General features: G+C 70.6%; 54 protein-coding genes and 2 pseudogenes (1 of these 56 only partly in view). 38 read left to right on the top strand and 18 right to left on the bottom strand.

The genetic code is table 11. The annotated features are described in order from the left end of the window. Positions 1–127, top strand: the final stretch of a protein-coding gene (locus BCF74_RS13195) for an LLM class F420-dependent oxidoreductase (RefSeq protein WP_106298423.1). The gene continues 935 nt to the left of window position 1, outside the view; 127 of the gene's 1,062 nt are visible here — the last part of the coding sequence; its start codon lies off the left edge, out of view; it ends in the stop codon at positions 125–127. 30 nt (positions 128–157) lie between these two features. Here the strand turns inward: BCF74_RS13195 and BCF74_RS13190 are convergent, their stop codons facing one another. Beyond that, a complete protein-coding gene (locus tag BCF74_RS13190; RefSeq protein ID WP_170070242.1) occupies positions 158–1,141 on the bottom strand; it encodes a magnesium and cobalt transport protein CorA in 984 nt (327 codons plus the stop codon). Between the two features lie 29 nt (positions 1,142–1,170). Between BCF74_RS13190 and BCF74_RS13185 the strand changes: the two genes are divergently transcribed. The 8 genes from BCF74_RS13185 to mshC all read left to right on the top strand — a co-directional run bounded on the left by BCF74_RS13185 (position 1,171) and on the right by mshC (position 7,285). Continuing rightward, positions 1,171–1,890 (top strand): MSMEG_4193 family putative phosphomutase, encoded by a 720-nt coding sequence (locus BCF74_RS13185; protein ID WP_106298421.1) that lies wholly within the window; start codon positions 1,171–1,173, stop codon positions 1,888–1,890. Positions 1,891–1,948: 58 nt separating this feature from the next. Then, positions 1,949–2,638 (top strand): energy-coupling factor ABC transporter permease, encoded by a 690-nt coding sequence (locus tag BCF74_RS13180; RefSeq protein WP_106298420.1) that lies wholly within the window; start codon positions 1,949–1,951, stop codon positions 2,636–2,638. Then, positions 2,635–3,045 (top strand): PDGLE domain-containing protein, encoded by a 411-nt coding sequence (locus tag BCF74_RS13175; RefSeq protein ID WP_245889351.1) that lies wholly within the window; start codon positions 2,635–2,637, stop codon positions 3,043–3,045. Before BCF74_RS13180 ends, BCF74_RS13175 begins: the two co-directional genes overlap by 4 nt. A gap of 2 nt (positions 3,046–3,047) precedes the next feature. Next, on the top strand, positions 3,048–3,821 hold the full coding sequence (cbiQ, locus tag BCF74_RS13170; RefSeq protein WP_106298419.1) for a cobalt ECF transporter T component CbiQ: 774 nt from the start codon (positions 3,048–3,050) through the stop codon (positions 3,819–3,821). A gap of 73 nt (positions 3,822–3,894) precedes the next feature. Continuing rightward, positions 3,895–4,671 carry an energy-coupling factor ABC transporter ATP-binding protein gene (locus tag BCF74_RS13165; protein ID WP_106298418.1) on the top strand — a complete coding sequence of 259 codons (777 nt, stop codon included), beginning with the start codon at positions 3,895–3,897 and terminating at the stop codon, positions 4,669–4,671. 10 nt (positions 4,672–4,681) lie between these two features. Then, entirely contained in the window at positions 4,682–5,191 is a 510-nt protein-coding gene (locus BCF74_RS13160; protein WP_106298417.1) for a DUF3090 domain-containing protein, read from the top strand. A gap of 2 nt (positions 5,192–5,193) precedes the next feature. Further along, complete coding sequence (locus BCF74_RS13155; protein WP_106298416.1) at positions 5,194–5,985, top strand: SCO1664 family protein; 792 nt, start codon at positions 5,194–5,196, stop codon at positions 5,983–5,985. Positions 5,986–6,007: 22 nt separating this feature from the next. Then, positions 6,008–7,285, top strand: coding sequence for a cysteine--1-D-myo-inosityl 2-amino-2-deoxy-alpha-D-glucopyranoside ligase (gene mshC / locus BCF74_RS13150; RefSeq protein WP_106298415.1), 1,278 nt, complete (start codon positions 6,008–6,010; stop codon positions 7,283–7,285). Between the two features lie 283 nt (positions 7,286–7,568). On the opposite strand, the gene BCF74_RS13145 is transcribed toward mshC, so the two are convergent. Further along, on the bottom strand, positions 7,569–8,414 hold the full coding sequence (locus BCF74_RS13145) for a PAC2 family protein (RefSeq protein WP_106298414.1): 846 nt from the start codon (positions 8,412–8,414) through the stop codon (positions 7,569–7,571). 64 nt (positions 8,415–8,478) lie between these two features. Here BCF74_RS13145 and BCF74_RS13140 point away from each other — a divergent pair, with 64 nt between their 5' ends. Then, entirely contained in the window at positions 8,479–9,186 is a 708-nt protein-coding gene (locus tag BCF74_RS13140; RefSeq protein ID WP_106298413.1) for an HAD family hydrolase, read from the top strand. On the opposite strand, the gene BCF74_RS13135 is transcribed toward BCF74_RS13140, so the two are convergent. Further along, positions 9,115–9,960, bottom strand: coding sequence for a RecB family exonuclease (locus BCF74_RS13135; RefSeq protein WP_106298412.1), 846 nt, complete (start codon positions 9,958–9,960; stop codon positions 9,115–9,117). The genes BCF74_RS13140 and BCF74_RS13135 overlap by 72 nt on opposite strands. A gap of 170 nt (positions 9,961–10,130) precedes the next feature. Here BCF74_RS13135 and BCF74_RS13130 point away from each other — a divergent pair, with 170 nt between their 5' ends. Beyond that, positions 10,131–10,646, top strand: coding sequence for a putative glycolipid-binding domain-containing protein (locus tag BCF74_RS13130; RefSeq protein ID WP_218279271.1), 516 nt, complete (start codon positions 10,131–10,133; stop codon positions 10,644–10,646). A 6-nt stretch (positions 10,647–10,652) separates the two neighbouring features. Here the strand turns inward: BCF74_RS13130 and metH are convergent, their stop codons facing one another. After that, a complete protein-coding gene (metH, locus tag BCF74_RS13125) occupies positions 10,653–14,471 on the bottom strand; it encodes a methionine synthase (RefSeq protein WP_106298411.1) in 3,819 nt (1,272 codons plus the stop codon). Positions 14,472–14,544: 73 nt separating this feature from the next. Then, the gene (locus tag BCF74_RS13120; protein ID WP_106298410.1) at positions 14,545–15,234 is read right to left on the bottom strand and encodes an alpha/beta hydrolase; all 690 of its coding nucleotides are present in this window, start codon (positions 15,232–15,234) and stop codon (positions 14,545–14,547) included. A 151-nt stretch (positions 15,235–15,385) separates the two neighbouring features. On the opposite strand from BCF74_RS13120, the gene BCF74_RS13115 reads away from it, so the two are divergent. The 4 genes and pseudogenes from BCF74_RS13115 to BCF74_RS13100 all read left to right on the top strand — a co-directional run bounded on the left by BCF74_RS13115 (position 15,386) and on the right by BCF74_RS13100 (position 20,159). Continuing rightward, positions 15,386–16,492 (top strand): site-2 protease family protein, encoded by a 1,107-nt coding sequence (locus BCF74_RS13115; RefSeq protein WP_106298409.1) that lies wholly within the window; start codon positions 15,386–15,388, stop codon positions 16,490–16,492. Positions 16,493–16,537: 45 nt separating this feature from the next. After that, complete coding sequence (locus tag BCF74_RS13110) at positions 16,538–17,620, top strand: tRNA (adenine-N1)-methyltransferase (RefSeq protein ID WP_106298408.1); 1,083 nt, start codon at positions 16,538–16,540, stop codon at positions 17,618–17,620. 6 nt (positions 17,621–17,626) lie between these two features. Further along, a pseudogene (gene arc, locus BCF74_RS13105) lies at positions 17,627–19,319 on the top strand (proteasome ATPase); the annotation flags it as partial. A gap of 333 nt (positions 19,320–19,652) precedes the next feature. Further along, complete coding sequence (locus BCF74_RS13100) at positions 19,653–20,159, top strand: helix-turn-helix domain-containing protein (protein WP_146132967.1); 507 nt, start codon at positions 19,653–19,655, stop codon at positions 20,157–20,159. Positions 20,160–20,195: 36 nt separating this feature from the next. Here the strand turns inward: BCF74_RS13100 and BCF74_RS13095 are convergent, their stop codons facing one another. From BCF74_RS13095 to BCF74_RS13085, 3 genes are read right to left on the bottom strand one after another with little or no spacing between them, the layout of a single operon-like run. Then, positions 20,196–20,543 (bottom strand): DUF3054 domain-containing protein, encoded by a 348-nt coding sequence (locus tag BCF74_RS13095; protein WP_106298405.1) that lies wholly within the window; start codon positions 20,541–20,543, stop codon positions 20,196–20,198. Position 20,544: 1 nt separating this feature from the next. After that, positions 20,545–21,534 carry a ribose-phosphate diphosphokinase gene (locus tag BCF74_RS13090; protein ID WP_106298404.1) on the bottom strand — a complete coding sequence of 330 codons (990 nt, stop codon included), beginning with the start codon at positions 21,532–21,534 and terminating at the stop codon, positions 20,545–20,547. A 39-nt stretch (positions 21,535–21,573) separates the two neighbouring features. Beyond that, positions 21,574–22,542, bottom strand: a complete 969-nt coding sequence (locus BCF74_RS13085) for an alpha/beta hydrolase (protein WP_106298403.1) — start codon at positions 22,540–22,542, stop codon at positions 21,574–21,576. Between the two features lie 90 nt (positions 22,543–22,632). Between BCF74_RS13085 and dop the strand changes: the two genes are divergently transcribed. The 4 genes from dop to prcA all read left to right on the top strand — a co-directional run bounded on the left by dop (position 22,633) and on the right by prcA (position 26,225). Further along, the gene (gene dop, locus BCF74_RS13080; RefSeq protein WP_106298402.1) at positions 22,633–24,168 is read left to right on the top strand and encodes a depupylase/deamidase Dop; all 1,536 of its coding nucleotides are present in this window, start codon (positions 22,633–22,635) and stop codon (positions 24,166–24,168) included. A gap of 121 nt (positions 24,169–24,289) precedes the next feature. Further along, positions 24,290–24,484 carry a ubiquitin-like protein Pup gene (locus tag BCF74_RS13075; RefSeq protein WP_106298401.1) on the top strand — a complete coding sequence of 65 codons (195 nt, stop codon included), beginning with the start codon at positions 24,290–24,292 and terminating at the stop codon, positions 24,482–24,484. Continuing rightward, positions 24,481–25,404 carry a proteasome subunit beta gene (gene prcB / locus BCF74_RS13070; RefSeq protein ID WP_106298400.1) on the top strand — a complete coding sequence of 308 codons (924 nt, stop codon included), beginning with the start codon at positions 24,481–24,483 and terminating at the stop codon, positions 25,402–25,404. Before BCF74_RS13075 ends, prcB begins: the two co-directional genes overlap by 4 nt. Continuing rightward, positions 25,401–26,225, top strand: a complete 825-nt coding sequence (prcA, locus tag BCF74_RS13065) for a proteasome subunit alpha (RefSeq protein ID WP_245889350.1) — start codon at positions 25,401–25,403, stop codon at positions 26,223–26,225. The genes prcB and prcA overlap by 4 nt, the downstream gene beginning before the upstream one ends. 149 nt (positions 26,226–26,374) lie before the next feature. On the opposite strand, the gene BCF74_RS13060 is transcribed toward prcA, so the two are convergent. Together BCF74_RS13060 and BCF74_RS13055 are read right to left on the bottom strand one after the other, a co-directional pair. Further along, entirely contained in the window at positions 26,375–27,076 is a 702-nt protein-coding gene (locus tag BCF74_RS13060) for a dienelactone hydrolase family protein (protein WP_106298398.1), read from the bottom strand. A 133-nt stretch (positions 27,077–27,209) separates the two neighbouring features. Then, complete coding sequence (locus tag BCF74_RS13055) at positions 27,210–27,842, bottom strand: peroxiredoxin (protein ID WP_106298397.1); 633 nt, start codon at positions 27,840–27,842, stop codon at positions 27,210–27,212. 176 nt (positions 27,843–28,018) lie between these two features. On the opposite strand from BCF74_RS13055, the gene pafA reads away from it, so the two are divergent. The 3 genes from pafA to BCF74_RS13040 all read left to right on the top strand — a co-directional run bounded on the left by pafA (position 28,019) and on the right by BCF74_RS13040 (position 30,913). Continuing rightward, a complete protein-coding gene (gene pafA / locus BCF74_RS13050; RefSeq protein WP_106298396.1) occupies positions 28,019–29,380 on the top strand; it encodes a Pup--protein ligase in 1,362 nt (453 codons plus the stop codon). A 114-nt stretch (positions 29,381–29,494) separates the two neighbouring features. Further along, positions 29,495–30,436 carry an FKBP-type peptidyl-prolyl cis-trans isomerase gene (locus tag BCF74_RS13045; protein WP_170070241.1) on the top strand — a complete coding sequence of 314 codons (942 nt, stop codon included), beginning with the start codon at positions 29,495–29,497 and terminating at the stop codon, positions 30,434–30,436. A 90-nt stretch (positions 30,437–30,526) separates the two neighbouring features. After that, a complete protein-coding gene (locus tag BCF74_RS13040; protein ID WP_106298394.1) occupies positions 30,527–30,913 on the top strand; it encodes an FKBP-type peptidyl-prolyl cis-trans isomerase in 387 nt (128 codons plus the stop codon). A 187-nt stretch (positions 30,914–31,100) separates the two neighbouring features. On the opposite strand, the gene BCF74_RS13035 is transcribed toward BCF74_RS13040, so the two are convergent. Continuing rightward, the gene (locus BCF74_RS13035; protein ID WP_146132969.1) at positions 31,101–32,402 is read right to left on the bottom strand and encodes a DUF3866 family protein; all 1,302 of its coding nucleotides are present in this window, start codon (positions 32,400–32,402) and stop codon (positions 31,101–31,103) included. A gap of 34 nt (positions 32,403–32,436) precedes the next feature. Here BCF74_RS13035 and BCF74_RS13030 point away from each other — a divergent pair, with 34 nt between their 5' ends. From BCF74_RS13030 to BCF74_RS13005, 6 genes are read left to right on the top strand one after another with little or no spacing between them, the layout of a single operon-like run. Next, positions 32,437–33,456 carry a helix-turn-helix transcriptional regulator gene (locus BCF74_RS13030; RefSeq protein ID WP_106298436.1) on the top strand — a complete coding sequence of 340 codons (1,020 nt, stop codon included), beginning with the start codon at positions 32,437–32,439 and terminating at the stop codon, positions 33,454–33,456. Continuing rightward, entirely contained in the window at positions 33,456–34,508 is a 1,053-nt protein-coding gene (locus BCF74_RS13025; protein WP_106298393.1) for a helix-turn-helix transcriptional regulator, read from the top strand. Before BCF74_RS13030 ends, BCF74_RS13025 begins: the two co-directional genes overlap by 1 nt. Positions 34,509–34,543: 35 nt before the next feature. Then, positions 34,544–34,852, top strand: coding sequence for a Sec-independent protein translocase subunit TatA (gene tatA / locus BCF74_RS13020; RefSeq protein ID WP_106298392.1), 309 nt, complete (start codon positions 34,544–34,546; stop codon positions 34,850–34,852). A gap of 24 nt (positions 34,853–34,876) precedes the next feature. Then, the gene (gene tatC, locus BCF74_RS13015) at positions 34,877–35,716 is read left to right on the top strand and encodes a twin-arginine translocase subunit TatC (protein WP_342747575.1); all 840 of its coding nucleotides are present in this window, start codon (positions 34,877–34,879) and stop codon (positions 35,714–35,716) included. Next, positions 35,713–36,612, top strand: a complete 900-nt coding sequence (locus tag BCF74_RS13010) for a diacylglycerol/lipid kinase family protein (protein WP_106298390.1) — start codon at positions 35,713–35,715, stop codon at positions 36,610–36,612. Before tatC ends, BCF74_RS13010 begins: the two co-directional genes overlap by 4 nt. Positions 36,613–36,653: 41 nt before the next feature. Beyond that, positions 36,654–39,614, top strand: coding sequence for a DEAD/DEAH box helicase (locus tag BCF74_RS13005; protein WP_106298389.1), 2,961 nt, complete (start codon positions 36,654–36,656; stop codon positions 39,612–39,614). Between the two features lie 412 nt (positions 39,615–40,026). Here the strand turns inward: BCF74_RS13005 and BCF74_RS13000 are convergent, their stop codons facing one another. Beyond that, positions 40,027–41,700, bottom strand: a complete 1,674-nt coding sequence (locus BCF74_RS13000) for an HNH endonuclease signature motif containing protein (protein WP_106298388.1) — start codon at positions 41,698–41,700, stop codon at positions 40,027–40,029. Positions 41,701–41,863: 163 nt separating this feature from the next. Then, on the bottom strand, positions 41,864–42,853 hold the full coding sequence (locus BCF74_RS12995) for a 5'-3' exonuclease (protein ID WP_106298387.1): 990 nt from the start codon (positions 42,851–42,853) through the stop codon (positions 41,864–41,866). Positions 42,854–42,897: 44 nt separating this feature from the next. Between BCF74_RS12995 and BCF74_RS12990 the strand changes: the two genes are divergently transcribed. Continuing rightward, the gene (locus tag BCF74_RS12990) at positions 42,898–43,320 is read left to right on the top strand and encodes an Lrp/AsnC family transcriptional regulator (RefSeq protein WP_106298386.1); all 423 of its coding nucleotides are present in this window, start codon (positions 42,898–42,900) and stop codon (positions 43,318–43,320) included. Between the two features lie 290 nt (positions 43,321–43,610). Then, positions 43,611–44,030 (top strand): hypothetical protein, encoded by a 420-nt coding sequence (locus BCF74_RS12985; RefSeq protein ID WP_106298385.1) that lies wholly within the window; start codon positions 43,611–43,613, stop codon positions 44,028–44,030. A gap of 18 nt (positions 44,031–44,048) precedes the next feature. On the opposite strand, the gene ybaK is transcribed toward BCF74_RS12985, so the two are convergent. Further along, entirely contained in the window at positions 44,049–44,543 is a 495-nt protein-coding gene (gene ybaK, locus BCF74_RS12980) for a Cys-tRNA(Pro) deacylase (protein ID WP_106298384.1), read from the bottom strand. 79 nt (positions 44,544–44,622) lie between these two features. After that, a complete protein-coding gene (locus BCF74_RS12975) occupies positions 44,623–46,068 on the bottom strand; it encodes a KamA family radical SAM protein (protein ID WP_106298383.1) in 1,446 nt (481 codons plus the stop codon). A gap of 89 nt (positions 46,069–46,157) precedes the next feature. Here BCF74_RS12975 and kdd point away from each other — a divergent pair, with 89 nt between their 5' ends. Continuing rightward, positions 46,158–47,285, top strand: a complete 1,128-nt coding sequence (gene kdd, locus BCF74_RS12970; RefSeq protein WP_245889353.1) for an L-erythro-3,5-diaminohexanoate dehydrogenase — start codon at positions 46,158–46,160, stop codon at positions 47,283–47,285. Between the two features lie 146 nt (positions 47,286–47,431). On the opposite strand, the gene BCF74_RS12965 is transcribed toward kdd, so the two are convergent. Beyond that, a complete protein-coding gene (locus BCF74_RS12965; RefSeq protein ID WP_106298382.1) occupies positions 47,432–47,818 on the bottom strand; it encodes a nitroreductase family deazaflavin-dependent oxidoreductase in 387 nt (128 codons plus the stop codon). Positions 47,819–47,846: 28 nt separating this feature from the next. Then, positions 47,847–48,644, bottom strand: coding sequence for a class I SAM-dependent DNA methyltransferase (locus BCF74_RS12960; RefSeq protein ID WP_245889348.1), 798 nt, complete (start codon positions 48,642–48,644; stop codon positions 47,847–47,849). A gap of 76 nt (positions 48,645–48,720) precedes the next feature. On the opposite strand from BCF74_RS12960, the gene BCF74_RS12955 reads away from it, so the two are divergent. The 7 genes from BCF74_RS12955 to lnt all read left to right on the top strand — a co-directional run bounded on the left by BCF74_RS12955 (position 48,721) and on the right by lnt (position 56,280). Continuing rightward, a complete protein-coding gene (locus BCF74_RS12955; protein WP_146132966.1) occupies positions 48,721–49,356 on the top strand; it encodes an RNA polymerase sigma factor in 636 nt (211 codons plus the stop codon). Beyond that, complete coding sequence (locus tag BCF74_RS12950; RefSeq protein ID WP_106298379.1) at positions 49,353–50,318, top strand: hypothetical protein; 966 nt, start codon at positions 49,353–49,355, stop codon at positions 50,316–50,318. Before BCF74_RS12955 ends, BCF74_RS12950 begins: the two co-directional genes overlap by 4 nt. Positions 50,319–50,395: 77 nt before the next feature. Then, the gene (kamD, locus tag BCF74_RS12945) at positions 50,396–51,985 is read left to right on the top strand and encodes a lysine 5,6-aminomutase subunit alpha (protein ID WP_177426663.1); all 1,590 of its coding nucleotides are present in this window, start codon (positions 50,396–50,398) and stop codon (positions 51,983–51,985) included. Continuing rightward, positions 51,982–52,842 carry a lysine 5,6-aminomutase subunit beta gene (gene kamE / locus BCF74_RS12940; RefSeq protein WP_245889347.1) on the top strand — a complete coding sequence of 287 codons (861 nt, stop codon included), beginning with the start codon at positions 51,982–51,984 and terminating at the stop codon, positions 52,840–52,842. The genes kamD and kamE overlap by 4 nt, the downstream gene beginning before the upstream one ends. After that, positions 52,839–53,288, top strand: coding sequence for a 3-aminobutyryl-CoA ammonia lyase (kal, locus tag BCF74_RS12935; protein ID WP_245889346.1), 450 nt, complete (start codon positions 52,839–52,841; stop codon positions 53,286–53,288). Before kamE ends, kal begins: the two co-directional genes overlap by 4 nt. A gap of 262 nt (positions 53,289–53,550) precedes the next feature. Then, a complete protein-coding gene (locus tag BCF74_RS12930) occupies positions 53,551–54,447 on the top strand; it encodes a phytanoyl-CoA dioxygenase family protein (RefSeq protein WP_106298377.1) in 897 nt (298 codons plus the stop codon). 123 nt (positions 54,448–54,570) lie between these two features. Further along, a complete protein-coding gene (lnt, locus tag BCF74_RS12925; RefSeq protein ID WP_106298432.1) occupies positions 54,571–56,280 on the top strand; it encodes an apolipoprotein N-acyltransferase in 1,710 nt (569 codons plus the stop codon). An 84-nt stretch (positions 56,281–56,364) separates the two neighbouring features. On the opposite strand, the pseudogene BCF74_RS17385 reads toward lnt, so the two are convergent. Beyond that, positions 56,365–56,610: pseudogene (locus BCF74_RS17385) on the bottom strand (IS110 family transposase); the annotation flags it as partial.

Raw genomic sequence — 56,610 nt, 5'->3', positions numbered from 1 at the left:
GGTCGGACGCTATGCCGACGCCGGGGTGACGACGCTGTCGGTCGCGCCGTTCGCCCTGTCGGTGGAGGACAGGCTGGAGACGCTGCGCGTCATGGCCGACCTCGTGCCGGCGCCTGCCGAGTCGTGACCGCGACCGGGTCATGACCGAGCCGCGAGGCTAGAGCCACTTCACCTTCTTGAACACCGCGTAGAGCACGGCGCAGGCCGTGGCCATGACGCCGAGGACGATGAAGTAGCCGTAGCGCCAGGACAGCTCGGGCATGTTCTCGAAGTTCATGCCGTAGATCCCGGCGATCATCGTCGGCACGGCGACGATCGCGACCCACGCCGAGATGCGGCGCATGTCGGCGTTCTGCTGCACCGAGATCTTCGCGAGGTTCGCGCTGAGGACGTCGCTGAGCAGCCGGTCGTAGGAGTCGATGCGGTCCGAGACGAAGTGCAGGTGGTCGTCGACGTCGCGGTAGAGCAGCCGCAGCTCCTCGTCGCGCACGGGGGTGCGCTGGCCGGCATACAAGGTGCGCAGCGGAGCGATGAGCGGCTGGATCGCCCGACGGAACTCGAGCACCTCACGCTTGAGCCGGTAGATGTCGTCGGAGGAGACGAGGTGGTCCGAGAAGACGCCCTCCTCGATCTCGTCGACGTCCCGGGCGACCTCGACCTCGATCTCGCGGTACTGGTCGACGACACGGTCCATGACGGCGTGCAGCGCGGACAACGGTCCGAGGGCGAGCTTCTTGGGGTCGGCCTCGAGCTCCTTGCGGACGCCGGCGAGGGGGCTGAGCTCGCCGCGGCGGATCGTGAGGACGAAGTGCTCGCCGACGTGGACCATGAGCTCGCCGGTCTCGATGTCGGACGTCGCCTCGATGTAGCTCAGCGTCTTGAGGACGACGAACACGGTCCGGCCGTAGGGCTCGATCTTGGCGCGCTGGCGTCCATTGACGGCGTCCTCGACGGCGAGGGGGTGCAGTCCCAGACCGAGCTCCTCGTTGACGGACTCGAGCTCCTCCATCGACGGGTCCTTGAGGCCGATCCAGAGGAAATCGGTCTGCTGGCCCGTCTCGCGAAGCACGCCGAGCTCGTCACTGAGGTCCCCGCAGGCCTCGCGCTTGCCGCCCCGGTAGAGGGCCTTGTCGATGATCACGCGGGCCATTGTTGCCTAGAGTTGGCGCCGTGGCAGTTCTCCTCCTCGTCCGTCACGGGCACTCCACGGCGAACGCCGACGCCGTGCTCGCGGGCTGGAGCGACGGTGTCGGCCTGACCGACCGAGGCCGCGGCGAGGTCGAGCGGCTGGCCGACCGGCTCGCCGACCTCGAGGTCGTTCGGGTCGTCTCGAGCCCGCTCCAGCGCTGCCGCGAGACGGCCGAGCTGCTGCTGCCGTCGCTGGGTGCTGTGGGCGTCGACGTCGCCGACGACCTGGGGGAGTGTCACTACGGCGCGTGGACGGGGCGGCGCATCGCCGAGCTCACCAGGGAGCCGCTGTGGCGCACCGTCCAGGACGATCCGGCCTCCGCGCGCTTCCCGGACAGCGAGACGTATGCCGCGGAGTCGCTTCGCGAGATGTCCGACCGGATGGTTGCGGCCGTGACGCGCCTCGACGCAGAGGTCGAGGCCGAACACGGGGCCGACGCGGTCTGGGTGGTCGTGAGCCACGGCGACCCGATCAAGGCCGTCGTTGCGGACGCGATGGGGGCGGGTCTGCCCGGACTCCAGCGGGTGCACGTCGACCCGGCCTCGGTCTCGGTCGTGCGCCGCGCGAGGGACCGTGGGCTCGTCCTTGCGGTGAACTCCTCGGGGGACGGGCTCGCCGACCGGCTACGCGCGCTGAGCGCCGCCGCGAAGCGTGCCGATGTGCCCGACGCGGACTCCACGGTCGGGGGCGGGACGGGCTAGAGTCCTAGTTGCAAATCATTGGCAACAAGGATCTTGGCTTCCGAGGAGGCACGACCTCATGCACGTCCCCGACGGGTTCTTCGACGCACCGACGTCGGTCGGCACCGCTGTCGTCGCGGTGGCCGGAGTCGCCGTGGCGCTGCGTCGCTCGTCCCGTGAGCTCGACGAGCGCACCGCACCACTGGCCGGCCTCGTCGCCGTCTTCATCTTCGCGGCGCAGCTGCTCAACTTCCCCGTCGGCGCCGGAACGTCGGGCCACCTCCTCGGCGGCGCCCTCGCGGCCATCCTCGTGGGGCCGTGGACCGCGACCCTCTGCATGACCGTGGTCCTCACCGTCCAGTCGCTGCTCTTCGCCGACGGCGGCGTGACGGCCCTCGGCACGAACATCACGCTCATGGCGATCGTCGGTGTCTGGGTCGGCTGGGGCGTCTTCGTCCTGCTGCGCCGGCTCGCCGGGCCCAGCCGTCCCGCGCTCGTCGCACCGCTCGCCGGGGTCGCCGCCTTCGTGTCCGTCCCCGCGACCGCCCTCGCCTTCACCCTCCTGTATGCCGTGGGTGGGCGTGCCGACATCCCGCTCGACGCGCTCGCCACCGCCATGGTCGGCTGGCACAGCCTCATCGGCCTCGGTGAGGCAGCGATCACGACCCTCGCCGTCGGGACCGTCCTCGCGACCCGACCCGACCTCGTCCACGGCGCCCGCGGCCTCGCGAGCGCGCGCCCCCTCGAGATCAGGGCGGTGAACGCATGACCCGCACGACCCGCATGGCCGGCACGGCCACCGCCTCGTCCGGTCGCCGTCTCAGCGTGCGCGGCCTCGTCCTCTCGGGCCTGGCCGTGTGCCTCGTGCTCGCCGGGGTCGTCTCGATCTGGGCGTCGAGCAATCCGGACGGTTTGGAGTACGTCGCCGCGAAGCTCGGCTTCGACACCACCGCGGGCGAGCACGCCACCGCGGGCTCGCCGTTCGCCGACTACCTCGTGGCCGGCATCGGCCAGGAGCGCCTGTCCGGCGCCATCGCCGGAGTGGTCGGCGTGCTCGTCGTCGCGGGCGTCGCCTTCGGGCTCATGCACCTGCTGGCTCGGCGCGGCCCGCGCGATGCCCTGACCGCCGATGCCGTGACCACCGACGAGCGCAGCGGCTCCCGCGACGACGGCTGACGGTGGGCTCACAGCAGGGGCCGCACCTGCACGTCGAGGGCGACTCGCTCGTGCACCGGCTCCCGGCCCACACCAAGCTCGTCGGGCTGCTCGCCTTCGTCCTCGGTGTCGTCGCCCTGCCCTCGTCGGCGCACCTGGCACGCTTGGCCATGCTCGCGCTGGCTGTCCTGGTCGTCGCGGCGACACGGGTGCCGTGGCGCCACGTCGTCCGCCGCATGGTTGTCGAGGTGCCGTTCGTCGTCTTCGCGATCGTGCTGCCCTTCGTCGCGACGGGACCGCGCCGGGCACTCGGTCCGGTCACCGTCTCGGCGTCGGGCCTCGAGGCGGCCCTGACGCTCCTCGTGACCGCAACCGTCAGCGTCCTCACGGCGATCGCCTTCGCCGTCACGACCTCGACCCGCGACCTCGTGCGTGCGTTGCAACACCTCCGCGTCCCGGACCGGTTGGTCCAGATCCTCGCGTTCATGGTGCGATACCTCGGTGTCGTCACCGCCCAGTCGCAGCGCATGAAGGTCGCCCGTGAGTCGCGCGCGTTCGAGGCGCGCACGGTGCGGTCGTGGCCGGTCATCGCCTCCAGTGCCGGCGCGCTCTTCGTCCGCAGCTACGAACGTGGGGAGCGGGTCCATCTCGCGATGATGTCCCGGGGGTACAGCGGGCGCCTGCCGGTCATCGAGCCGCTGCGCGCCACAGCAGGCCAGTGGACGCTGGCGCTGACGCCGGCAGTGTGTGCCGTGGCGGCCGGGGCCGCCGTCCTCGTGTCCGGGTGGGGCTCGTGACCGAAGCGCGGTCGGTCTTCAGCGGTGCCGAAGGGGACCTCGTGCCCGCGGCCCGCCACACCGGGTGGCCCCGATGAGCACGCCGGTTCTCGACGTCCGCGGGCTCGCCTTCGCCTACCCCGACGGACACCAGGCGCTCTTCGGGGTCGACCTCCACGTGCACGCCGGGGAGCGGGTCGCCCTCCTCGGCCCGAACGGGGCCGGCAAGACGACACTCGTCCTGCACCTCAACGGCATCCTCGAGGCCGGTGCCGGGTCGGTCGCGGTCTCCGGACTTCCCGTCGAGCCCGCGAACCACCTCGAGATCCGGCGCCGCGTCGGCATCGTCTTCCAGGACCCCGACGACCAGCTCTTCATGCCGACGGTGCGCGACGACGTCGCGTTCGGCCCGGCGAACCTCGGCATCCGCGGCGACGCCCTCGACACGCGGGTCGCGGCAGCCCTCGACGCCGTGGGGATGAGTGAGTTCGCCGAGCGCCCTCCGCACCACCTGTCCTTCGGCCAGCGCCGCCGCGTCGCGATCGCCACGGTTCTTGCGATGGACCCGGAGATCCTCGTCCTCGACGAGCCCTCGAGCAACCTTGACCCGACAGCCCGACGCGAGCTCGCCGAGCTGCTCACCGCCCTCGACGTCACCCTGCTCATGGTCACTCACGACCTGCCTTTCGCCCTGGAGCTGTGCGAACGCTCCGTCGTCCTCTCCGGCGGCGTCGTCGCCGCCGACCGGCCCACGGCGGAACTCCTCTCCGACGCCGCCCTGCTGCACGAGCACCGGCTCGAGCTGCCGTGGGGCTTCTCCGTCGAGGCCGCGCTGCGCAGTGCCCGAGACCGCCCGGACCAGCCGGGATAGTCTCGGATTCATGGCGATCACTGACTTCGACCCGCCCGAGCGGTTCGTGGCCGGCACCGTGGGCCCGCCCGGTGGGCGCACCTTCTTCCTCCAGGCCAGGGGCGGCGGCCGGCTCGTCTCGGTGTCCATCGAGAAGGTCCAGGTGGGGATCCTCGCCGACCGCATCGCCGACCTACTCGACTCGGTCGGCGGGATCGAAGGCTCGGACGCCGTCGCTGAGCACGCCGCCGACAACGAGGCACTGGACACGCCCATCGAGGACGAGTTCCGCGTCGACACGGTGAGCCTCGCCTGGGACCCCGACCGGTCGAGCGTCGTCATCGAGTGCCACGACCGCGACCCCGAGGAGGACGCGGGAGGCGAGACCGTGCGGGTCGTCCTCGACCCGACGAGCGCTCGCGCCTTCGCGCGCCGCTGCCAGGCGATCATCGCCGCGGGCCGCCCGCCCTGCCCCTTCTGCGGCCAGCCCCTCGACCCCGAGGGCCACATCTGCCCGCGCGCCAACGGCTACAAGCGCTGACGGTGGGCACCGACGTCGAGCGGCTCCTGGCCGGCGGCGAGGTCGAGCTCCTCGGCCGGGTCGTCGACTCCTCCAACGGCGCCGTGCTCGTGCGCGTCACGGGAGACACCGGTTCCCGGCTCGCGATCCACAAACCGGTGGCTCTGGAACGGCCGCTGTGGGACTACCCGGACGGCACGCTCGCGGCACGCGAGCGGGCGGCATACCTCGTCTCCGCGGCAGGCGGCTTCGACGTCGTTCCCCCGACGGTCCTGCACGACGGACCGTGGGGCCCCGCCGCGACGCAGATGTGGGTCGGTGACCCGGCGCGCGAACCCGAGTACGTCGTCGACGTCGTCGACCCCGACGAGGTGCCCGCGGGCTGGCGCGAGGTCCTGCGCGGAGAGGCACCCGACGGCTCCGAGGTCGTCGTCGCCCACTCCAGTGACGCGGCGGTGCGCACGACGGCGGTCTTCGACGCGCTCATCAACAACTCCGACCGCAAGGGCGGCCACCTCCTGCTCGTCGGCGACGACCTGTGGGGCGTCGACCACGGCGTGAGCCTCGGTGTCGAGCCCAAGCTGCGGACCGTCCTGTGGGGCTGGGCCGGGCAGCCGATCGAGGATGACGACCTCGCCCGCGTGGCTCGCGTCCGGGACGCCCTCGAGACCGGCACCCTCGCCGACGAGCTGGACGAGCTGTTGACGCTCTCCGAGGTATCAGCCCTCGCGACGAGGGCCCGGACGCTGCTCGAGGACCGCCGGCACCCGGTGCCCGTGCCCGGTTGGCCGCCGATCCCGTGGCCGGCGATGTGACGTCGCGCCGTAGGCTTCGGGCGTGATCTCGTGGCCGCCTCCGTTCCTGCCCGCCATCCCCGGAGACGGGGCCGCGCTCCGGCTGCACGACACGAGCACGGGGGAGCAGCGCGAGGTCGTGCCGGCGACCGGTGACGTCGCGCGGCTCTACGTCTGTGGGATCACGCCGTATGACGCCACGCACCTCGGTCATGCCGCCACGTATGTCGCCTTCGACCTCGTGAACCGGGTCCTGCGCGACAACGGCCACGAGGTGCACTACACGCAGAACGTCACGGACGTCGACGACCCGCTGCTCGAGCGTGCCGCCCGCGACGGCGTCGACTGGCAGGACCTCGCCGTCGCCGAGGCCGACCTCTTCCGGGAGGACATGACGGCACTGCAGGTCATCCCGCCGCGTGACTACGTCGGGGTCGTCGAGGCCATGGGCACGATCGGCGAGCTGGTGCGGCGCACGGTGGCGAGCGGGGCGGCATACGAGCTCGAGAACGACGACGCGGACGGCCCGGACCTCTACCTCGACGTCGCGAAGGTGCCCGGTTTCGGCGACGTGTCCGGCTGGACGCGCGAGCAGATGCTCGAGGTGTACGCCGACCGTGGCGGCGACCCGGACCGCGTCGGCAAGCGCGACGCGCTGGATCCGCTGCTGTGGCGCGCGGCGCGGGACGGCGAGCCCTCGTGGGAGCTCGACGGGCTGCCCGCGGGCCGGCCGGGATGGCACGTGGAGTGCGCGGCGATCGCGCTCGACCGGACCGGGGTGCCGCTCGATGTCAACGGCGGCGGTTCGGACCTCGTCTTCCCGCACCACGAGATGACCGTGGCGCACGCGCGGGCGCTCGGCGTCGACGACTACGCCCGCCTCCAGGCCCACGCCGGGATGGTCGGGCTCGACGGTCACAAGATGAGCAAGTCCCGCGGCAACCTCGTCCTCGTGTCCGCGCTGCGCCGCGACGGGGTCGACCCGATGGCGATCCGGCTTGAGCTGCTGGCGCAGCACTACCGCAAGGACTGGGACCATACGCCGGAGCTGCTGGCGCAGGCGCAGGCCCGGCTCGAGCAGTGGCGTGAGGCCCTGTCGGTCAACGCCGCGCCATCGGCCGATGCGACCGTGACCGCGATCCGCGAGGCACTGGCCGACGACCTCGACGCACCCGCTGCCCTGCGGGCGGTCGACGCCTGGGCCGAGCAGACCCTCGCCGCGAACAGGGACGAGAGCGCGGTCGGTTCGGGCGACCTCGACCCCGCCGCACCGGGTGTCCTTGCACGCGCCCTCGACGCCCTCCTCGGCCTCCGCATCTGACCTCGGGCTCCCGTCCCGAACTCACCCAATTGGACGGTTGGGGACAGGGGTCGGCTATGCCGTGTGGCACGGCTCGCGTCCCGAACTCACCCAATTGGACGGTTGGGGGACAGGCGCTCGGGTATGCCGTGTGGCGCCGCTCCCGTCCCGAACTCACCCAATTGGACGGTTGGGCACAGCCGCTCGGGTATGCCGTGTGGCGCCGCTCCCGTCCCGATCTCACCCAAGTGGACGGTTGGGGACAGACGGCTGGGTACGCCGTGCGAGCGCGGTGACGCGTCGATCAGTCGGTCGTGCCGCGGCGGCGCAGGTAGCGCTCGAACTCCTTGGCGATGGCGTCGCCCGACGCCTCCGGGAGCTCGGCCGTGTCCTGCGCCTCCTCGAGCGACTCGACGTACTCCGCCACCTCCGCATCCTCGGAGGCCAGCGCGTCGAGGCCGCGCTCCCACGCGCGGGCGTCGTCGTCGAGGGAGCTGTGCTCGATCGGACCGTCGAGCAGCTCCTCGAGCCTGGTGAGGATCGCGCGGGTCGCCTTGGGTGAGGGCGTGTGGTGCGCGTAGTGGGGGACCGCCGCCCACACCGAGACCGACGACAGGCCGACCTGCACGGCCGCGTCGGCGAGGACGCCCACGATCCCGGTGGGCCCTTCATACGTGCTCGACTCGATGTCGAGGCGGTGACGGGTGTCCTCGCTGTCGGAGGTGACGCTCACCTGGATCGGGCGGGTGTGTGCGACGTCGGCGAGTAGCGCCCCGAGCGTGATGACCGTCGTGACGTCGGCCTGCTGGGCGAGCTCCATCAGCTCGATCGCGAACGAGCGCCAGCGGAACGACGGTTCCACACCCTGCACGAGCACGATGTCGCGGCCGATGGGCGTGTCCGTCGCGACGAGCACCCGAGTCGTGCGCCACGAGATGCGGCGCTGTCCGCCGTCGGAGACGACCCGTGGCCGGTTGACCTGGAAGTCGTAGTAGTCCTCCGGGTCGAGGGCGGCGACGGGCTCGGCGCCCCACGCCTCGGCGAGGTGCTCGATGACACCGCTCGCCGCCTCACCGGCGTCGTTCCAGCCCTCGAAGGCCGCGATCATCACGGCGTTGTCCAGCTCGGGCAGGTCGTCGATCTCGATCACCGCGTCCTCCTCGTCGGGTCGTCCTCGTGAGTGCCTGCTCCGAGCCTATGCGTACCCTCCTCGTATGACGTTGCCTGCCGCCGTTCTCTGGGACATGGACGGGACCCTCGTCGACACCGAGCCGTACTGGATCGAGGCCGAGCACGACATCGTCGAGGAGCACGGCGGCACGTGGAGCGACGAGTACGCCCACCAGCTCGTTGGCAACGACCTCATGGTCAGCGCCCAGTTCATCCGGGACAACTCGCCGATCACCTGGGAGCCGGAACGGATCATCGACGAGCTCCTGCTCCGTGTCACGAAGCGGGTGCGCGAGCACGTCCCGTGGCGGCCCGGCGCCCGCGAACTCCTCGCCGCGCTGCTCGAGCAGGGGGTGCCGAACGCCCTCGTCACGATGTCGTGGAGGTCGCTCGCAGTCGCCGTCGTCGCGGCCCTGCCGGAGGGGACGTTCGCCGCGGTCGTCACCGGGGACGAGGTCGAGCACGGCAAGCCGCACCCCGAGCCCTACCACGCAGCAGCCCGCCTGCTCGGCGTCGAGCCGCGCAACTGCGTCGCCATCGAGGACTCACCGACCGGCGTGCGGTCCGCCGTCGCCGCAGGCGTCCCGACGATCGCGGTGCCACACGTTGTGCCTGTGCCGGTGACGCGCGGGGCCGTGCAGCTGCCCAGCCTGCGGGGCCTGACCCCGGCGGACCTGACGTCAGTCGTCGCCGACCTCCGCGTCACCGGTGACCTCCGGGTGGAGGACGAGGCTTCCCGCACCCTCGGGTAGCGGCGGGGGAGTGCCACCGAACTCGGGGCACAGCTCCTGGAAGTCGCACCAGCCGCACAGCTTGGACCGGCTCGGCCGCCAGTCACCGGTCTCGCTGGCTCGCACGATGGCCGCCCAGACGGCCTTGACGTTGCGCTCGAGCGCGAGCAGGTCACGCTCGTCCGGCTCGTAGCGAACGATCTCGCCGTCCCCGAGGTAGACGAGCTGCAGCATCCGCGGCACGACCCCGCGCTGGCGCCACAGCACGAGCGCGTAGAACTTCATCTGGAAGAGGGCCTTGCCCTCGAACGCCTCCCGCGGCGAGCGCCCCGTCTTGTAGTCGACGACCCGCATCGCACCGTCCGGGGCGATGTCGAGCCGGTCCACGTAGCCGCGCAGCGTCAGCCCGTCGACGTCGGTCTCGACGTAGAGCTCGCGCTCGGCCGGCTCCAGCCACTGCGGGTTCTCGAGGGTGAACCACCGCTCCACGAGAGCACCCGCCGCGGTGAACCAGCCGTCCTCGGTGAGCGACTCGTCCTCCTCGAGCATCGTCGCCAGCTCCGGCCGCTCGGTGACGAGCGACTCCCAGCGCGGCTGGAGCAGGGCGAGCGCGGCGTCGGGAGTCCGCTGCTCCGCTGGCAGCTCGAAGAGGTGCTCGAGCACCTCGTGCACCAACGTGCCCCGGGCCGCCGCGGGGGAGGGCGGCCCGTCGAGCTTGTCGATCGTCCGGAAGCGGAACAGCAGCGGGCACTGCTTGAAGTCCGCTGCGCGGCTCGGGGACAGGGCGGGAACCATGGACGACACCGTATGCCGTCCCACCGACAGTCCCGTCCGCGTCACCTTTCGGCAATCAGCCGCCCCTCAGCGACAATCCGTCGGCCCTCAGCGGCAGGATGTCGGCATGAGCGCATCCCTTCCGGCCACTGCGGCGTGGCGTTTCGCGCCGCCCGCGTGAGGGAACAGAAGTGGCCTTCGTGGGCCACGCGGAGGACTCGTGGACGTTCCACGGCGGCGCGACGGCCCTCGACGGCGACTCCGGGTGGTCGGTGCGCTACGAGATCGAGGTCGGGCCTGACTGGGTCACCCGGTCCGCCGACGTCGCCATCGTGGACGCCTCTGGGCGCCGCCAGGTCCGACTCGACCACGACGGAGCCGGCCACTGGCGGGTCGACGGCGAGCAGCGCCCGGAGCTCGACGGGTGCCTCGACGTCGACCTCGAGACGTCCGCCCTGACCAATGCGTTCCCGGTCCTGCGCGGATCGCCCGGTGACGGCGCCCGATTCGCGGCACCCGCGGCATACGTCCGCGCCACCGGCACGGTGACGCGCCTGGAGCAGACCTACGAGGCCCATCCCAGGACGACCGATGACGCGCGCCAATTCGACTACGCCGCACCGGAGTTCGCCTTCACCGCCCGGATCGCCTACGACCCCTCCGGTCTGGTTCTCGACTACCCCGGGATCGCCCGCCGGCTGCGCTGAACCGGGTCAGTCCTCGGGGAGGTAGCCGAGGTTGGGGGAGAGCCAGCGCTCGGCCTCGGCGAGGGTCCAGCCCTTGCGCTGCGCGTAGTCCTCGACCTGGTCTCGCCCGAGCCGCCCCACGACGAAGTACTGCGACTGCGGATGGGCGAAGTACCACCCCGACACCGACGCGCCCGGCCACATGGCCATCGACTCGGTCAGCTCGATCCCCACCGCCCGCTCCACGTCGAGCAGCTCCCACAGCAGCACCTTCTCGGTGTGGTCCGGGCAGGCGGGATAGCCGGGTGCCGGCCGGATGCCGACATAGCGCTCGGCGATGAGGTCGTCGTTGCGCAGGTGCTCGTCCGGCGCGTAGCCCCAGAAGTCGTGGCGCACCCGCTCGTGCATCCGCTCCGCGAACGCCTCGGCCAGCCGGTCCGCCAGCGCTTCGAGCAGGATGGCGCTGTAGTCGTCGAGGTCGGCCTTGAACTCGGCGATCTTCTCCTGCGACCCCAGTCCCGCGGTCACGGCGAACGCCCCGACGTGGTCACGCAGCCCGGTCTCCTTCGGCGCGACGAAGTCGGACATCGCCCGGTTCGGCACGCCCTCGCGGTGCTGTCCCTGCTGCCGCAGCGTGTGCAGGGTCGTGAGGACCGACGAACGCGACTCGTCGGCATACACCTCGATGTCGTCCCCGACGGAGTTCGCCGGGAAGAGCCCGATGACACCGGACGCGCGCAGCCACTTCTCGTCGATGATCCGGTCAAGCATGCGGTTCGCGTCCTCGTAGAGCCGGGTGGCGGCCTCGCTCGTCGCGGGGTTGTTGAGGATGTCCGGGAAGCGCCCCTTCATCTCCCACGCGAGGAAGAACGGCCCCCAGTCGATGTAGTCGCGGAGCTCCTCGAGCGGGTAGTCCGTGAAGGTCCGCACGAACTGCGTCTGCCCGCGCCGCGCGGCACCGGACTGCCGCTGCAGCAGCTCCTTCTCCTGTGCCGCAACGAGATTCGGCACATGCGGTCGGTATGCCGTCCAGTCGATGTCCGTATGCCGTTCGCGCGCCTTCTCGATCGACACCAGGGGGCGTTCGGTCGCCTTCGCGGCGTGCCGGGCCCGGAGCGAGTCGTAGTCCGCGGTGACCTGCTCGAGCAGCGCCGGGCGCGCCTCGTCCGACAGCAGCTGGGACACCACGGGAACCGACCGGGACGCGTCCTTGACCCAGACGACCGGCCCGGAGTACTTCTGGTCGACCTTGACGGCCGTGTGTGCCCGCGACGTCGTCGCGCCGCCGATGAGCAGCGGGATGTCGAGACCCTGCCGCTCCATCTCGGTGGCGAACCCGACCATCTCGTCGAGGCTCGGCGTGATGAGCCCGGAGAGCCCGATGACATCGGCCTGCTCGTCGCGCGCGGCGTCGAGGATCTTCTGCGCCGGCACCATGACACCGAGGTCGACGACGTCGTAGTTGTTGCACTGGAGCACGACGCCGACGATGTTCTTGCCGATGTCGTGGACATCGCCCTTGACGGTCGCCATGACGACCTTGCCCTTGGACCGGGCCGCGTCGCCCGGCTGCTTCTCGGCCTCGATGAAGGGGATGAGGTAGGCGACCGCCTTCTTCATGACCCGCGCCGACTTCACCACCTGCGGGAGGAACATCTTCCCCGAGCCGAAGAGGTCGCCGACGACGTTCATGCCGTCCATGAGCGGGCCTTCGATGACCTCGATCGGGCGTCCGCCGCGCTCGGCGATCGCGGCGCGCAGCTCCTCGGTGTCGGCCTCGACGTGGTCGTCGATGCCCTTGACGAGGGCGTGGGTGATCCGCTCCTCGACGGGCAGCTCGCGCCACTCCTCGGTCGCGGCCTCGGCCACCTCACCGGTCGTGTTGAACCGGTCGGCGATCTCGAGCAGGCGCTCGGTCGAGTCCGGGCGCCGGTTGAGCACGACATCCTCGATCCGCTCGCGCAGCTCGGGGTCGACCTGGTCGTAGACGACGAGTGCGCCGGCGTTGACGATGCCCATGTCCATGCCGGCCTGGATGGCGTGGAAGAGGAAGACCGCGTGGATGGCTTCGCGCACGGGGTTGTTGCCGCGGAACGAGAACGACACGTTCGAGACGCCACCGGACACGAGCGCGCCGGGCAGGTTCTCCTTGATCCAGCGGGTCGCCTCGATGAAGTCGGTGCCGTAGGCCGCGTGCTCCTCGATGCCGGTCGCCACCGCGAAGATGTTGGGGTCGAAGATGATGTCCTCGGCGGGGAACCCGACCTCCTGCGTGAGGATGTCGTAGGCCCGCTGGCAGATCTCCTTGCGCCGCTGCAGGCTGTCGGCCTGCCCCTGCTCGTCGAAGGCCATGACGACGATCGCGGCGCCGTACTTGCGGCACAGGCGCGCGTGCTCGACGAACGGCTCGACGCCCTCCTTCATCGAGATGGAGTTGACGATCGGCTTCCCCTGGACGCACTTCAGACCGGCCTCGATGACCTCCCACTTCGAGGAGTCGACCATGACCGGCACGCGCGAGATGTCTGGCTCGGACGCGACGAGCTTGAGGAAGCGGTCCATCGCGGCGACGCCGTCGATCATGCCCTCGTCCATGTTGACGTCGACGACCTGGGCGCCCGCCTCGACCTGCTGGCGCGCCACCGACAGCGCGGCGGGGTAGTCCTCGGCCTGGATGAGCTTGCGGAACCGTGCCGACCCGGTGATGTTGGTGCGCTCACCGACGTTGACGAAGAGCGACTCCTCGGTGACCGTCAACGGCTCCAGCCCGGACAGCCGCAGCGCCGGCGGGACCGAGCTCGGCTCCCGCGGCGTGGCACCCTCGGCTGCCGACGCGATGGCCTTGATGTGCTCCGGCGTGGTGCCGCAGCAGCCGCCGAGCAGGTTGACCAGCCCCGCCGACGCGAACTCGCCGACGACCGAAGCCATGGCCTCCGGCGTCTCGTCGTACTCGCCGAAGGCGTTGGGCAGCCCCGCATTCGGGTAGCACGACACGAAGGTGTCGGCCACGCGAGCCAGCTCCGCGGCATACGGCCGCATCTCCTCGGCACCGAGAGCACAGTTGAGCCCGACAGCGAGCGGCCGCGCGTGCCGCACGGAGTTCCAGAACGCCTCGGTGACCTGACCCGAGAGGGTGCGCCCGGAGGCGTCGGTGATCGTGCCGGAGATGACGACCGGCCAGCGGCGGCCCTGCTCCTCGAACAGCGTCTCGAGGGCGAAGATCGCGGCCTTGGCGTTGAGCGTGTCGAAGATCGTCTCGACGATGAGCACGTCGGTGCCGCCGTCGACGAGGCCGCGGGCCTGCTCGAGGTAGGCCTCGACGAGCTCGTCGTAGGTGACGTTGCGCGCGCCGGGGTCGTTGACGTCGGGGGAGATCGACGCGGTGCGGTTCGTCGGGCCGAGCGCACCGAGGACCCAGCGCGGCCGGTCGGGAGTGCGCTCCGTCATCGCGTCCACGGCCTCGCGGGCGAGCCGCGCCGAGGCGACGTTGAGCTCGTAGGCGAGGTCCTCCATGCCGTAGTCGGCCAGCGAGATCCGCTGCGCGTTGAAGGTGTTCGTCTCGACGAGGTCGGCGCCCGCCTCGAGGTAGGCCGTGTGGATGGCGCGGATGGCGTCCGGCTGGGTGATCGAGAGCAGGTCGTTGTTGCCCTTGAGGTCGCTGCCCCAGTCGGCGAACCGCTCGCCGCGGTAGTCCTCCTCGCTGAACCCCTCGCGCTGGATCATCGTCCCCATCGCCCCGTCCATGACGAGGACCCGCTCGCGCAGTGCGGCGGTGAGCTCGTCGGTGGCGTCGGGGCGGTGCGCGGTCGCGGGGTCCGCGGCCGGTGTCGTCGTGGGGGAGTTCACCGCGTCAGTATGCCGTCCGCCGACCTGCACGCGTCGGTGCAGGTCAGCGGACGGACGCCATGTCTCCGTGACGTCAGAGCGCGGCGACGGCCTCGTCGATGAGGTCGCAGATCGCGGCGGGCTGCGAGGCCAGCGACGCGTGGGAGGCGTCGAGCTCGATGACCTTCTTGGGGTTCATCCGCTCCGCCATGCGGCGCTCGTTATCCGGGTCGATCATCCGGTCCTGGGTCGAGACCTGGTACCAGACCGGCTTGTTCTTCCACGCGGGAGCGGTGACGGCGTCGCCGAACGTCGAGCCGAGCGGCGCCTTCTGGGTGACCGCCATGACGTGGGCCTGCTCCTCGTCGAGGTCCTGGGCGAAGCTCTCGCGGTACTTGTCCTGGGCGATCCAGAGGTAGCCGTCGGAGTCCGGCGCGATGGCGTCGAACGCGGCCGGCTTGTGCTCCTCACTGATCTGGCCGGGCGACTCGCCGGCGTCCGGGGCGAAGGCCGCGACGTAGACGAGGCCCTGGACGTTGGGCTGGTCGCCTGCCTCGGTGATGACGGCCCCGCCGTAGGAGTGGCCGACGAGGACGACGGGTCCGTCGACCTGGGCGACCATCTTGCGGGTGCGCTCGGCGTCGTCGGCGAGACCGGTGAGCGGCAGCTCGACGGCGCGGATCTTGTCGTAGCCGCGCTGGGTCAGCTCGTTGATGACGCCGGCCCAGTGGGCGGCGCCTCCCCAGAAGCCGTGGACGAGGACGATGGTGGGCTTGTCGGCCATGACGTGTCGAACCCTTTCGGTCGATGCGGTGCCCACGGGGCCGCGGGTGCTCGCGGTCGTCACGCTAGGGGCAGTCGCCCGTGCGCGCCATGCGAGAACGTCACCGGGCACGAGTCATAGGCAAGCGGTCTGGACCCGTACCCTGACGCCTATGAGTGCGCCCGCCACCGAGACGACCCCGTCCGGTCTCGTCATCGCCCGGATCGGTGGCGTCCCGGTCGTCATCGGCGCCAGCTGGCTGCTCCTTGCGGCGGTGATCACCTTCGTCGTGGGCAGCGGGTCACCTGAGCTGGGTAGCACCGCCTACCTGCTCGGTGGCGTGTATGCCGTGGCGCTCCTCGTCTCCGTCCTCGTCCACGAGGGGGCGCACGCCGCGGCAGCCCGCGGCGTCGGACTGCCGGTCCACCGCGTCGTGGCCGACCTGTGGGGTGGGCACACGGCATACGACGGACGCCTCTCGACACCGGGCAAGGCCGCGCTCATCGCGATCGTCGGCCCGATCTCGAACTTCGCGCTCGGTGCCGTGGCCTGGGTCGCCTCGAACGCCGTCACCGCCGACATCCCGCAGCGGATGCTCTTCGGCGTCGCGTTCGTCAACGTCCTGCTCGCCGCCTTCAACCTGCTGCCCGGGCTGCCGCTCGACGGTGGACAGCTCGTCGACGCCCTCGTCTGGAAGGTCACCGGCAGCCGGGAGACCGGCCTCATCGCCGCCGGATGGACCGGACGGGTCGTCACGGTCGGCGTGCTGCTGTGGTTCGTCGTGCGCCCGCTCGTCCTCGGCCACCAGCCGTCGCTGACCTCGCTCATCTGGATGGCCCTCGTCGGGATGTTCATGTGGCAGGGCGCGACCGCGGCGATCCGGACCGGCCAGGCCCGCCGCATGCTCGGCCGCGGCACGGTCGCCCAGGTCGTGCGTCCCGTGCCGGTCGTGCGCGCCGGGGACGTGCTCGAGACAACCGCCGCGACAGGCGGGCTCGCCGTCGTCGTGGACGACCGGGGCGCCCCGCAGTCGCTCGTCTTCCCCCAGGACGCCGCGAACGTCCCGCGCGACCGCTGGGTCTCGACGCCGGTGTCGGCGCTGGCCCGGGTGCAGCCGGCCGGCTGGGTCGCGACGACGCGCCGCGACGACGACCTCACCGAGGTTGTGACGGCGATCCAGGAGTCGCAGAGCCCGGTCGTCGTCGCGGTCGACGAGGCCGGCCGCGTGCTCGGCATCGCGACGGTGGAGGCCGTCAACGCCGTCCTCGAGGGCCGCTGACCTCGTGACCGGGGCGAGGTCGGGCGACAACTAGACTCACCGGCCATGACTGCGACCGGTGCCGACCTGCGACGTGGACCCTTCGCCGAAGGGGAGCGGGTGCAGCTCACCGACGCCAAGGGGCGGATGCACACCATCACGCTCGCCCCGGGCAAGCAGTTCCACACCCACCGGGGCTACCTGCTCCACGACGACCTCATCGGCGCGCCCGACGGCACGACGGTGACCAACACGGCGGGCTTCGAGTACCTCGCGCTCCGGCCGCTCCTCGCGGACTACGTCATGTCCATGCCACGCGGTGCCGCGGTCGTCTACCCCAAGGACGCGGGCCAGATCGTCACGATGGCCGACATCTTCCCCGGCGCGGTCGTCGTCGAGGCGGGCGTGGGCTCGGGCGCCCTGTCGATGTCGCTGCTCCGGGCCGTGGGCGAGTCGGGGCGGGTGCACTCGTTCGAGCGGCGTGAGGACTTCGCCGACATCGCGAAGGCCAACGCGCGCGCCTACTTCGGTGAGGACCACCCGGCGTGGACCGTGACCGTCGGCGACCTCGTCGAGGCGCTGCCTGTGACGGTGGAGCCGGGGACCGTCGACCGCGTCGTCCTCGACATGCTCGCCCCGTGGGAGTGCCTCGACGTCGTCGCCGAGGCGCTCGCCCCCGGTGGCGTGCTCATCTGCTACGTCGCGACGGCGACCCAGCTGTCCAAGGTCGCCGAGGCGATGCGCGACGCGGGCCGGTGGACCGAGCCGAACGCGTGGGAGTCCCTCGTGCGCGGCTGGCACCTCGAGGGCCTCGCAGTACGCCCGCAGCACCGGATGCACGGCCACACCGGCTTCCTCATCACGACGCGACTGCTCGCACCGGGCGTGACGCCGCCGCGCCGGACCCGCCGCCCGGGCAAGGGGTACGAGGCCACCGAGACCGGTGAGACCGCCGAGGTGAGCAGAGCGGACGGCGCGCCGACGACGACCCCGAGCGGACGGCATACGGACGACTCGACGGCGACCCCGCCGTCACCGGAACCGGGCTTCGCCGGCGTCCCCGACGACGAGTGGACCGCGGAGGCCATCGGTGAACGTGTCCCGTCCGACAAGCGAGTCAGGAAGGTGCGGCGCGGGCTCACGGGTTAGCGTTGAGGGAGAGCCACACCTGAGGAGGCCCGTCATGAGCCAGACCCCACCGCCCGGCGAGAGTGGTGCCGTGCGCCGCCTCGAGGACACCGTGACCGACCTGCGCTCGCAGCTCGGCACCGTCTCGGCCCAGAACGAGCGCCTCGTGCGCACCCTCAAGGACGCCCGCGAGCAGATCGTCACCCTCAAGACCGAGGTCGACCGCCTCGGCCAGCCGCCGTCCGGGTACGGCGTCGTTGTCGAGACGTTCGACGACAAGACCGTCGACGTCCTCACCGGCGGTCGCAAGATGCACGTCGCGGTGAGCCCGACGATCGAGCCGCACGAGATCGAGGTCGGCCGCGAGGTCATGCTCAACGAGGCGATGAATGTCGTCGCTGTCCACGGGTGGGAGCGCGCGGGCGAGGTCGTGCTGCTCAAGGAGCTGCTGGGCGAGGACCGCGTCCTCGTGCTGTCGCGCGCCGACGAGGAGCGCGTATGCCGGGTGGCCGCTTCGCTCGCGGACGTGCACCTGCGCGTCGGGGATGCGCTGCTCATGGAGCCGCGCAGCGCCTTCGTCTACGAGCAGATCCCGAAGGCCGAGGTCGCCGACCTCGTCCTCGAGGAGGTCCCGGACATCGACTACCAGGACATCGGTGGGCTGTCGGGGCAGATCGAGCTCATCCGCGACGCCGTCGAGCTGCCCTACCTGCACCCGGACCTGTTCACCGAGCACCACCTCAAGCCGCCGAAGGGAGTGCTCCTCTACGGCCCGCCCGGCTGCGGCAAGACGATGATCGCCAAGGCCGTGGCTGCGTCGCTCTCGCGCAAGATCGCGGAGAAGGAGGGCCGTGAGCCCGGCAAGAGCTACTTCCTCAACATCAAGGGACCCGAGCTGCTCAACAAGTACGTCGGGGAGACCGAGCGGCACATCCGGCTGATCTTCCAGCGGGCGCGGGAGAAGTCCAACGAGGGCCTGCCCGTCGTCGTGTTCTTCGACGAGATGGACTCGCTGTTCCGCACCCGCGGCTCGGGGGTCTCGTCGGACGTCGAGACGACGATCGTGCCGCAGCTGCTGTCCGAGATCGACGGAGTCGAGGGCCTCGAGAACGTCATCGTCATCGGCGCCTCGAACCGCGAGGACATGATCGACCCCGCGATCCTGCGCCCCGGCCGGCTCGACGTGAAGATCAAGATCGAGCGGCCCGACGCCGAGGCCGCGACGGAGATCTTCGGCAAGTACCTCACCGCCGACCTCCCACTGCACCCCGAGGACCTCGCCGAGAACGGCGGGTCACCGGAGGCGACGGTCGAGGCGATGACCGAGGCCGTCGTGACGCGCATGTATGCCGAGGACGCGGAGAACGAGTTCCTCGAGGTCACGTACGCCGGTGGGGACAAGGAGGTCCTGTACTTCAAGGACTTCAACTCCGGCGCGATGATCCAGAACATCGTCGACCGGGCGAAGAAGATGGCGATCAAGGACCTGCTGACGACCGGTCAGCGGGGTCTGCGGGTCGACCACCTGCTGCAGAGCCTCGTCGACGAGTTCAAGGAGAACGAGGACCTGCCTAACACGACCAACCCCGACGACTGGGCGCGCATCTCCGGCAAGAAGGGGGAGCGGATCGTCTACATCCGCACCCTCATCAAGACCAAGGAGGGCAACGAGCCCGGCCGGTCCATCGCCAACATCGCCAACACCGGCCAGTATCTCTAGGCCGTAGCCCCGTCCGAGCCCGCGCCGACCAGGCCGTCAGCGGGCGGCCAGGTGAATCGACATGTCCGCTCTCCAGACGCATGGCCTATAGATACGTAGATTGCGTACCTATAGGCCATGGGTCCAAGAGGGGCGTGTGGAGGTCGAGCGAGCTGTGCCCCCCGTGGTCGTCAGGGTCGGTCGGCAGCTGGCTGTGGAAAAGTCGGCGGCGAAACTGGTCGTGTCGAGCAGTCTTGACCCATGACTCCCGCAGCGCATCAGGGCCCACGTGGCACTTCTCGCCTCGGAGCACCGCGCACGTCTCGCCCCAACGCATCGAGCACCGCGCGCGACGTGCTGCGCCGTGCGCGCCGACTTCAGCGGCTCAGCCAGGATGAGCTCGCCGAGCGCGCCGGGGTGACACAGGGGGTGGTCGCGCGCTACGAGTCGGGGCGTCAACAGCCGACGGTCGCCGCGCTGGAGCGACTCGTCGCCGTGTGCGGGTATGAACTCGAATGGAGCCTGAGGAACACCCGGGAGGCTGGTGGAGCGGCTTTGGTCGACGACCGGTTCCCGGGGCCGATCGGGCGGCGGTTGACCGAGAACCTCGAGAAGGTACTCACCCTCATCGCCGGGACCGGAGCGAGCGAGCCACGACTCTACGGCGACGTCGCGGATGGCAGCGAAGGCGTGGACTCGACCCTGTTCATTGGTGTCGTTCTGGCACCTGCGGTCGAGTCCATGGACCTGCTCGTCGCTGGCGCGCGCATCCACCTTCTCGTCGGTGCTCCGGTTCGCCTCGGGCCACACGAGGATGCGGCCGCGTGGGGCTACGACGGTCCGGGGGTACCCCTCAGCTGACGGAGAGGGCAACGACAGGCGACGAAGCTGGTCACGTCAGTTGACGAGGCGGGCGAGCAGGCGCCAGCCGAGCATCGTCACCGCGAGGAACACCGTCGCCACGACGATGAACGACGGCGCCGTGCCGGCCGCGGCCAGCCGACGCAGCAGCATCCCGACCACGACGGTCGCCGCCACGACGACGACACCGAACTGCCACGACCGCGGCGAGACGTCCAAGGTCACCGACGCGAGCAGCCAACCCGCCGCCGTCCCCACGAGGAACGGCCCGGCCGTCTGCAGCACGCCACTCAGCGTCAGCCCCTCCGCGTGCGAGCGCCGCCCCACCACAGCGAACACCACGACGGCCACGACGTCGAGCAGCACCGGAACGAACCGTCCCACCTCAACCACCCACCTTGTCGAAGAGCGAACCCTGCGGCGGCGCGTGCGTCGGGTCGACCCCGTCGAAGAGGATGCTCACCGACTCACCCCCGTGGATCCGCGTGATCGCCTCGGCGAACAACCCCGACACGGTGCGCACCTGCAGCTCGGGCCAACCGGCCGGCGACGGCACGGTGTCCGTCGTCACGACCTGCGACACCATGGGGTGCGAGCGCAACCGCTCCACCGCGCGCCCCGCGAACAGCCCGTGCGTGCACGCCACCGCCGCCTCGGTCACGCCCACCTCCGCCAGCTTGTCGAGCAACTCGATGATCGAGCCACCGGTCGCGATCTCGTCGTCGAGCACGATCGCCCTCTTCCCCGCGACGTCGCCGACGATCGAGTCGATGACCACCTTGTCGTCGCTCTTGCGCTGCTTGCTCCCGGCCGCGACCGGCAGACCGAGCAGCCGCGAGAACTGGGTCGCCTCCTTGGCGTTGCCGAGGTCCGGTGACACGACGACGGAGTCCGTGAGGTCCGTCCCGCGGAAGTGGTCCGCGAGCACCCCGAGCGCCGTGAGGTGGTCCACGGGCACCGAGAAGAACCCATGCACCTGCGGCGCATGCAGGTTCATCGTCAGCACGCGGTGCGCGCCCGACGTCGCGATGAGGTCGGCGACGAGGCGACCACCGAGCGAGATGCGCGAGGCATCCTTCTTGTCCGAGCGGGCATACGCGAAGTGCGGGATGACGGCGGTGATCTGCGCAGCCGACGCACCCCGCGCCGCGTCGATCATGAGGAGCAGCTCCATGAGGTGCTCCTGCGTCGGGGGCACGAGCGGCTGGACGATGTAGACGTCGCGCTGGCGGCAGTTCGCGAGCAGCTGCGCCTGGAGGCAGTCGTTGCTGAACCGCTTGATGTCGACGGGCGAGAGCGGCACCCCGAGACGGTCACAGATCTGCCGGGCCAGCCCCGGGTGCGCACTGCCGGAGAAGACGACGATCTCTCGCATGCCCTGACCCTAAGCGTTGACGCCGCGCGAGCGGGAGACTCACCCGAGATGACGTCGCAGTTCGGACACGAGCTCCCATCGGTGCTGCTCACCGGCCGCGCACGCGCCGGGGAACGACGCGAACCCGTGCGGCACGCGCAGGTAGTTCGTATGCCGCACGCTTACCCCCGCGATCCGCAGCGCGTCCGCATACCGCACCCCGTCGTCGCGGATCGGGTCGAGGTCGGCCGTCTGCACCAGCGCCGGCGGCAGCCCCTCCAGCACACCGAACAACGGCGACAGGAGCGGGTCACGCCAGTCCTGCCCCGCGGCATACAGCTCACGGAACGCGACCATCGACGCCTTGGTGAGGATCGGGGCATCGGCGTGTTCCTCGATCGACGGCGACCCGAAGGTCATGTCCGTCGCGGGGTAGATGAGCGCCTGGTGCCGGATCCAGTCCGCGCCCGACGCGCCGACGACCTGCGCGACGACGGTCGCGAGGTTGCCGCCGGCGGAGTCCCCGGCCACGGCCAGCCGGTGTGCGTCGGCGCGGAGCACGTCCGACTGGGCAGCGACCCACGTCGTGGCGTCGACCGCGTCGTGGGCGGCCACCGGCGCTGCGTGCTCGGGCCCCATCCGGTAGTCCACCGACACGACAACGGCACCGACCCGGGCCGCGAGGTGCGTGCACAGCGGGTCGTAGTTGACGACGTTGCCGAGCACCCAGCCGCCACCGTGGAAGTAGACGATGACGGGCACGTCGGTCTGGGAGTCGCGGATGGATCGCGGCCGGTAGATCCGCAGCGGGATTTCGTAGCCGTCCCGCGCGGGCGCCGTCCCGAACGTGATCCCGACGCCGCGGTCGACCTTCCCCGTGACCCACGACCACGGCGGCACGCGCGGGTAGACCTCGGCCCGGGCCTTCTGCCGGTCCGCGTCATCCATCGTCTCGACCGGCTGCCGCATCCGGTCGATGACGGCCACGGCAGCCGTCGTCACCGGTGCCATCCCGCGATAGTTGCGCATACGCGGCAGTATGCCGTCCGCCCGCCTACCGCGACGGAGTTCCGGTGTGCGTGCGCGCGAGCCTCTCGTGCCGTTGCTACTGTCGCGGCCATGTCGGTTCGACGGGTCATGGGCATCGAGACGGAGTACGGCATCTCGGTGCCGGGGCAGCCGAACGCGAACCCGATGGTCCTCTCCGGTGACGTCGTCACGACGTATGCCGCGAGCCGCGGCATACGTCCCGCGCAGGCATCGTGGGACTACGCGGATGAGGCGCCGCTGCGCGACGCTCGGGGGTTCGACATGGGCAGGGGAGTGGCGCACCCGAGCCAGCTCACCGACGTCGAGGACCCGACGATGGCCAACGTCGTCCTCACCAACGGGGCCCGGCTCTACGTCGACCACGCCCACCCGGAGTACTCCTCGCCGGAGGTGACGAACCCCCGCGACGGCGTGGTGTGGGACAAGGCCGGAGAGCTCGTCATGCGCGAGGCGGTGGCCCGGCTCGCGACGATGCCGCCCGGGGTCAACCTCTACAAGAACAACACCGACGGCAAGGGCCAGTCCTACGGCACGCACGAGAACTACCTCATGTCGCGCCGGACGCCGTTCTCGCGGATCATCGCCCAGCTCACGCCGTTCTTCGTCGTCCGTCAGGTCATGTGCGGGTCCGGCCGGGTCGGCATCGGGGTCGACTCCCGCACGATCGGCTACCAGCTCGCGCAGCGCAGTGACTTCTTCGAGACCGAGGTGGGGCTCGAGACGACGTTGAAGCGGCCGATCATCAACACCCGCGACGAGCCGCACGCCGTCGCCGACCTCTACCGGCGGCTCCACGTCATCCTTGGCGACGCGAACCACTGCGACGTCGCGAACCTGCTCAAGCTCGGCGCCACCTCACTCGTCCTCGGCATGATCGAGGACGACTGGCTGACGAGCGCGACGACGGATCTGACTGTGCGACAGCCGGTTCGGGCTCTCCAGACGGTCTCGCACGACCCCACGCTGCAGGCGACCATCGAGCTCGCCGACGGCCGCACCGTCCGCGGGGTCGAGCTGCTCCGGACCTACCACGAGCTCGCCGCCCGCTGGGTGGACGACCGGCTCGGTGGCGACGTCGACGACGACACCGCCGAGGTGCTCCGCTGGTGGAACACCGTCCTCACGGCTCTCGAGGGCGACCCGATGGACGCCCGCCGCTGGGTCGACTGGGTCGCCAAGCTCAGCGTCCTCGAGGGCTACCGCGAGCGCGACTCCCTCGGGTGGGGCGACCCGCGGCTCAAGGCCGTCGACATCCAGTGGTCCGACGTGCGCGCCGACCGCGGGCTGGCCAACCGGCTTGCCGCGACCGGTCGCGTCGAGGTGCTCGTCCCCGAGGCGGAGGCGGCCCGGGCGATGGACGAGGCGCCCGAGGACACCCGGGCGTGGTTCCGTGGCGCGTGCCTGCGCAAGTTCCCCGACGCCGTCATGGCCGCGTCGTGGGACTCCGTCGTCGTCGAGCTGCCGGGGGAGCGGGCGCTGCAGCGCATCCCCATCCTCGAACCGCTGCGCGGGACCAAGGACGCCGTGGGTGACCTCGTGGAGGGAGCGCCCGACATCCGGTCACTGCTGGCCTCCCTCGCCGCGGCCGACGGTCGCGGCGACTAGGCTCGTCGGATCAGGGCATCGACGCCGGTGCCCACGGTGAACGCACGGTGACCCGGTCCCGAGGCGACTCGACCCCGAGACGCCCGGTCCGAAGCCACAGTCCCGACACGAGGAGGAGCCCATGGCCGGCCAGGAGCAGGTCAAGCCCCAGCGACGCGACGACGGTCCCGACGACACGCCCGAGCCCGTCCCGGCGGCGCCCGCGGCGCAGGCGCAGGACACCGACATCGACGACATCCTCGACGAGATCGACGGGGTCCTCGAGTCCAACGCCGAGGAGTTCGTGCGCGGGTTCGTCCAGAAGGGCGGCCAGTGACCCGGCAGCGACCAGCGGCGGGCGACGGAGGTCTCCCCGCGGCATACCTGAGAACGGGTTCCTCATCGTTCACGGACTTCGTGGCCGAGCACGAGCCAAGCCTCATCCCGTCGCGCCGGGGCCTGCCACCGGGCGGCACCATCGACGCTCCGCACGGCACGACGATCGTCACGCTGACGTTCGACGGTGGCGTGCTCATGGCCGGTGACCGGCGCGCGACGATGGGCAACATCATCGCCAACCGCGACATGGAGAAGGTCTTCGCGACCGACGAGTTCTCCGTCGTCGGTATCGCCGGCACGGCCGGTCTCGCGATCGAGCTCGTGCGGCTCTTCCAGGTCGAGCTCGAGCACTACGAGAAGATCGAGGGCGCGCTGATGTCCCTCGAGGGCAAGGCCAATCGGCTCGCGTCGATGATCCGCGGCAACCTCGGCATGGCGATGCAGGGCCTCTCGGTCGTCCCGGTGTTCGCCGGCTACGACCTGCAGGAGCGGATCGGCCGGATCTTCTCCTACGACGTCACGGGCGGCTGCTACGAGGAGCACGACCACCACAGCGTCGGCTCCGGGTCGCTCTTCGCGCGCGGCTCGCTCAAGAAGCTGTACCGACCCGACATGACGCCGGAGCAGGCGGTCCGGGTCGCCGTCGAGGCGCTCTACGACGCCGCCGACGACGACTCGGCCACCGGTGGCCCCGACGTGGGCCGGCGAATCTGGCCGACCGTCGCACTCGTCACCGTCGAGGGTGCCCGGTTCGTGCCCGACGACCAGGTCGCGCCCGTCGTCGACCAGATCATCGCCGAACGGGTCGGCAACCCCGGCGGTCGGCCGGGTGGGCGACCCGGCGGCCCCACGGCTGGCCCATCCGGCGGCCCCACGGGCGGCCATAACGCCCAGCAGCACGAGGGAGGTGCCCGATGAGCGCCGGTATGCCGTTCTACGTCTCGCCCGAGCAGCTCATGAAGGACCGGGCGGACTTCGCGCGCAAGGGCATCGCCCGCGGCCGGTCCGTCGTCGTCCTCGCCTACGACAACGGGATCGCGTTCGTCGCCGAGAACCCGTCGCGGTCGCTGCACAAGATCGGCGAGATCTACGACCGCATCGCGTTCGCCGCGGTCGGCAAGTACAACGAGTTCGAGAACCTCCGCGTCGCAGGAGTGCGGTATGCCGACCTGCGCGGCTACTCCTACGACCGCAGCGACGTCACCGCGCGCGGGCTCGCGAACGCGTACGCGCAGACCCTCGGAACGGTCTTCACGCAGGAGTCCAAGCCGTACGAGGTCGAGATCGTCGTCGCCGAGGTCGGCGAGGACTCCTCGCGCGACCAGATCTACCGGCTCAGCTATGACGGGTCGGTCGCCGACGAGCACGGTCTCGTCGCGATGGGCGGCGCCTCGGACCAGATCGAGGAGCGGCTCACCCAGCACTGGCAGCCCGGCATGAGCCTCGGGCCGGCGCTCCGGCTCGCGGTCAGTGGGCTGTCCCTCGACGCTGCCGGAGGGCCCGACCGTGAGCTCGGTCCGGAGTCGCTCGAGGTCGCCGTCCTCGACCGCACGCGGGCACGGCGGCTCTTCCGACGCATCCCGGCCGAGCTGCTCGGACAGCTGCTCTCCGAGCAGGACCCCACCGACGACGCCCCGGCGGTCGAGCAGGGAAGGGCCGAGCACGACAGCCCCCGACAGGCCTCCACGAACCCGCAGACACAACGGCACGGCGACGAGGCGACCCCGGACGCCGACTGAGCGTCCGCTCCGGACAGCCGGGACAGCTGTCACGTCGCGGACGTCCACGTCGCGCGGGTGGCGCATGGCGAGGTCCCTGCGGCTGGCGATCCCTCCCGTCGCGTGCCCCTCCCGTGACGTGCCCCACCCGTCGCGGACGGGACGACCGCTCAGACCGGCAGGTTCTCCCGCAGCCAGGCCGTCGTCTCGTCCCACGCCGCCTCGGACGCGGCGGCGTGGTGGAACGTCGGTGACGGGTTGTCGAACGCGTGGTCGGCGCCGGGGTAGACGACGAACGTCACGTCCTCGTTGTTCTCGGTGACCGCGTCCTCGATCTCGCGGACGGTGTCGAGCGAGATGTAGGAGTCGCTGTCGCCGAAGTGGTGCAGGCTCGGGCTCGTCACCTGCGCAGCGATGCCGAGCAGCGTCGGCAGTGCCGAGCCGTAGTACGACACCAGCGCGTCCGGCTTCAGCTCGGCCTCGGCGGCCACGTTGAAGGCCAGGCCGCCGCCGAAGCAGAAGCCCACGAGGCCGACTCCGCCGGTGACCGCCGGGTGGGCCCGCAGCGCCTCGAGGGCACCCACGCCGTCACGCACGCCGCGCGGCCAGTCGAACTCCTCGAGCAGCGCCATCGCGCGCGGCAGCCCGCCCTCGTCCTCGGTGACGACCGGGTCGCCGAGGTGCGCGTAGAAGTGCGGCACGAGGACGGCATACCCGAGGTCCGCGAGGTCCCGGGCCCGCGAGCGGATGTAGTCGGTGACGCCGAAGATCTCCTGGAAGAGCACGATGCCGGGGCCGGTGCCCGCCTCGGGCAGGACGAGATCGGCCGGGATGTCGAGCGTGGGGCTGTCAGACGAGGGACTGTCGACCATGGACTCACCGTATGCCGCGCGCCTGGCTCACGTACGCCGCTTCCCGTATGCCGCCACTCACCGAACGACTGATTGCGACTTCGCAGAGTTCGTCGCGGCGCTCCTCACTCTGCGAAGTCGCAATCAGTCGGGGTCAGTTGGGGGCGGAGGCGTAGCGGAGGTAGGGCTTGACCTCGTCGACCTCGCCGAACTTCTCCCGGGCGTCCTCGGTGGACACCGTCGGCGCGACGATGACCCGCTCGCCCTGCTTCCAGTCGGCCGGGGTGGAGAACGGCCCCGCGTCGTTGACCTGCAGCGCGTCGAGCGCGCGCACGATCTCGTCGAAGTTGCGGCCGACACTCTTGGGGTAGGTGAGCGACAGGCGCACCTTGCCCTTGGGGTCGATGAGGAAGACCGAGCGCACGCTGGAGGTGTCGCCCTCGCCCGGGTGGATCATGTCGTAGAGCTCGGCGACCTTGCGATCCCCATCGGCGACGATGGGGTAGTCCACGGCCGACCCGCCGACCTCCTCGATGTCACCCTTCCAGGCGTTGTGGTCGTCGATGCCGTCCACGGAGACGGCGAGCACCTTGGCGTTCCGCTGGGCCCACTCGTCCTTGAGTGCCGCGACGCGACCGAGCTCGGTCGTGCACACCGGCGTGAAGTCCGCGGGGTGGCTGAAGAGGACGGCCCAGCCGTCGCCCTTCCAGTCGTGGAAGCTGATCTCGCCCTCGGTGGTCTGGGCGGTGAAGTCGGGTGCGTCGTCGCCGAGGCGGAGCGTGGCCATGAGCAGGTCCTCACTGTGGAAGGCGGTCGGTGTCCGTCGGGCCGGCGGCCTGACCTGTAACACCATGTTGGTCACAACCCAACCTGCCGTTAAGTCCCACGATCCGGCACTCGCGTCCCGCATCGTGGACCCCGAGGGGGCCACTCGAGGCGGCCACGCACGCATAGAGTGAGTTCATGGAGCGTCGGATCTTCGGGATCGAGAACGAGTACGGCATCACCGCCTCGTCCGAGGGCCAGCGCACGCTCACGCCCGACGAGGTCGCCCGCTACCTCTTCCGCAAGGTCGTCGCGTGGGGTCGCTCGAGCAATGTCTTCCTCGCCAACGGCTCCCGCCTTTACCTCGACGTGGGCAGCCACCCGGAGTACGCGACCGCCGAGTGCGACTCGCTGCGCCAGCTCGTCGCCCACGACAAGGCAGGGGAGCGCACCATCGAGGGCCTCGTCGCCGACGCCCAAGCCCGGCTGCACGAGGACGGCGTCACGGGCGAGATCTACGTCTTCAAGAACAACACCGACTCGGCCGGCAACTCCTACGGGTGCCACGAGAACTACCTCATCGGCCGCAGCGGGGACTTCCAGACGTTCTCCGACGCGCTCCTGCCGTTCCTCATCAGCCGCCAGATCACTTGTGGCGCAGGCAAGCTCGTCCGCACCTCCAAGGGCGTCGAGTTTGCGGTGAGCCAGCGTGCGGACCACATCTGGGAGGGCGTCTCGTCGGCGACGACCCGCAGCCGGCCGATCATCAACACCCGCGACGAGCCGCACGCCGACGCCGAGCACTACCGGCGCCTGCACGTCATCGTCGGCGACTCCAACATGAGCGAGACGACGACGCTGCTCAAGGTGGGGTCGTGCGACCTCGTGCTGCGGATGATCGAGGACGGCGTCGTCATGCGCGACCTCACCCTCGAGAACCCCATCCGCGCCATCCGCGAGATCAGCCACGACCCCACCGGCCGACGGACCGTGCGGCTGGCCAACGGTCGACAGGTGAGCGCCCTCGACCTGCAACGCGAATACCTCACTGCCGCAACGGCATACGTCGACCGTGAAGGCGCCACCGACCCGGACCACAAGACCGTCCTCGACCTCTGGGAGCGCACGCTCGACGCCGTCGAGACCGGGAACCACTCGCGGGTCGACACCGAGATCGACTGGATGATCAAGCACCGCCTCATCACTGACTACGCCGGCAAGCACGGGCTGGACCTCGACCACCCGCGGCTCGCCCAGATCGACCTCGCCTACCACGACATCAACCGGCAGCGCGGCCTCTTCTACCTCCTGCAGGCTCGAGGCCGGGCGGCGCGGGCAGTCAGCGACCCCGAGATCTTCGAGGCCAAGGTCCGTCCGCCGCAGACGACTCGAGCCAAGCTGCGCGGCGACTTCATCCGGGCGGCCCAGGAGCACCGGCGCGACTTCACCGTCGACTGGGTGCACCTCAAGCTCAACGACCAGGCGCAGCGCACCGTGCTGTGCAAGGACCCGTTCCGCAACGAGGACCCGCGGGTGGAGCGGCTCATCGCGGGGATGTAGACCCGGACCCGGCCCCTCGCGTGCGGCTCGGGCGTGCTCGCGGTTCAGGGAGGGGACAGGTGCTGTGGTTATGGTGGGGACCTTGCCCACCCCGTTCGACCGAAGGTGTCACCTGTGTCCCGCCCCCGCTTCACCACCCTCTCCGCTGCCCTCGTGGCCGGCGCCGTCGCCCTCGCCGGCTGTGGCAGCTCATCCGACGGCGCGGGGGAGAAGAAGGACTCCGGTCCGCTCGCCCAGGTCAAGGTCGAGGGCGCCGCGGGTGCCGAGCCCAAGGTGACCATCGCCCCGCTGCCGCTCAAGGTCACGAGCGAGACCAAGCGCGTCATCACCGAGGGCAAGGGCGAGCCGCTGACCAAGGACAGCCTCGCGTCGGTCAACGTCCAGCTCATCAACGGCGTCGACGGCAAGGTCGCGTCGAGCACCTGGACGGACAAGCAGCCGTTCGGGCTCGACCTCACCAACCAGCAGATGCTGCCGATCTTCGCCAACCAGCTGCCCGGCACCAAGCCCGGTGGCCGGGTGCTGCTCGCCGCGCCGGTCAAGGACGTCTACGGACCGCAGGGCAACCAGCAGCTCGGGCTCAAGCCCGAGGACCCGCTCGTCTTCCTCATCGACGTCGTGAGCGCCTCCCCGAGCCTCAAGGAGGCCACGGGGACCGCCGTCCCCCCGAAGGCCGGCCTGCCGACGGTGAAGATGAACCCGGGCAAGCCCGCCACGATCACCATGCCCAAGACCAAGGCCCCGACGAAGCTCGTCGCCCAGCCCCTCATCACGGGCAAGGGCCCCAAGGTCGAGAAGGGCCAGACCATCCGGATCGCGTACACCGGCGCGCTCTGGGCCAACGGCAAGGTCTTCGACTCCAACCCGGCGTGGTCGACCCCGATCGGTGTCGGCCAGGTCGTGCCCGGGTGGGACAAGTCCCTCGTCGGCCAGACCGTCGGCAGCCGGATGCTCCTCGTCGTCCCGCCGGCGGACGGCTACGGCCCGCAGGGGCAGGGCGAGATCAAGGGCACCGACACCATGGTCTTCGTCGTCGACATTCTCGGCGCCGTCTGAGCCGGGGCCATCGCGACCACGCTCGCCCCGCACCAGCACCAGCAGCACGAACAGAACCAGGCACGCACCCGTCCCGGAAGGACCAGCACCATGCCGTTCGACCCCAACACGACCCGCCCCGAGATCGACTTTCCCGGCGACGAGCCGCCCACCGAGCTCGTCATCGAGGACATCACCGTCGGCGACGGCGCCGAGGCCACCGTCGGCTCGACGATCCAGGCCCACTACGTCGGCGTCGCCCACTCCACCGGGGAGGAGTTCGACGCGTCATGGAACCGCGGCGCCCCGCTCGAGTTCCGCCTCGGCGTCGGCCAAGTCATCCGCGGCTGGGACGAGGGCATCGTCGGGATGAAGGAGGGCGGCCGTCGTCGCCTGCTCATCCCGAGCGACCTCGCCTACGGTGAGCGCGGCGCGGGTGCCGTCATCAAGCCGGGCGAGAGCCTCATCTTCGTCGTCGACCTCGTCAAGGTCAGCTGACCCGCAGAGTCACCGAGCCTCGGGCGCCCGCCGCGGAGCCGGTCAGCGCACGAGCGAGTCACCGATTGCCGAGCCGGCCACCGATGGGTGGTCGGCTCGGCAACTTCTGCCTCGCTCGGCGCGCCCACGTACCTCGGCGCGCCCACGTACCTCAGCGCGCCCGTGTCCCTCGCTCGGCGCGCCCGTGTCAGTCAGCGCGCTCCGCGGCCAGGATGCCCGCCACTGCAGCGGCGACGAACGGCGCCGGGTCCTCGTCGAGGCTGCGGCCCATCGTCGACAGCCCCACCGGCGAGCCGCGCAGCGCGTCGAGCACCCCGTCCGTCCCGACCTCGACGACCTCCAGCTCGGCTCGTGACGACTCGGCCAAGTCACGCGCCTGCTCGCGCACCAGCGCATAGAGCTCGTCACCTCTCCGCCCCACACCCGTCACCGGATCACCGGCCGGCTCGTGCGCGGGCTCCGGCTCGTGCATGGGCTCCGGCGCCTGCGCGGCCTGCAGCCCCGGCGCGGGGACCGGCACCAGGGCGGGGGAGAGCAGTGCCTTGCCGTATGCCGTCGTGCTGTGGTGAGAGATCCCGCGGTGCCGCGGTCTGGGGTCGGCTCCCGAGACGCGCAGGGACGCGATGCCCGTCCCGCCGAGGACGTGCACGGCATGCAACGCGTCGGCTGCGGCGACACCGGAGTAGCCCCAGGGTGTCCCCGTCCCGACGTTGCCCGGGCCCTGGGCGACGACGACGACGTCAGCATCCACGACGTGCCGCGCCGCGAGCAGCCCGCTGTGCAGCGACACCGCTTCGTGGTCACCGCCGAACGCCTGCCCCACCGTGACCGTTTCAGCGAGCCACCCCGCGTCCTTGAGGCCGGCCACCGCGCGCGAGAACGCGATCGGCAGCGCGCCGCCGTCGGTCATGACATAGGCGACCCGGGCGTCGGGACGCGCCAGACGCACCCCGGCCACCACCGCCGGCAGTGCCGAGTGCAGGTCGGCGACGACGACGGGCATGCCGTCGAGGGAGTCGGCCTCGCGCAGGGTTGCGTGGTGCGGGCTGTCCTGCTCGTCGACAGCGAGGAACATCTGCTGCTGGGGCGTGTAGCGCGCCTTGACGATGTGCCCCTCGCTCGGCGGCGGGTCGGCGGGCAACCGGTCCGGCACCGCGACGACGAACGCCAGCCCACCGGTGCCGAGACCCTTGAGCAGCGCCGATGCGTTGAGCACGACCCGGTCGCCAAGCTCCGGACGGCCCACCATCGCGGTGTATGCCAGCGCGCGCACCTCGCTGCCTTCCCTGGCTTGGCCGGTTTCAGCGTCTGATTGCGCAGGGTTCGCATCCTCGCTGGCGCTCGCCTGCGAATCCTGCGCAATCAGTCGGGGAGGGGAGGTGGGGTCAGCGGACGGTGAGGGAGGAGCGGAACGGAGGCGGACGGCATACTCGACCGCCCCCGGCCACTCCCGGACCGCACGGATGATCTCGCCCTCGCGCCACTGCATCACGTCACGCAGGCTATCGAGTAGCGTCGTGCGCATGAGTGCAGCGACGGGGACGGCGGCGAAGACCGAGCGCCTCCTCAACCTCGTCCTCGTGCTGCTCTACACCCGGCGGCCGCTGTCCAAGGCGCAGATCCGCGGGCTCGTGCCGCAGTACGGCGAGACCGCGTCGATCGACGCCTTCGATCGGATGTTCGAGCGCGACAAGGACGAGCTGCGTGCGCTCGGGGTGCCGCTCGTCACCGAGGAGATCGACGCCTTCCACGAGGACGAGCCGGGCTACCGGATCCACCAGCGCGACTACGCCCTGCCGGACATCGACTTCGCACCCGACGAGCTCGCCGTCCTCGGCCTCGCGAGCCGCAGCTGGGCGCAGGCGTCGATGGCCGGCCCCGCGGCGCAGGCCCTGCGCAAGCTGCGCGCGGCCGGTGTCGAGCGCGACGAGGACGCCCTCATCGGCATCGAACCCAGGCTGCGCACGACCGAGCCGGCGTTCGAGGCGACGAAGGACGCCGTGCTCACGCGCACGCCGGTGACGTTCGACTACCGCCGGCCCGAGAGCAGCGAGTCGACGACGCGGCGGGTCCAGCCCTGGTCGCTCGTGCAGTGGCACGGCCGCTGGTACCTCACCGGGCACGACCTCGACCGCGAGGCGCCGCGTGTCTTCCGCCTCTCGCGGGTGGATGGCGCGGTGAAGCGGACTGGCAAGGCGGGGTCCTTCGAGGTGCCCGCCGACCACGAGCCACGCGTCATGGTCGAGAGCTCCGCTCCAGCGGGCGAGGCGCGACCGGCACGGCTGCTCGTCCGGCCGGGAGCGGCATACAGCCTGCGCCGGCGCGCGAGCGCCACCCAGGAGACCGACAGCGGCTGGACCGAGGTGACCGTGGACTTCCGCGACGTCGACGGCTTCGCCGAGGAGGTCGCGGGGCACGGCGACGACGTGCAGGTCCTCGGCCCGGAGGAGCTCGGCGAACGCGTCCGTATGCTGCTGCGCGCGGTTCTCGAGGCGCACGCGTCTTCCGGTGGGGCCGACTCGCCGAGGGGAGACGCGGGCTGATGGCCAGCGAGACCGCGACGACGCGCGTCGCCCGGCTCCTCACGATGGTGCCGTGGCTCGTCAACCGCCAGGGCATCGCCCTCGACGAGGCGGCCGAGGGTCTCGGCGTCAGCGTCGAGCAGCTTGAGCAGGACCTCCAGCTCCTCTTCCTCTGCGGCTACGGGCAGATGCCCGACGAGCTCATCGAGGCCGACTGGGAGGAGGGCCGGGTCTTCGTCGGCAACGCCGACACGATCGCCCGCCCGCTCCGGCTCGGCGTCGACGAGGCCGTGACCCTCATCGTCGGACTGCGCACGCTCCTCGACGTGCCCGGCCTCACCGAACGCGACGCCATCGAGCGGGCGCTGGCCAAGCTCGAGGCAGCGGCGGGTGCCTCGGCCGAGCCCGCCGCCCGGGTGTCGGTCGACCTCGCCGACGGGGGAGTGGCCGGTGAGCTGCTCGAGCGGGCCCGCGACGCCGTGACGCGCCACCGCCGCGTCCACCTGACCTACCACGTGCCGGGGCGCGACGAGGCAACCGAGCGCGACGTCGACCCGATGCGGGTCGTCGGTGCCGACGGCCACTGGTACCTCGAGGGGTGGTGTCACCGCGCGCAGGGCGTGCGGATGTTCCGGCTCGACCGGGTCGAGGCGCTCGAGGCCCTCGACGAGGACGGGACCCCTCCGGCCGACGTGTCGCCGCGCGACATCGGCGAGTCGGTGTTCAGCCCGGGCGAGGACGACCTGGCCGTGACCCTGCGGCTGCTGCCGGGGGCGTTCTGGGTGGCCGACTACTACCCGGTCGAGAGCATCGAGGACGTGGTCGCCCCCGAGGGTGATGCCGCGCCCACGGCAGAGGAGGCTGCGCCCACGGCAGGTGCCGCCGCTGTCACGGCAGGGGACGCTGCGCCGGCCAGGATCGTCACCGTGCGTACCGCCGACACCGCCTGGCTCGAGCGGCTCGTGCTCCGCATGGGCGGGCACGTCGTCGTGCTCGACCCGCCCGACCTGGCCGAGCGCATCGCCACTCGCGCCAGGACCGCCTTGTCGCCCACCGACCACGACGTAGACTGACAACCGACCGCTCATCCGAGAGAAGGCACCTCATCATGCGCAACATCGGCGCTCCCGAGATCATCATCATCGCCGTCCTGCTCATCGTCATCTTCGGCTGGAAGCGGCTGCCTGACGCGGCCCGCAGCCTCGGACGGTCGGCCCGCGTGTTCAAGTCCGAGGTCGACGAGATGAAGACCGACGGCAAGAAGGACGCGGGGAGCACGACCACGACCGCGTCGACGTCCACCCTTCCCGGCGAGACGGTCCGCACGCAGACCGACCCGACGGCACCGCGTTCCACGTCGCCCATCCACGAGGACGCCCCGCGGACGGACAACCAGTCCGGCCCCATCTCCTCCTGATCCCACGCCCCGACAGCCACACAGATGACCGAAGCCGCAGGTGGGGTGCGACGACGCCTGCCCCGACGCCGTCCCCGCGACCCCGAAGGGCGGATGTCCCTCGGCGACCACCTGCGCGAGTTCCGGCGGCGCGTCTTCGTGGCCGCCGCCGCGGTCGTCGTGGGCGCGGTCGTCGCGGCCCTGAACTACGGTGCGATCTTCGACTTCCTCGCGGAGCCGTTCAACGACTACAAGCGAGCCAACCCGCAGAGCGACATCAGCCTCAACTTCGCCGAGGCGACGGCAGCGTTCTCGAACCTCATCACCCTGTCGGTCTTCATCGGGGTCCTGGCCGCGAGCCCGGTCTGGCTGTACCAGGCGTGGGCGTTCATCGTCCCGGGCCTGACGAAGAAGGAGAAGCGGGTCTCGCTGGCCTTCATCGCCGCGACGGTGCCGCTCTTCCTCGGCGGTTGCCTGCTCGGCTACGTCGTCCTGCCGCAGTCGCTCCAGCTGCTCTACGGGTTCTCGCCGGAGGGCACGTCCAACATCCAGCAGGTGTCGACGTACTTCTCCTTCGTCACCCGTTTTATCCTCGTCTTCGGCGCCGGGTTCCTCTTCCCGGTCTTCCTCGTCGCGTTCAACGCGGTGGGGATCCTGTCGGCCTCGCGGATGCTCGCGGGCTGGCGTGTCGCCGTCGTCGCGATCTTCGTCTTCGCCGCGGTCGCGACCCCCACGGCCGACCCGATGACGATGTTCCTCCTCGCCATCCCGCTCATCCTCCTCTACTTCGTCGCGTATGCCGTGGCGCGCCTCATCGACAGGCGTCGCGAGAAGGCGCGGCCGGACTGGCTCGACGTCGCGGACGACGAGGCCTCCGAGCTGTGACCGCGGCCCGGCCCCGGGTCGGGCTGGTGGTCAACCCGACTGCGGGCAAGAACACGGGAGCGCGCATCGGTCGAGAGGCCGCGGCTCTCCTCGCCGCGGACGGTCACGAGGTCGTCGACCTCTCGGCCATGGACGGCGCACACGCCCTCGAACGCGGCAGGGCGGCGATCCGCGACGACGCGGTCGACTGCATCGTTGTCGCGGGCGGCGACGGGATGGTCCACCTCGGGGTCAACCTCGTCGTCGGCACCGACGTCCCGTTGGGCGTCATCGCGGCAGGCACCGGCAATGACACCGCGCGCGAGCTGGGGCTGCCCGTCCGCGACGCGGCGAAGGCGGTCGAGCGCATCACCCACGGTGCGCGTCGCCGGATCGACGCGGCCCGCGTCGTCGACCCGCATGGCGACGAGCGGTGGTTCGCCGGCGTGCTCGCCGCCGGGTTCGACGCCGTCGTCAACGAGCGCGCCAACGGGTGGAGCTGGCCCAAGGGCCAGATGCGCTACAACCTCGCCATCGCCCGCGAGCTCGGCGTCTTCCGGCCCATCCCGTACGTCGTCGAGGTCGACGGAAGCCGCTACGAGACCAAGGCGATGCTCGTCGCGGTCGCCAACGGGCCGGCATACGGCGGTGGCATGAAGATCGTGCCGGGAGCCGCGTTCGACGACGGGTTGCTCGACGTCCTCGTGCTGCACGAGGTCTCGATTCCGACGCTGCTGCGGGTCTTCCCGCGCGTCTTCTCGGGGCGACACGTGGACCACCCGGCGGTCGAGATCCTGCGCGGACGTCGGGTGCGGCTCGAGGCGAACGGCATCGTCGCCTACGCCGACGGTGAACGGTTCCAGCCGCTGCCGCTGACCTGCGAGGTCGTGCCCGGTGCGGTCACCATCCTGGGGTGAGTCCTCACGCCGCGGGCTGGGCGCTCACGTAGCCTGAACGCATGAGCGGGCCCACGGAGTCGACCTCGCACCTCGCGGCCTTCGAGGCCACGCTCGACTTCCCCCTCGACGAGTTCCAGGTCGAGGGCTGCCGTGCGGTCGAGGCGGGCCAGGGTGTCCTCGTCGCCGCTCCCACGGGTGCGGGAAAGACGATCGTCGGCGAGTTCGCCGTCTGGCTCGCCCTGCAGACCGGGCGCAAGGCGTTCTACACGACGCCGATCAAGGCGCTGTCGAACCAGAAGTACCACGACCTCGTGCGCGTGCACGGCCCCGACAAGGTCGGCCTGCTCACCGGTGATTCCTCCATCAACGGCGAGGCGCCGGTCGTCGTCATGACGACCGAGGTGCTGCGCAACATGGTGTATGCCGGGTCGTCCACTCTCGAGGGGCTCGGCTTCGTCGTCATGGACGAGGTGCACTACCTCGCCGACCGCTTCCGCGGGGCGGTGTGGGAGGAGGTCATCATCCACCTCCCCGAGTCCGTGCAGGTCGTCTCGCTGTCCGCGACGGTGAGCAACGCCGAGGAGTTCGGCGAGTGGCTCGGGGAGGTGCGTGGCGACACCGCCATCGTCGTCTCCGAGCACCGGCCGGTTCCGTTGTGGCAGCACATGCTCGTCGGGCGCTCGATGTTCGACCTCTTCGTCGACGAGACGGCCGAGCCGCGCGAGGACGGGGCGACCCCGCGAGTCAATCCTGAGCTGCTGCAGGCGATCCAGAGCGCCGAGCACCGCCGCGGCGACGACGGCTGGGTGCGCGGCAGCACCCGCGACTTCGACCGTCGCGGACATCGTGATGACCGTCGTGGTCGTGGCGGCCGCGGAGGCCGCGACGGACGGCGCGGTGCCGGCGGACGTGACCGCGAACGCGACCACCGCGGCAGGGGGAGCGGAGCAACGCACGCGCGCGGGCCGGCATACGGTCAGGACGCGGTCGGCCGTGGACGCGAAGGTGGGTTCGCGCGTGGCGGCCGGCCCGGTGGGGGAGCGACGCGTGCGGAGGTCATCGGGCTGCTCGACCGCGAGGGGCTGCTTCCGGCGATCACGTTCATCTTCAGCCGGATGGGCTGCGAGGCCGCCGTCGGGCAGCTGCTCGCCGCCGACACGCGGCTCATCCCGGCCCGTGAGGGCGAGGCGATCCGGCGGTTCGTCGAGGAACGGATGGGCTCACTCGCCGACGAGGACCTCGGCGTGCTCGGGTACTACGACTTCGTCGAAGGGCTGTCGCGCGGGTTCGCGGCGCACCACGCGGGGATGCTGCCGCTCTTCCGTGAGCTCGTCGAGGAGCTGTTCACGGCCGGGCGGATCCGGGCGGTCTTCGCGACCGAGACCCTTGCACTCGGCATCAACATGCCGGCGCGCACCGTCGTCCTCGAGAAGCTCGTGAAGTTCAACGGCGAGACCCACGCCGACATCACACCGGCGGAGTACACCCAGCTCACCGGTCGTGCCGGTCGCCGCGGCATCGACATCGAAGGGCACGCAGTCGTCCAGTGGTCGCGCGGACTCGATCCGCTCGCTGTCGGCGGGCTGGCGTCGACCCGCACGTATCCGCTGCGGTCGAGCTTCCGGCCGACCTACAACATGGCGGTGAACCTCGTCGCGCAGGTGGGGCGGCAGGTGGCTCGCGAGATCCTCGAGACGTCGTTCGCGCAGTTCCAGGCCGACCGCGCGGTCGTCGGTCTCGCGACGAAGGTGCGGCGCAACGAGGAAGCCCTCGAGGGGTATGCCGAGGCGATGCACTGTGACCGCGGCGACTTCCGGGAGTATGCCGCGTTGCGGCGCGCGATCGCCGACGCCGAGAAGGAGGGGGCCAAGAAGCGGTCCGCGAGCCGGCGTGCCGAGGCGGCCCTGAGCCTGGAAGCGCTGCGAATCGGCGACGTCATCAAGGTTCCCGCCGGTCGTCGCGCAGGCTGGGCGGTCGTCGTGCAGACGGCCAAGACGGGTCGCCCGGGCAAGGGCGCGCCGAGCGGTCCCGGCGTCGTGACCGAGGACCGTCAGTTCCGGCGCCTCACCCTGACCGATGTCCCCGAGCCCGTGACGGCCGCGACGACGATCACCGTCCCGAAGCACTTCAACGCCAAGTCGCCCAAGGCCCGCCGCGACCTCGCGACGACACTGCGGATCAACGTGCCGCACGACCCGCCGCCGAAGCGGCCGCGTGAGGGTGCGTCCTCGGAAGCCGACGAGTCTGGCAGGGAGGTTGCGTCGGTGGAGGCCGAGAGTTCGGGCCGCGAGCACGACCGCATCCAGCACCTGCGTGAGGAGCTACGCGCCCATCCGTGTCACTCCTGTCCGGAGCGCGAGGACCACGCGCGGTGGGCCGAACGGTGGCACCGGTTGCGCCGCGAGACGTCGGCACTGCAGCGTCGGGTCGAGGGACGCACGAACTCGGTGGCGCGGACCTTCGACCGGATCTGTGTCGTCCTCGAGGGGTTGGGGTACCTCGACGGCGGTGAGGTGACCGAGCGCGGGGAGCGACTGCGGCGGCTCTACACCGAGCGGGACCTGCTCGCGGCCGAGTGCCTGCGCCGGGACGTGTGGAAGCGGCTCGACGGGCCGTCGCTGGTGGCATGCGTGTCGACGCTCGTGTACGAACCGCGCGGTGAGCAGGCGGACCCGTCGCCGCGAATGCCGACCGAGGAGGTCTCGGAGGCGATCACGGCCATGCAGCGGATCTGGAGCGAGCTGGACGACCTCGAGTCCGAGCACGGTCTCGAGACGACCGACGCTCCGGATGGTGGGATGGCGTGGATGGTGCATCGGTGGGCTTCGGGGGAGCGGCTCGACACGGTCCTGCGCGGAACCGACATGGCGGCGGGTGATTTCGTGCGCCGCTGCAAGCAGATCGTCGACCTCCTCGGCCAGATCGCCGACGCCGCACCGGACACTGAGCTGCGCCGCACCGCCCGCAAGGCGATGGACGGCGTCCTGCGCGGCGTGGTGGCGGCCGACCGCCTCGACTAGCCGACTCGACCAGGTGCCACGAAGAGCCGCGTCGTCCATTCACGGGCCGCCTCACATGGATGCACGCACGTACTCAGGTCTTGACCCGTGCTCTGGAACAGCGTGGGGTCATCCCGGCGCGCGGCACCGTGCGGAGTGCTTGGGTCTTGACCCGTGCTGTGGAACGGTGGGTCGCGGACTCGGTACGTGCGCCGCCTCGCGCTGGGCGCTCTGATCTTGCCCCGTCCTTTGGGCCAGCGAGCAGCACGCTTCGTGGGTGCGCCGCCTTGCGCTGGGCACTCTGATCTTGCGCTGTCTCTTGCCTCGTCCGTTGGACCAGTGCCTCGCGTCCCCACCGGGCGGCCCTCGAGCAGCACCCCATGGCCGCGTGGCGCACGGCAACGTGGAGGGTGGTGTCGGGTCCGGCCGCCAGTCAGGCAGCCTTGGGCCTTCGCCTGAACCGGATGGTCACTCGTCCGGCGTCATCGCGCACGACCTCGTGCGAGCATGCGGGGTCATCGACCCAGTGATGGTGTGTCCCACACAGAGGAACCCCGTCGTCGACGCGCGTCTCGCCCCCGTCGCGCCATGCCGTGAGGTGGTGGATCTCGCCCCACGCGAAGGGTCGGTCACACCCTTCCGCCACACACGAGTCATAGAGCAGTGACAGCGCCATCCGCTGCGCCTCGGAGTGGAACCGGCGCTGCCGGCCGAGGTCGAGCGGCAGTGACTCACCACCGAGCACCGCGGGGATGATCCCGGACTCGCACGCCAGCCGGCGCACCTCACCCGCCGACACCACGTCCCCGACGTCTGTTTCGGCGACCTGCTGCACCTCTCCCGTGAGGGTCTCCAGGTCGACGGACACGAGCACGGTCGCGGCGGTCTTCGGGTGCAGATGGTCTGTCGGAATCCGGCGCAGGAGATCCGCAAACGCCCCGCCGCGCCGGTGCTGCCAGTCGAGCTGGGTGTCCTTCCAGTCCTCCGGCTCAGCCCGCGACACCGACGCCGCTGACGCCATCACGTCGCCCGGCACGCACCCAGCAGCCGCGTCGCCGGGCATGGACGCGACGAAGTCCCCATCTGGACCAGCCTCGCGCGAACCTCTGCCCGGTCCAGCCTCGCGCGCGCCCACCACCGGCCCAGTCTCGACGGAGCCCCTGTCCGGCCCAGCCTCGGTGGCCCGAACCGTGCTCGAGCGGCTGGAGCGGCGTGGGGCCGTCATCGAGTCGATGATCTTCTTGAGCGTGGCACCTTCGAGCCAGGGCACGGTGAACTGCCCGGTCATCGTGCCGTCGTGGTTGTCCTTGATCCAGAACGCCGACCTGCGCCGTGCATCGGCCTCCGTGGCCGCGACGATCTCGTTCTCCGCGCCGTCGACGGCAGCCCGATCACGCTTGAGCACCTCGATGACGCGTCGCGCAGCCTTGCGCAGCTGAGCCGGCGACCGCCCACCGGCCAACCGGACGAGCTCGCACTCGCACGTGTGCCGTTCGGCGTCGGTCACGTCGGCCGGGAGGTCACCCAGCGCCCGCAGAATGACCTTGGCATGATCCGCCGAGATGTCTCCGGCGTCCAAGGCACTCGCCACGGGCCGCCGAGCTCGCTCGCACGCGGCCGCGCCATCCATGGCTCCGGCTGCCTCGCCGTCGGCGCCGTCACCAGCCGCGCCAGCGCCGCCGTCCGCACCTGCGTTCGTCCCCTTACCTGCAGGCCCATCGCCCGCCGAACCGTCGCCCGCAGACTCATCGACCGGCACCTCCTCGCCCAGCGCCAATGCCACAGCCGCATCCGCCGCAGCCGTCGGCCGGTTCGTGCCGGCTCGAGTCGACACCCACGCCGAAACATCCGTGAAGCCACCAGTGGCATGCGCGCCAGCACGCTCGGACACCGCGATGACCCGCAACCGCACCGCCTCGGCACGTCGCTTCGCACGTTCGGCAGCGTCCAGCAGCTCGCGACACTCACCTGACGACACCTCAGCCAGTGCGCCGTCCTCCAGCTGACGGAGTGCGCCCAGGGCATCACCCAGCCCCGCGTCCACCCGCGAGAGTGCAGCCCGAACCGCCTCCACCGGGGAGGGTCGAAGCGGTGTCGCTGCGGTCATGGAACCACCCTGTCAGCCACCACTGACAGTGACACGAACAACGTCACCGGACCACGCAACGGCATACCGACCGCACGACGAAAACGCCTCCCGCAGAAGGCCGCTCGCGGCATACCCATCCCCATGGACCCACTCTGTCAGTGACCACTGACAGAGCCGGGCGTCAGGGGATCTGCAGCGCCGAGAGCACGCGGTTGATCGGGTTCGTCAGCCCGTAGTCCGAGGCGAGCGCACTGAGCAACCGCGCGTCCGCCACAGCAGTCGGCAGCGCCGCGTCAACGTCCCCGACCGGGGCATCGCGCGCCACCCGAACCACACGAGGAGCCACATCCAGATAATCCGCCGCCGCCTCGAGGTTGGTCCGCCGCGCCCCCTTGATCGCCGGGTCACCATCGGCCACAGCGCGGCGCAGCCCGTCGAGTGAGCCATACGTCACGATGAGCTGTGCCGCCGTCTTGTCCCCAATGCCCTTGACCCCCGGCAACCCGTCGCTCGTGTCCCCGCGCAGCACGGACATGTCGAGGTACGCGTCACCGGAAGACACGGCATACCTCTCCTCGAGGTAGGACTGCGTCCCCAGGTCCGGCTCGCGCACCCCACCCTTGCCGGTGTAGAGCACTCGCACACCATCGGCATCCGAGATGAGCTGCAACAGGTCGCGGTCGCTCGTGACGACGTCGATCGGCATCCGCCCCCGGTACCGCTCGACCAGCGTCCCGATCACGTCGTCGGCCTCGAACCCGTCCGCCCCGAGCCGCGCAATTCCCAACGCGCGCAACGCATCCGCGATGATCGGCACCTGCGGTTCGAGGTCGTCCGGGACTTCCTCGGCGGCCGTGTCGGACGAGGCCGGGTGCGCCTGGTCCGGGGCATCACCCGGCGACGCCGGCGCCACGTCGTCCGCCGCCCCGGCGACGCGATGCGCCTTGTAGCTCGGGATGAGGTCGACGCGCCACTGCGGCCGCCAGTCGTTGTCCCAACAAGCCACGAGGTGGGTCGCGTGCTGGGCACTCACCAGCGTCGCGATCATGTCGAGGAAGCCGCGCACGGCGTTCGTCGGCGGCTCGTCGGGGGAGGACCGCCGGTCCGGCACGCCATAGAACGCGCGGAAGTAGAGCGAAGCCGAGTCGAGCAGCAGCAGCCGGTCCGTCATGGCGGTCAGCCTATGAGAGCGCGTCCCCGACTAGGGTGGCGGACGTGGAGGACCTGGACCGCAAGATCGTCGAGCAGCTCACCGTCGACGGGCGGATGAGCTACACCGACCTCGGCCGTGCCCTCGGCATGTCCACGTCCGCCGTGCACCAGCGGGTTCGCCGCCTCGAGAAGCGTGGCGTCATCACCGGCTACACGGCTCGCGTCGACCATGCCGCGATCGGTGTCGCGATGACGGCGTTCATCTCCGTCGCGCCGTTCGACCCGGCCGCGCCCGACGACGTCCCGGAGAAGCTGCGCGAGATCGCCGCCATCGAGGAGTGCCACTCCGTCGCCGGCGACATGAACTACATCCTCAAGGTCCGCGTCGCGACGCCGCTCGAGCTCGAGGAGCTGCTCGCGACGATCCGCTCCGTCGCCAACGTCTCGACGCGCACGACCGTCGTGCTCTCCACCCCGTGGGAGTGAGCCGCGCCTGACGGCGGGGGGTGGTCGGTATGCCGTCCGCGCGCCGACTGTGGTCTGCGTTCCGTATGCCGCCCCGGCGCTGTTCCGTATGCCGGCCGCGCACCTGCCGCTCTGACCCTCGCCGGTCGTCGCCGGTCCCGAACCTGAACCCGACTGATTGCTGGCTCCGTGCGCTAGGGCCGAACGGATTCGGCAATCAGTGGGGAGCGGGGTGAACGGAATCGGCAATCAGTGGTGGGGGTGTGGATAAGTCTGCGGCGAGTTCCGCGATTTCGGGCACGCTCTGCGGCATGACCTTCGAGAACCTGCCCCAGAACTTCCGCGACCTGTCCCTCGACGACCCCGTCCTGCGCGGCGACGCCGTCGACCTCTTCGTCGGACTCGCCGACCGCGAGAACGGCTGCCTGTCCGTCGTTCTCCTCGACGCCGACCACCGCGCCCTGCAACCCATCGTCATCGGCGACATGGGTCCGGCCATCCCCGAGAGCGTCCGCTACGTCCTGAGAACCCTCCTCGAAGAGACCCGCCCGCCCGCGGTCGTCATCACTCTCGGCCGCGACGGCTCACCGCTCTTCACCGACACCGACCGCGCCGTGCACCAGGTCGCGGTCGACACGTGTCGCGAGCTCGACATCACGCTCCTCGGGACCTACGTCGCCACCGAGCACTGCGTGCGCGAGCTGCCGGACCACCTGCGCCTCGCGTCCTGATCCGGCTGCAGCAACGCGTCAGCGAGCGATGGGTGCCACGACCGCACCCGTCACGGCCACGAGATCCGCAGGGGAGAGCTCGAGGTCGAGCCCGCGCCGGCCACCCGACACCAACACGGTCGAGTGCGACTCGGCCGTCGCGTCGACCACCGTCGGCAACGCCCGCTTCTGACCGATCGGTGAGATCCCGCCGACGACATAGCCCGAACTGCGTTCTGCCGCAACAGGATCCGCCATCGTCACCTTCTTCACACCGAGAGCCGACGCCACGGCCTTGAGATCGAGCGACCGATCGACGGGCACGATCCCGACGGCCAGACCCGATCCCGTGTCGACGAGCAGCGTCTTGAACACCCGCCCCGGTTCGACCCCGAGGGCCTCCGCCGCTTCGAGACCGAACGACTCAGCCGCAGGGTCGTGCTCGTAGGCGCGGACGGCATACGAGATCCCGGCGCGCGTCAGCGCGACGGTTGCCGGCGTGCCCACCGAGCCACCGCGGTCCTTGCGTCCCATGCGCCCACCGTATGCCGTGCGCGCACCTCGGCCCGCGGGTCCCACGCTCCGCGTGCGCCGGCATGCGGCAATGCTCAGCTCACCCGAGATCGCGGACGGACGCCTCGCGGCTCGCCCCGGCACCGGCGAGCGCGGCGGCGTGCACCTCGTCGACGTCGGTGTTCGAGCGCCACCACTCCTGGCCGGCCTCGGGGAGGGTGTAGATCGGGTCGTAGTAGACGTACTCGCGCGACAGCGCCTGCTCGTCCGAGCCCTCGATCGAAGTCCGATAGTTCTTGCGCCAGAACGACATTCCCCGCTCGCGGTCGTACGAGTCGACCTGGTGCACCCACCGCTTGCCGACGAACGGCACGTCGCACACGATGCGCGGCGTCGCGAACCCGGGCAGGTAGCCCATGATCGAGTGCTGCAGGTGCTGCGCCTCTGCGAGCGAGAGCCGCCAGTGCTCGGAGAACGGGATCATGTCAGACATGTAGAAGTAGTACGGCGTGATCATCGCGTCGTCCTGCAGCGCGAAGCACAGGTCGAGCAGGTCCTCGGACGAGTCGTTGACGCCGCGCATGAGGACGCCCTGATTGCGTACGTCGCGCACGCCCGCCTCGAGCATCGCGCGCGCCGCCTCGGCCACGAGCGGCGTCACCGACTGCGCGTGGTTGACGTGCGTATGGATGGCCAGCGACACCCCGCGCGAACGCGCCAGCGCCGACACCCGCGCCACACCCTCGACGACGTCCGGCTGCAGCCAGTGCTGCGGCAGGCCCATGAGCGCCTTCGTCGCGAGCCGGATGTCGCGGATCGAGTCGATGCGCAGCAGCTTGTCGAGGAAGCCCTCGAGGTTCTTCCACGGCATGTTCGCGACGTCACCGCCGGACACGACGACGTCCCGCACACCGGGAGTCCGCTGGAGGTAGTCGAGCATCGCCGCGTGCCGGTCGACGGGCTTGCCGGCGAGCTTGAGTTTGGCGATCTGCGGCGTCGAGTTGCCGACGAGGTCCATGCGCGTGCAGTGGCCGCAGTACTGCGGGCACGTCGGCAGCATCTCGGCGAGGACCTTGGTGGGGTAGCGGTGGGTCAGCCCCTCGACGGCCCACATGTCGTGCTCGTGGAGGCTGTCGCGGGCGGCGAACGGGTGCGACGGCCAGTCGGTGCGCCGGTCGCTGAAGACGGGGAGCATGTAGCGCCGCACCGGGTCGGCCATGAACGCGCGCGTGAACTCGACGCCCGCGGCCGGCATGGGGGACGACGTCGCCGGCACCATCGTGTTGACCATCTGCGGTGGCACGAGCATCGACATCGTCGCCCGCTCGGCCTGGTCGCGCTCGAGGTCGGCGTAGAACGTGTCGGTGAGCAGGTCGCCCATGACGTCGCGCAGCTGGGCGAGGTTCTTGACGCAGTGCGCACGCTGCCACTGGGCGCTGGCCCAGTCCTCCGCCGTGACGTCGCGCCAGCCCGGGAACCGCGTCCAGTCGGGCTCGACGAGCTCGCGGCGCGCGTAGGCGTAGGGCTGCTCGATGTTCGTCGTCATACGTGCGAGGATACGGACAGAACACGGCTGAGTCACATCATTGCCGCAATATTTGTTGCTGCGTGTCGCGATACAGGAGAACTTGCGTGATGTCTTCGGGTATGCCGCCCGCCTCGCCGTCCGCTGCGACGTCACCTCGCGGCGCGTCGTCGCCGTCTGCTGCGTCCTCGCCCTTCGGTGTGCACCGCGTCCTCGAGCCCGCGGGGGAGTCACTCCCGCAGGCCGCGAGGGTGCTCGACACCCGCCCCGAGCTGTGGCCGGACGAGGTGCGCATCGACGTCGAGACCCTCAATCTCGACGCCGCGTCCTATCGCCAGCTCCACGACAAGCACTCCGGCGACGGCGCCGCGATCCGCGCCGAGGTCCTCGACATCGTCGCGACCCGCGGCAAGATGCAGAACCCCGTCACCGGCAGCGGCGGCATGCTCATCGGCACCGTCGCGGAGGTTGGCCCGCAGTCCGACCTCGGCCTGTCCGTCGGTGACCGCGTCGCCACGCTCGTCTCCCTGTCACTCACCCCGCTCGCCATCACTGACGGCCTCGAGGGCTGGGACGGCCTGGGGGAGCGGGTGCCCGCCCGCGGCCACGCGATCCTCTTCGGCCGCTCCATCGCGGCAGTGCTGCCGGACGACCTGGCACCCGAGCTCGCGCTCATGGTGATGGACGTCTGCGGCGCACCCGCGCTCGTCTCGCGCACCGTCCGCTCGTATGCCGGCCGCGCGGGTTCCGAGGACGGCGCGCCGTCGGTCGTGGTCCTGGGGGGCGCGGGCAAGTCCGGGTCGCTGTCGCTGGCCGCGGCCGCCGACGCCGGCGCGACCCGTCGTGTCGCGGTCGTGCGTGACGACGCCGAGGCGGCGCTGCTCGAAGGCACCGGGCTCGCAACGCACATCGTGGTCGCCGACGCCCGCCACCCGCTCGCCCTCGTGGAATCCCTTGTCCCCGTGGGCGGTCCGGCCGATCTCACCGTCGTCTGCGTCGACGTCACCGGGGCCGAGCAGCCCGCGATCCTCGCGACCGCCGAGGGTGGCACGGTCATCTTCTTCTCGATGGCGACGAACTTCGCCGCCGCAGCACTCGGGGCCGAAGGGCTCGCCGCCGACGTCACGATGCTCGTCGGCAACGGCTACGTCCCCGGCCACGCGGCATACGCGCTCGACCTCCTGCGCGGCAATGCGGAGGTGCGCCGCCTCTTCGAGTCCCGCCTGTCATCCCACTGATTGCCCGTTCGGGCGGTGGGTCGGCCGACTGATTGCCCGTTCTGGCAGTGGGCCGCTCGACTGATTGCCCGTTGTGGCCGTAGCCCGGCCGACTGATTGCCCGTTGTGGTCGGCCAGCGCTGGCACGCAGCGACCAGAACGGGCAATCAGTCGCGCGACACGACGGGGAGCTCGACGAAGTCGGTGACGTTCGCGGTGCGTAAGATCGGCCGCGCGACGAACGGCATACGCCGCATCCCCTCCGCTGTCGAGATCGTGCGGGGCGCACCCAGGGTGAGGATCTCGTCACCCATCCGGATGCGGCAGCCTTGTGCCGCAACGACATTGCGGTACCAGTCGACCTTCGGCCCATAGGTGAGCGCCAAGGTCACGACGTCGCCGTGGCGGAACGCGTTGAGCGGGATGCGATAGGTCTTGCCGGACTTCCGACCGACGTGCTCGAGCTCGACGAACGGCCCGAGGCCGGCGAGGTGGATGAGCACCTTGTTGCCGACAGCCTTGTTGAAGCGGGTCACGACCTGGGGGATCGGCATGCCTTCGACTGTAGCCACACCGACACACTCAGGCGGGCAGGCGATAGACCGAGACGTGCGACCCCGACTCCGACGTGAACGGCGCGCCCGTCCAGTCCGCATGCCGAGACTCGAGCTCGAACCCCGCGAGCCGCCCCATGAGGTCGAGCTCGGACGGCCAGATGTAGCGGTGCGGCGTGAAGCCGATCCGCGCCGCACCCCGGTCGTCCCCACCGACGGATGGCCCGAAGTGGACGTGGTGCGACATGAGTCGCTGCGTCGCCGTGTCCATGACGTCGAGTCCGACGTAGTCGTCGCGCGCACCGAACACCTGCGCCGGCACCGACGGCGAGACACCCCTCAGGTCCGGCACCCACAGCTCGATGACGAACCGGCCGCCGGGCCGCAGGTGCGCGGCAGCGTTGCGGAAGCACTCGACCTGGGCGTCCTGGGTGAGCAGGTTGGCGATGGTGTTGAAGACGAGGACGACCAGCGAGAACTCGCCCGGCACCCGTGTCGACGCCATGTCGCCCCGCACGACGGGGGTGAGGAGGTCGCCGCCGTCGGTGCGGTGGAGCTGGTCGATCATGTGCCGGCTCGCCTCGAGCCCCGCCACTGGCACGCCGCGACGGGCGAGCGGGATCGCGACACGGCCCGTCCCCACGGCGAACTCGAGCACCGGCCCACCATCCGCGAGGTCGACGAGCCGGTCGACGGTCGGACCGAGCACCTCGGGGGAGGACATGCCCTCGCCGGGGGAGTCGTAGCGGGCCGCGGCGTCCGCGTCCCACAGCTCGTCCTGGGTGAGGTGGTCGAACCGGGTGAGGTCGAGTGCCATGTCATCCATCGCACCGGAGTGTCCGTATGCCGCACAACCGACTTTTATGTCCGCGTGACCGCGCGCTCGGCGCAAGAATCGGTGCGTGGGCGTGATCGGGGAGGACGAGCGGACATACACAGGTATGACGCCACCACCGCCGGATCACGTCCAGCCGGACGAGCCGACCGACCGGGTCGCCTCCGCCTTCCGTGCGCACGCCGCACGGGTCTACGCGTACGCACGCAGACACGTCGAGGAGAGCCAGTGTGACGACGTCGTCTCCGAGACGTTCCTCGTCGCGTGGCGGCGGCCGGAGAAGGTGCCGGACGACCCGCTGCCGTGGCTGCTCGTCGTGGCGCGCAACGTCATCGCCAACCAGCGCAGGACGAGTCGGCGCGCCGACGACGTGTGGTTCGCAGCGGTCCGGCAGGGGTGGACCGCGACGAGCCCGTCCGCTGACGAGTCGGTGCTCGAGCGCGACACCGTCCTTGCGGCTCTGGCGCAGTGCACGCGCGCCGAGCGCGAGGCACTCCTCCTCACGGCATGGGACGGACTGTCCCCTGCCCAAGCGGCCGCTGTCGCGGACTGTTCCGTGCGCGCCTTCACCGTGCGGCTGCACAGGGCGCGCAACCGGCTCAAGGCGGCGTATGCCGCCCCACCGCCAACGAGCGACACCCCTGACCTCGTGCGCGCAGGTCGTTCGGTCGCCGCACCCCGACTCGTCAAGGAGACCTCATGACCCCGAACCCGACCCAGACCCGTGACCCATTCGACGTTCTCGCCGCGTCGCGCCCCAGCGACGTCGAGCTCACCGAGACGTGGACACTCGCCCGAGAGACCTCCGTGCTGGACACCGTCCTCGATGACCTGCACCGACGACGCGAACCGTTCGACCGCGGCCGCGCAGACGTCACGAGGCGGTTCCCGCGACGCGCCACTCGCCGGCGCGTGCTCGCCTTGGGAGGTGTGGCGGCAGCCCTCGCAGCAGTTGCCGTCGTGGCGCCAGCGGTCATGGACAGCAAGTCGGCGACTGCGAGTGCCGCCGTGGCTCAGCTCGCGACGTCCGCGCGTCGTACCGAGCCGGCGGTGATCCCGGACGGGAAGTTCCTCCACAGGGTGGTGGAGCAGGACCAGCAGAGCCCGGACCCGTCGATGGATGCCGGTCGCAGCACCCTGGAGTCCTGGACTGCCCCCGATGGGCGCATCTGGCGCCGCGACGTGCGGCGCGAAGGGGTCGAGTACTTCAGCTTCCCGGCCCTGGATCGTGGTCCCATCGACTACAGCCCGGCAGGAGCCCGGAGCCTGCCCTCCGACCCCGGGGCATTGCGCCGGCTGCTCGATGCCCGCGTCCAGGGGTCGTCGAGCCACAACGAGGCCGTCTTCGTCGCTTTGGGCGATGTGCTCCGGATGGGCTACGTGCCGGCGGCGACCCGCGCGGCCGCCATCGAGGTGGCCGGCTCGCTCCCTGAGGTGACGGCGACGCAGGCCGGGGGCCGCACCACCTTGTCGTTCGCCGACGAGGAGATCCGAGCGGGCGTGGTGCAGTCGTTGGTCTTCGACACCGGCACCGCCGCACTCGTCGCGGAAGAGACGACGAGCCGGGTCAACAACATGCGGTTCACCTCGGCCACCACGGTCTCGGAGATCGTGGACGAGATCCCGGCTGAGGTGCTGACCAAGGCCGGGGACTACGCCGGCTGAAGCCACCCGTAGGGAGGATTTGCGGCCTCGGTGGCGTCTGGCCGCAAGTCCTCTCTTCCGATTGGTAGATTCGCCTCGTGTCTTCACCTCGCCCTCCCATCCTCGAGCTGGACCGCGCCGACGTCCGCCGCGCCCGCACCCTCGCGCGCAAGGTCGGCAAGCCGGTCGTCGACATCGCCAACAAGCACACGACGGTCTCGGTTGAGCGGGCCACCCTCCGCCTCGCCGGCCTGAGCGGCGCCGACCACGAGCGCGTCCCGTGGGTCAACCACCTCGTCGACGCGGTCCGCGAGAGCGTCGGCCTCGAACACGGCGTCGCCCTGCCGGTGTGGGACGCCCTCGCGCGCGGTCAGGCACCCGACCTGCTCACCCTCGCCCAGAAGTCGAGCAGCCGCAGCGTCGACTTCCGCATCCCCGACGGCAAGGCCGCGACCACGGCAGCCAAGCAGGCCCGCAAGGCCGCCGCGGCCGGCATACGGACGATCGACAAGCAGCGCGCCCAGCGCGACCGGCTCATCGCACGCCACGGCGACCCGAAGCAGCGCCCTTGGATCTACCTCATCGTCGCGACCGGCGACATCTACGAGGACATCCCGCAGGCGCAGGCCGCCGCCCGCGAGGGCGCCGACATCATCGCCGTCATCCGCAGCACCGGGCAGTCACTTCTCGACTACGTCCCGGAGGGCGCGACCCGCGAGGGGTATGCCGGCACCTACGCTACCCAGGAGAACTTCCGGCTCATGCGGGCCGCGCTCGACGAGACGAGCAAGGAACTCGGCCGCTACATCCGGCTCACGAACTACGCCTCGGGCCTGTGCATGCCGGAGATCGCGACGCTGGCCGGGCTCGAGCGGCTCGACATGATGCTCAACGACTCGATGTACGGAATCCTCTTCCGCGACATCAACCCGATCCGCACGTTCGTCGACCAGCGATTCAGCCGCCAGATCCACGCGCGCGCCGGCATCATCATCAACACCGGCGAGGACAACTACCTCACGACGAGCGACGCCGTCGAGGCCGCGCACACGGTGACGGTGAGCCAGCTCCTCAACGAGTACTTCGCCAAGGAGGCCGGGCTCGAGAACTGGCAGCTCGGCCTCGGGCACGCGTTCGAGATCAACCCCGACCTGCCCGACTCGTTCCGTATGGAGCTCGCGCACGCGCTGCTCGCGCGCACTCTCTTCCCGGACGCACCTTTGAAGTGGATGCCGCCGACGAAGCACATGACCGGCGACGTCTTCCGCGGGAACCTGCTCGACGGGTTCTTCAACCTCGTCGGCGCACTGACCGGCCAAGGGATCCTGCTCGTCGGAATGATGACCGAGGCCGTCGTGACGCCGTGGATCTCCGACCGCGACATCGCGCTGCAGAACGTCCGTTACGTCCTGAACGCGGCCGGGGGACTGACCGAGGACTTCCACCCGCCGCGTGACGGGTTCATCCAGACGCGTGCCCGACAGGTGCTCGGCGAGGCGATCGACCTGCTCGAGCGGATCGCCGACGAGCCCGGCAAGGCACCCTTGCTCGAGGCCATCGCCGATGGCACCTTCGGGGAGATGAAGCGTCCAGCGACGGCGGGCAAGGGCCTCGACGGCGTCGCCGAGCGCGCCGACGGCTACGTCAACCCGGCAATCGACCTTCTCGAGAGCGGAGCCACGCGATGAGCACGAGCAACGCGAAAGGGGATGCGGCACAGGCGGATCCGTCGCCCCGGGGCGCGGCGGTCACCGAGCTGCCGAGCGTCATACGGCCCTATGGCGACCAGACCGGCGACGGCATGGTCCAGGTCTCCTTCACCCTCCCGATGCCGCACGGCAAGCGCGCCGAGGGCGCCGCACTCCAGCTCGCCGGGAAGATGGGCATCGAGCCGGCGCTCGTCGTGCACTCCAAGCCGATCGGGGAGGGGTTCACCTTCTTCGTCGTCTACGGCCCGGTGAAGCACCTCGTCGAGCCCGGGCTCGTCGAGGTCGTCGAGCGCGAGTTCCCGCTGCTCTCCGGCAAGGAGATCAACACCGCGATCAAGCGGCACCTGCGCCGCAAGCTCGTCGTCGTCGGGGCGTGCATCGGCACCGACGCGCACACCGTCGGCATCGACGCGATCCTCAACATCAAGGGGTTCGCGGGGGAGAAGGGCCTGGAGTACCACCGCGAGATCACGGTCGTGAACCTCGGCGCGCAGGTCCTCATCCCCGATCTCGTCGAACGCGCCCGTGCCGAGAAGGCCGACGCCGTCCTCGTGAGTCAGGTTGTGACACAACGGGATGCGCACATCCACAACACGACGGCGATGTCGGCGGCCTTCCGCGAGGCGTTCCCCGCGGGCAAGGTGCCGCACCTCGTCGTCGGCGGTCCGCGCTTCGAGGAGGGCAGCGCCGGGGCGCTCGGCGTGGATCGCATCTTCGGTCGCGGGACGACTCCCGGCGAGGTCGCGAGCTACCTCGTGCACGCGCTCGTCGCGCCGCGCGCCACGACGCAGTCCAGCACGACGCAGTCCGCGCAACAGCAGAGCAAGGGAGCATGAGCCGTATGAACAGCTCGGTCGAGTCCGCGGACCAGCCCACCTCGGCGGGCACCGCCTCCGGCACGCCCAAGGTGGGTCAGCGGGTCCTCCACCGGCGCTACGTCCCCTACAGCCACGCCCACTACGCCGGGAACCTCGTCGACGGCGCCTACTCGCTCGCCGCGTTCGGTGACGTCGCGACCGAGATGTGCATCATCACCGACGGGGACGAGGGCCTGTTCGCCTCCTACAGCGACGTCCAGTTCCGGGCCCCGGTGCGCGCGGGGGACTGCATCGAGATCGAGGCCACCCTGGTCCGGGTGGGCTCGCGCAGCCGCGAGATGGAGTTCGAGGTGCGCGTCGTCGCCCGCGGCAACCCCGAGCGCGGTGAGTCAGCGGCCGACGTCCTCGACCCGCCGGTCGTCGCGACCACCGCCCGCGGCGTCGTCGTCGTCCCGCCCCGCTGACGCGTCGACCGTCTCCCAACTTTCCCGCCCCATGGCGGAAGGTTGAGTGAGTGCGGGGAACCGTTCCCCTCATTCGCTCAAGGTTGTCGCATGGGGCGGGAAAGTTGATGCGAGGCGGAAGGGGCGCGAACGGCATACGCGCGCGGACGGCATACCCAAGACCCGCGACACGCCGGTGTAGCATCAAAAACGCATCAGATTCCGGTCACGATCCGACCCGGACCTGACCACCAGACCAGTCCACCGCAGGGAGCTCTGCCGCATGTCCGTCATTGACGCCAACACCGACCTGACCGGCTTCGAGCCGCTCGACCCGGCGATCCGCGAGCAGTACGCCCGCGACGGCTTCTACGTCATCAAGGGCGCGCTGCCCGAGGCCGACCGCGCCTACTTCGAGAACGCGGTCGACACGATCTACGCCGAGGAGGAGGCCGCCGGCGAGCTGCGCCCGGACCGCTCCATCCACGTCATGGGCTGGATGCACAAGGACCCGCGCTTCGTCGAGCTGCTCAACTGGCCCACGACCTTCCCCTACATCTGGGGGACGATGGGCTGGAACATCTACACCCACCACAACCACATCGACGTCAACCCGCCGAAGGACGAGCCGCCGTTCTGGAACTGGCACCAGGACGGCTACCGGCAGAACTCCGACATCGACATGGACGTCCGCCCGATGTTCATGACGAAGATCTGCTACGCGCTCACCGACCTGTCCGAGCCCGGCTACGGCAACACCAAGGTCATTCCTGGAAGCCACCTCAACAACACCCTCGCCGGCCGCCCCGAGAAGCCGGGCGACCCGATCATCGAGCCCGAGGGCGCCATCGAGGTCACGCTCGAGCCCGGTGACGCGTTCATCTTCGACCGCCGCCTCTGGCACTCGCGGTCGATGAACAAGAGCGACCGCATCCGCAAGCTCATGTTCATCGGCTACACCTACCGCTGGATCCGCCCGCTCGACGAGGCCGTCGCGGACCAGTCGTCCGAGTGGTTCAAGGGTCTCTCGCCGCTGCACCAGCAGCTCCTCGGCTACGGCCCGGACCACGCGTCCTTCTGGGGCATCAAGCAGTCCGGCTGGATCGACGACGAGATCCCGCTGCGCGCCGAGCTCAAGGAGCGCGGCCTGCTCGACCGCTCCATCCCGTACCTGCGCTGACCCCCCCCCCCCCCCCCCCCCCCCCCCCCCCCCGGTCCGCACCGCCCTGAGGGCACGACGCCGACACCGGCATCGTGCCCTCAGGCATCTCTCAGGGTCCTCGCGGTGTTCGTGGCCTACCGTATGCGCGTGCCGCCGCGATCCTTCCCGTATGCCGTCCGCGCGCTGCTCGCGGTTGTCGCCGGCCTCGCGCTGTGGCTCGCCTTCCCGGAGTACAACCTGTGGTGGCTCGCGCCGGTCGGGGTGGCGCTCCTCGGTGGCGCCACCTGGGGTGCGGGTGGGCGCGGCGGGTTCGGGCTGGGGTTCGTGGCCGGGCTGGCGTTCTTCGTGCCGGTCATCTCCTGGTCGGGGATCTTCGTCGGCAAGCTGCCGTGGTTCGCGCTGGCGACCCTCGAGGCGCTCTACTTCGGCGCGATGGGTGCAGTGGTGGGGTACGTCTCCCAGCGCCTCGGCAGCCGACAGCCCGCCGACACCACCGGTGAAAAACTCACCCAATTGAACGCTCGCGACACGTCTCCAGCGTTCAATTGGGTGAGTTTTTCACGGGCGGCGAATGCACCGGATCGCCGCTCGCCGCGGCCGCACACGGCATACCCGCTCAGTGCGCGGACGGCATACCTGCTCATCCCGCTCGCGTGGGTGGCGCAGGAGCTGGCGCGCGGGACAACCCCGTTCGGCGGGTTCCCGTGGGCCCGGCTCGCGTTCAGCCAGGCCGACAGCCCGATGGCGTATGTCGCCCGCTACCTCGGCGCTCCCGGCGTCACCGCCGCGGTCGCGCTCGTCGGGACCGCGCTGCTCGTCACGGTCGTGCAGCTTCGTCGGGGGAGCCGGGCCGGGGTGCTGCACCTCGCGGCCGCCGTCGTCGCCGTGGCGCTCGTCGGCGTGACGCTCGTGCCGCCGACGGACGGACGCCAGGTCACCATCGGGCTCGTCCAGGGCAACACGCCCCGGGCGGGTCTCGACTTCAACGCCGAGCGCCGGGCCGTCCTCGACAACCACGTGCGCGGCACCGAGGCCATCGGCGCGAACAAGCCCGACGACCTCAGCCTCGTCATCTGGCCGGAGAACTCCAGCGACATCGACCCGCTGCGCAACCCCGACGCCGCAGCGCAGGTCCAGCGCGCGCTCGGCGCGGTCGGCGTCCCGCTGCTCATCGGCGCCGTCCTGCAGGAGCCGGGCTCGAACCTGTCCAACGCGTCGCTGCTCTACCGTCCGGGTGCCGATGGTGCCGCGCCCGAGCGGTACATCAAGAACCACCCCGTCCCGTTCGCCGAATACATCCCGTACCGCAGCTTCTTCCGCCGCTTCAGCGACAAGGTCGACTACGTGACGAGGGACTTCGTCGCGGGCACGGAGCTGGGGGCCTTCCGCGTCGACGCGCCGGGTGGGGCGTTCTGGGCCCTGCCGACGATCTGCTTCGAGGTCGCCTACGACCAGCTCATGCGCGACTCCGTCGGCCAGCCGGGTGCGGAGGCGAGCCTGCTCGTCGTGCAGACCAACAACGCGACGTTCGGCTACACGGCCGAGTCGGAACAGCAGTTCGCGATCTCGCGGATTCGGGCGATCGAGCACGGCCGCTCCGTCGCGCACGTCTCGACGGTTGGGGTCTCGGGGATCATCGCGCCGGACGGGTCGGTCTCGTCGAAGAAGACCGGCCTCTTCACCGCCGAGCAGATCGTCGACACGGCCACGATCCGCACGGAGACGACGGTGTCGGACCGGCTCGGTCCGTGGCCCGAGCGTGTCGCCGTGGCTGTGCTCGTGCTCCTCGTGGCGTATGCCGCGTGGCGCGGTCGGCGTGACCGTCGCCTCCGCCGTCGCCGCACCACGTGATGTTCTGACGACTGATCCAGAAAATGAAGGTGATGGGGGCAGGGGTGAGTGCTGTGGGTGGCGCGGTGGTGTGTGGGGTTTTGGTCAGGCGACGGGTTCGAGGGTGACGCGGTAGCCGAGGGCTTGGAGGTCGCGGACGTGTCGCTGGGTGCGGCGTGTGGTGTCGATGTGGCGGTCGTAGTAGTCGGCGCCGAGGTCGGTGTAGCTCTGGGTCGGGTCGGTCAGGAGGTGCCAGATGATGGTCAGGAGTGTTCTGCTGACGGCGACGATCGCGCGGAGTTTGCCGATGCGGCGGGCGAGGCGGCGGTAGCGGTGGGCGAGGAAGGAGTT

Origin of the sequence: Knoellia remsis (assembly GCF_003002895.1) — a bacterium.
GTDB lineage: Bacteria > Actinomycetota > Actinomycetes > Actinomycetales > Dermatophilaceae > Knoellia > Knoellia remsis.
This window is presented reverse-complemented; position numbering and strand designations above follow the sequence as displayed.

Bases quoted from the DNA above. Each gene is read 5' to 3' on its own strand.
- BCF74_RS13180 (WP_106298420.1), top strand. From the start codon at position 1,949: ATGCACGTCCCCGACGGGTTCTTCGACGCACCGACGTCGGTCGGCACC.
- BCF74_RS13175 (WP_245889351.1), top strand. From the start codon at position 2,635: ATGACCCGCACGACCCGCATGGCCGGCACGGCCACCGCCTCGTCCGGT.
- BCF74_RS13165 (WP_106298418.1), top strand. From the start codon at position 3,895: ATGAGCACGCCGGTTCTCGACGTCCGCGGGCTCGCCTTCGCCTACCCC.
- BCF74_RS13160 (WP_106298417.1), top strand. From the start codon at position 4,682: ATGGCGATCACTGACTTCGACCCGCCCGAGCGGTTCGTGGCCGGCACC.
- BCF74_RS13140 (WP_106298413.1), top strand. From the start codon at position 8,479: ATGACGTTGCCTGCCGCCGTTCTCTGGGACATGGACGGGACCCTCGTC.
- BCF74_RS13135 (WP_106298412.1), bottom strand. From the start codon at position 9,960: ATGGTTCCCGCCCTGTCCCCGAGCCGCGCAGCGGACTTCAAGCAGTGC.
- BCF74_RS13120 (WP_106298410.1), bottom strand. From the start codon at position 15,234: ATGGCCGACAAGCCCACCATCGTCCTCGTCCACGGCTTCTGGGGAGGC.
- BCF74_RS13115 (WP_106298409.1), top strand. From the start codon at position 15,386: ATGAGTGCGCCCGCCACCGAGACGACCCCGTCCGGTCTCGTCATCGCC.
- BCF74_RS13110 (WP_106298408.1), top strand. From the start codon at position 16,538: ATGACTGCGACCGGTGCCGACCTGCGACGTGGACCCTTCGCCGAAGGG.
- BCF74_RS13090 (WP_106298404.1), bottom strand. From the start codon at position 21,534: ATGCGAGAGATCGTCGTCTTCTCCGGCAGTGCGCACCCGGGGCTGGCC.
- BCF74_RS13085 (WP_106298403.1), bottom strand. From the start codon at position 22,542: ATGCGCAACTATCGCGGGATGGCACCGGTGACGACGGCTGCCGTGGCC.
- dop (WP_106298402.1), top strand. From the start codon at position 22,633: ATGTCGGTTCGACGGGTCATGGGCATCGAGACGGAGTACGGCATCTCG.
- BCF74_RS13075 (WP_106298401.1), top strand. From the start codon at position 24,290: ATGGCCGGCCAGGAGCAGGTCAAGCCCCAGCGACGCGACGACGGTCCC.
- prcA (WP_245889350.1), top strand. From the start codon at position 25,401: ATGAGCGCCGGTATGCCGTTCTACGTCTCGCCCGAGCAGCTCATGAAG.
- BCF74_RS13060 (WP_106298398.1), bottom strand. From the start codon at position 27,076: ATGGTCGACAGTCCCTCGTCTGACAGCCCCACGCTCGACATCCCGGCC.
- BCF74_RS13055 (WP_106298397.1), bottom strand. From the start codon at position 27,842: ATGGCCACGCTCCGCCTCGGCGACGACGCACCCGACTTCACCGCCCAG.
- pafA (WP_106298396.1), top strand. From the start codon at position 28,019: ATGGAGCGTCGGATCTTCGGGATCGAGAACGAGTACGGCATCACCGCC.
- BCF74_RS13040 (WP_106298394.1), top strand. From the start codon at position 30,527: ATGCCGTTCGACCCCAACACGACCCGCCCCGAGATCGACTTTCCCGGC.
- BCF74_RS13035 (WP_146132969.1), bottom strand. From the start codon at position 32,402: ATGCAGTGGCGCGAGGGCGAGATCATCCGTGCGGTCCGGGAGTGGCCG.
- BCF74_RS13030 (WP_106298436.1), top strand. From the start codon at position 32,437: ATGAGTGCAGCGACGGGGACGGCGGCGAAGACCGAGCGCCTCCTCAAC.
- BCF74_RS13025 (WP_106298393.1), top strand. From the start codon at position 33,456: ATGGCCAGCGAGACCGCGACGACGCGCGTCGCCCGGCTCCTCACGATG.
- tatA (WP_106298392.1), top strand. From the start codon at position 34,544: ATGCGCAACATCGGCGCTCCCGAGATCATCATCATCGCCGTCCTGCTC.
- tatC (WP_342747575.1), top strand. From the start codon at position 34,877: ATGACCGAAGCCGCAGGTGGGGTGCGACGACGCCTGCCCCGACGCCGT.
- BCF74_RS13005 (WP_106298389.1), top strand. From the start codon at position 36,654: ATGAGCGGGCCCACGGAGTCGACCTCGCACCTCGCGGCCTTCGAGGCC.
- BCF74_RS13000 (WP_106298388.1), bottom strand. From the start codon at position 41,700: ATGACCGCAGCGACACCGCTTCGACCCTCCCCGGTGGAGGCGGTTCGG.
- BCF74_RS12995 (WP_106298387.1), bottom strand. From the start codon at position 42,853: ATGACGGACCGGCTGCTGCTGCTCGACTCGGCTTCGCTCTACTTCCGC.
- BCF74_RS12985 (WP_106298385.1), top strand. From the start codon at position 43,611: ATGACCTTCGAGAACCTGCCCCAGAACTTCCGCGACCTGTCCCTCGAC.
- ybaK (WP_106298384.1), bottom strand. From the start codon at position 44,543: ATGGGACGCAAGGACCGCGGTGGCTCGGTGGGCACGCCGGCAACCGTC.
- BCF74_RS12975 (WP_106298383.1), bottom strand. From the start codon at position 46,068: ATGACGACGAACATCGAGCAGCCCTACGCCTACGCGCGCCGCGAGCTC.
- kdd (WP_245889353.1), top strand. From the start codon at position 46,158: ATGTCTTCGGGTATGCCGCCCGCCTCGCCGTCCGCTGCGACGTCACCT.
- BCF74_RS12965 (WP_106298382.1), bottom strand. From the start codon at position 47,818: ATGCCGATCCCCCAGGTCGTGACCCGCTTCAACAAGGCTGTCGGCAAC.
- BCF74_RS12960 (WP_245889348.1), bottom strand. From the start codon at position 48,644: ATGGATGACATGGCACTCGACCTCACCCGGTTCGACCACCTCACCCAG.
- BCF74_RS12950 (WP_106298379.1), top strand. From the start codon at position 49,353: ATGACCCCGAACCCGACCCAGACCCGTGACCCATTCGACGTTCTCGCC.
- kamE (WP_245889347.1), top strand. From the start codon at position 51,982: ATGAGCACGAGCAACGCGAAAGGGGATGCGGCACAGGCGGATCCGTCG.
- kal (WP_245889346.1), top strand. From the start codon at position 52,839: ATGAGCCGTATGAACAGCTCGGTCGAGTCCGCGGACCAGCCCACCTCG.
- BCF74_RS12930 (WP_106298377.1), top strand. From the start codon at position 53,551: ATGTCCGTCATTGACGCCAACACCGACCTGACCGGCTTCGAGCCGCTC.
- lnt (WP_106298432.1), top strand. From the start codon at position 54,571: ATGCGCGTGCCGCCGCGATCCTTCCCGTATGCCGTCCGCGCGCTGCTC.